Here is a 57,671-nt window from a genome sequence, read left to right as displayed (position 1 = left end):
GCAAATGGTGTTAATGGTAATGTCGTGCTCGGCGGTCTCTAACGCCATCACTTTTGAAAAGCCTACTAAACCATGCTTGGCCGCCACATAGGCTGACTTAAAACGCGACGCCACTAAGCTATGAATTGAGCCAATATTAATTACGCGGCCAAAATTGCGCTCGCGCATACTAGGTAATACGGCTTTGGTCATTAGAGCCGTGCCCGTAAGCATCACATCCACCAGCAAACGCCACTGGTTTTGCGGAAACTCTTCAAGCGCCGCAACATGTTGAATACCCGCATTATTAATTAACACATCAACCGGTGCAGGCAGTTCGCTAAGTAGCTGAATAATCGCTGCTTCGTCGGTCACATTAAGTGCCACACCAAGTGCGTGGTAGCCTTTGCTACTGAGTTTTTTTGCCGCCTCAAGTGCAGCATCTTGGTTTAAATCCGTTACGGTAATTAAGGTGTCGCTATCGGCAAGTGCTTCTGCAATGCCCAAACCAATGCCACTGGCACCGCCGGTGATCAAAATATGTTTATTCATTATTTGGCCTCCAAAAACGCTTGAATACGTTCTTTTTGTGAAGAGATTGCAAATAGCCCTTCTAAATGACCCCAATCGCCGGTGAGCTCTACCATATCGGTTTGTTTTCCTTGCGCTTTTAATGCGCTATTAAGATTACGACCCATCTCTGGGCGCAGCAGTAAATCTTTGCTGGCAGGAATAATTAAACTCGGTGCGCTAATTTTGCTAAGGCTTGTTAAGTAGTCATCTTGATGGCCTGCTACAAACAGCTGCGATGCGCGCACTAAATAAAGTACATGGTTGGCATCTTGCGTTTTAGCGCGAAGTTTGGCGCGGCTTAACAGGGTTTGTACTACCTCAGGTTGAGTACGAATATCGTTAAGTGCGCCTTTATCCATCACTTTAAAATTAGGGAAGCTCAGCGCAAACATATTCGGGTGCATCGCATCTTGGGTGATGTTGAGCATAGTGGCAGTTAACCCGTCGATAGGCGCACGTTTACCGTAGTAATCACCGTTATTCCAGTTTTTATCTAAACGAATTGGCAATGCCCAATGCTCTAGCGCCGATACACTCCACGCATCCATTTGGCCAGCGCCAATCACATGAACTAATTTGCCAACCCAATTTGGGTAAGTTACCGCCCATTCAAGCGCTTGAAACGACCCCATTGATGCGCCCATCACCGCATGCAGTTTTTGTATGCCTAAACTCTCAAGCACTAACTTTTGCACGTTAACAAAATCGCGAATGGTCACCACCGGAAAATCAAGGCCATACGGTTTGTTTGTGGCAGGATTAATTGAAGCAGGACCTGTAGTAATGGTGCGACCATCATTTACATTGGCATTCGCGAGTGAATCCACACTAATGACAAAATATTTATTGGTATCAATGGTTTTGCCGGGGCCAATAATCGCATCCCAATAACCTGGTAGCACATCGCTTTCAGCGTATTTGCCTGCAGCGTGGGAATTACCCGAAAAGAAATGGGTAATTAAAATAGCATTGTCTTTTTCGGCATTAAGTGTGCCGTAGCTTTCAAAACCTACCTTTACTTCGGCAATATTTTTACCGCCAAAGGTTTTAAAGTTTTGTGTAGTAAATGTTTGTTTTTCAACAAGTAGCGTTTCGGCATTTACGTGCAAACACAGTAGCAAAAACACCAAAGTAATCATTTTTATTATTTTCATAATCAGCCCTTAAAACCAAATAAACAAACACAACGCCAACACAACGCCAAGTAACGGTACCACCGCACTTAATGCCGCCATAGACCAATATGCCGCTTGATGGGTTTCTTTACAAATTGCGCGAATGGTGGTTACCACATACCCATTGTGTGGCAAGGTATCGAGTGCACCCGATGAAATTGACACCACACGGTGTAATTGCTCAGGGTTAACCCCTGCATCTAAATAATGCGGCGCTACTAATGGCAGTGCAATGGCTTGCCCGCCCGAGGCTGAGCCAGTTAACCCCGCAATCACACTCACCGCTACCGCAGCACCAATCAGCTCATTGCCTGGAATTTGCGTCATTAGATCGACCGCCACGGTAAACGCTTCTGACGATTTAGCAATCGCACCAAAACCCACAACAGCAGCGGTATTACCAATCGCAATAAGTGCGCCATTAGTGCCTTCAGTGGTGGCTTTGGCAAGATTGTGAAAGTGCTTAAAGTTAATCACCACAATCGACAATACCCCACCTAACAACGCCACAATCAAGGCAGCCTGCTGTAAGCTGTCGTGCAAAATAAAGGACAGTGCCAATACCACTAATAACGGAATAAGCCCAGTTACTGGGTGTGGATAATCACGCTCGGGGATTTCTGGGTCGTCATCGCGCGCTTCAAACTGCTCACCATTAGCCACTGCTTTACCAATCATTTTTTTCAGCCACCAGTAGCCAAAACACGCCATAAAAATTGCTACAACCAAACTCACTTCCCACGCAGCATAAGGTGATGTGCCTAAATACTTGATGGGGATCCAGTTTTGAATTTCAGGCGAACCTGCGGATGTCATGGTGAAGGTAACCGAACCAAATGCCAACGTAGCCGGAATAAAACGGCGCGGTAAATTGGCATCTTTAAATAGCGACAGCGCCATTGGGTATACCGAAAACGCCACAATAAACACGCTAACACCGCCATAGGTTAATACGGCACACGCAATGACGATTGCCAGTACCGCGTGTTTCATACCGAGTTTATCAACAATATAGCGAGCGACACTGTCGGCAGCGCCAGTGTCTTCCATAAATTTGCCAAACAAACTGCCAAGCAAAAACATAAAAAACCATGCACTAACAAAATTCGCAAAGCCATTCATATAGCCTTGAATAAAATTATCAGCGCCAGCGCTTGGAAAAATCGCCAAATTACTGGTGAGCGCCACAATCAGTGCACATGCTGGCGCGGCAATAAATAAATTCATGCCGCGCAGCGTTAACACAATCAAAAGCGCCAGACCGCCAATCAGGCCAAGCATACTTAACATAAAATCTTCCTATTTGAATCACTAACAAGGGTGACTTGGCTGCTAGTGCGTCAAATTACTGCTGACTATCAATGTGGCTAAGGGTGGCGATTTAAACAATAGCACTATAGTTATACGTGAACGATTTATCATTTAAAAACAACAAATTAACAGTGGGTAGTACTATAGTGCTAAAGCTATTTTTAAGATTACCCACTAGATTGGTAACTGACTTGGCTGTGCGATGTAACGTATAACAATAAAGATAGGAACAACATTATGACCAAGGCAAATATCAACAGCAGCAAACACGCTTGCCTGCGCTCACTGTCTGCAGTAAGTGGCGCTGTATTATTGGCATTAGCAACCCCTACATTTGCAAATCAACAGGAAAACGGCGAGAAAAAAGCAGAGCTTGAACGCATTCAAGTAACCGCGCGTAAAACCGTCGAAAACCTTCAACAAGTGCCAGTGGCAGTTACCTCAATAGGTGCAACCGAGCTTGCCGAAAAAGGCATTGCCGAACTGATTGAAGTACAGCAGTTTTCACCCAATACCACGTTGCAACGTAGCCGTGGCACAAATTCGACCATCACCGCGTTTATTCGTGGTGTTGGCCAGCAAGACCCGCTTTGGGGCTACGAGCCAGGTGTAGGTATTTACATTGATGATGTGTATTTAGCGCGCCCGCAAGGTGCCGTGCTTGATTTACTTGATGTTGAACGCGTTGAAGTATTACGCGGTCCGCAAGGCACACTGTATGGCAAAAACACCATAGGTGGCGCCATTAAGTACGTAACTAAAGAAATGACTGGCGATGCGTCATTTAATGTATCGGCAAGCGTAGGAAGTTATAACCAGCGCGATGTAAAACTCACAGGGCAATACCCACTTATTCAAGACACCCTTTATGTTGGTGTTGGTTATGCCAACTTAAACCGTGACGGGTTTGGTGAATATTTACAATCAGACTTACCAAATCAAGATACCGAAAACTACAACAAAGAAGTGGAAGCTGCCCGCGTTACACTCGAATGGCATGCCAATGAAGATTTATTCTTCCGCTTAAATTGGGATAAAACCGACGATACATCAAACGCCAAAGGCGGTTACCGTTTACTACCAAGTTTATTAACAAATGCGCCAGTGCCAAATAGCGTATACGATTCGTACACCAGTTTACCAACCTGGAACAAAGTAGAACTTGAAGGCTACAGCCTACTTGCCAATTGGGATTTAACAGATGCCACTAGCGTAAAATACGTTGCATCGAAGCGTGAAAGCTATTCGCCAACTAATATCGACTTTGATAATACACCGCTTCGCATTTTTGATGTTCCAGCTGTGTATGACGACAATCAAACCAGCCATGAATTACAACTAAACCACGCTGGTGAAAACTACAAATTGGTGTCGGGCCTTTATTACTATGATGGCGAATCATGCGGCCAGTTTGAAGCCATTTTAGAAGTACTAGGTAATGCCATTTCATTGCCGGGGTTAACCCGTGAAGTATCAGGTTGTAATAATTCATCAAGTAAAGCCGCGTATATTCAAGGCAGCTACTACTTTAACCAGCAGTGGTCGGCAACCCTTGGTGCCCGTTATACCCAAGATGAAAAAGAAGCAAACGTAAACAATGGCTTAGTATTTGCCACTGTCTACCCATACTCAGGTTGGATCCCAGGTTATGAGCGCCCAGCAGGCGAATTAGTACCAGAAGTACTTAACGATAACGAAGATTGGTCGCGCTTTACGCCACGCCTTGGTGTGGAATATCAACATTCAGATGACATGATGTTTTTTGCAAGTTACGCACAAGGATTTAAGTCGGGTACTTATAACCCGCGTGCAACAACTGCAGAGCCCGCTGCCAACCCAGAGATTGTAGACTCATTTGAACTCGGTATGAAAAGCGAGTGGAACAATAATCTGCGTGCTAATATCACCTTGTTCTCATTACTGCATAAAGACCGCCAGTATATTTCGATTTTACCGGGCGAAACCTCAGCCGATCTTAACCAACGCCTTGGCAATATTGGCCGCTCAGAGTCACAAGGTATTGAAGCCGAATTTACCTATGTTGCCACTGACAACCTTAATTTTAATGCCTCGCTTGGTTACATCGATGCAGAGTTTACTGAGGTGATAGACACCAACCCAGAAACGGGCGAAGAGTTTGATAAATCAGACCAATTTGATATCGCCAATACCCCAGATTTAACCTTTAACCTCGGATTTGATTATTCAATTGAATCAACTTTTGGTGACTTTGTAGTAAATGGTAACTACTACCACCGCGGCGATTACGTGCTGTTTGAAGAAGCCAGCCTACTTTCGCAAGATGCCTACGGTTTAGTGAATTTAGGGGTTACTTGGTACTCGAATGATGGCCACTGGAGCGCATCACTCACTGGTAAAAACCTCACCGACGAAGAATACCTTGTTGGTGGGTATCAATTTGTCACCCCTGATCCTACAGACCCAACGGATACAAGCAAATATACGCCGGGGTTAGGTGGTGACAATACCTTAATTGGTTATTACGGCGACCCGCGTACCGTTACGCTCACCGTTAATTACCGCTTTTAATTAACACTCCCCCTTGGGTCACCAACACTTAGTGCGGTGGCCCAGCTTTGGGGAAATGCTTGTAACCGTATTTCGAATACCTTATAACAGGAAGAATTGGAGTTAATTGGATGACAACGCAAGTGAAAGCCATTATCGCAGATGATCACCCGCTATTTCGCAGCGCTTTAAGCCAAGCGGCGGCAAACTATCTCGAAAAAGATAATATTCAAGAGTGTTATGATTTAGCGAGCTTGTTTTCATTGCTGGAAACTCACCCAGAAACCGAACTCATTTTCCTCGATTTAAATATTCCTGGCGCCAAAGGCCTACAGGGGCTCACGCAAATTCGCAACCAATACCCTGATATTTTAGTGATTATGGTATCGGCAACAGAAGACGCAAAAATCATCAACCACGCCATGGAAGCAGGTGCCTGCGCCTACATTCCAAAATCGACCTCGCTGAGCAATATTGGCAAAGCCATTGAAGTTGTGATTGATGGCGACACGTGGCTGCCTGAAAATCTAGACCTAGAAGCCCACCCAATCGATAACGAACAAACTGAATTTGCACAAAACTTAGAAAAGCTTACGCCACAGCAATACAAGGTACTGGCAATGATCGCCGATGGCCTGTTAAACAAACAAATTGCATATGAAATGTCAGTGCAAGAAACCACTGTAAAACAACATGTATCCGCCATTTTACGTAAACTTGGCCTAAACAACCGCACCCAAGCCGGCATTTTATTTAATCAACTCAGCCAAGTAGATACCAAATCCGCCGAAGGCTTTGCTTGATTATCTGATTTGATAAAGTCGAAGGGAATCTCAGCAACGGCTTTCAAAGTCACAATTGAACGCTACAACGCGTTGAAATCCTTATTAGTATAAATTTGAAAAATTTCACTCAGTTACAATTATAATCTGCTTACCTCATAATACTTAGATGGCTGCATCGCATTTCACATAGTAAAAGGCACAAAAATGAAAATATTGGTAACAGGTTCTGCAGGAAGAGTCGGGCGTGCTATGTATATCAAATTAATGAAAGATCATGATGTGGTAGGCTTGGATAAAACCCCTTGCTCAACGTTAGACGTTATCGGTGATATTTGCGATGGCGAATTAATTTCTAAAGCACTTGAAGGTGTGGATGTTGTTGTTCATACCGCAGCACTTCATGCACCCCATGTTGGACTAATGGCTGATGATGAGTTTTTAGCTGTCAATGTCGATGCAACCGAAAAGCTAGCCTTAGCTGGCATCAAAGCAGGCATTAAGCACTTTGTTTTTACCAGTACAACCGCACTTTATGGTTATGCTTCATCTTCTGAAGGCGAAACCAGTTGGATTACAGAGCAAGTTAAGCCACAACCTAAGTCTATCTACCATAAAAGTAAAATACTTGCAGAAAACAAGCTGAATGAAATTTCAAGGCTCTTCAATCTTCCAGTTACCGTATTACAAATGTCTCGATGTTTTCCAGAGCCCGCAGACTTAATGGCAATCTATCGTCTTACTCGCGGTATAGATGTGCGTGATGTCGCAAGTGCGCATGCATGTGCCATAAATAAACGATTAAACGGATTTAATCGTTTCATTATTTCTGGGTTTACCCCATTTAATCAAAATGACTGCGAACACCTTTACAATCATGCAAGTGAAGTCATAAAAGAAAAGTGCCCAGAATTAGCGGCAGCATTTGAGCAAAGAGGATGGCGTTTACCAACAAGCTTAGACCGCGTATATGACTCATCAGCGGCACAAAACAAGTTAGGTTGGCAGCCAAAGCATAGCTTCGCGAGTGTACTAGATATGTTAGATAGTGAAATAGCTGAAGTGTTACCCGTTTTAAAACAGCGCTGAGAAGTAATGAACAATACTGGTGATTGTTCAAACTAACTTCAAACAGCATATTACCCAATCAAACATCCACTTTTGCTTATGAACATGGCACGTTATATAAATTTTTTTGGCGCGAGTATCTAAATGAAAAATTTAATCTACTGATTTAAATGGGTAAATACTTAAGAGTAACATTTCATAACGGTCCTCTAATGGCGCGATTAAGTGATGACTCGATTATCTAAACCAAATTATAAATTGCTAGGGCAAAAAACTACTGATAATCTACTGATAATATTAAATAAAATTACTTATTGGTCTGGAAATTTTAGGTTGTGAATAACTTCCTTAAATCGAAATGTGCACTAATAAGCTGTTATGAGTCGGCAATTGTTGGCTAGCCAAAGATAAATAAAGGAATAAAGAGTATGAGTAATCAGCCCGGTTTTTTTGTGCAGCGCGAACCTGACAGAAGGTTATTGAATGTATTTGAAGAGCTGTGCAAAGAAAACGAACAGATTATATTTCAAATTAGCTTTCAGCTAGCTACAAATGATTCAGTTGCTGTGAATCGTAATCAGGTATTTGAAGACTTTTATACTAGTCCTGTTTTGCAGGCATTGACCGAAGACGAAACATATTTAATAAATAAGATTATCGTTCAACTGAAAAACAGCACCATCACGTTCACGCGTGGCGAACTTCTACCAACACCATCACCAGTGTTTGACTATATACAGAGTCAAAATACTAACAACAACGTGGCTGCTCCCCAAAATGCAACGCCCGAGCAGAAGCTGGAAATATCTAAGTATTTACAGGGCAAGCTTTGCTCTACATCTACTCCAAATCTAATTTCTTCTAATTTACCGTCTGAGTATGAGGCACTATTAAGTCAACACAACTCGATGCTTTCAAGGCTGGAAAAGCTAAATGCAGATTTGCTGGTTAAAACACAGGAAAAAAGTCAGGAGTTAGAAAGTTCCTATCTAGAGAAGCTTAGGGAATTAGAAGAAAAGTATACTGAAAGGAATAGTGAGCTAAATCAGCAAGTTGATAGTAAAAAGGCATCTTTGGATGAGGGTCATGAGAAAAGGCTTTCAGATTTAGAAAACCTGAAATCCGAGCTTGATCAAAGGGCTTCCCTACTGGATGACCGGGATAATACGCATGTTCGTCGAGAAATCCGCGACAATATGCTTAATGATGTTAAGTCTAGAATTGAAAACTTTGGTGTATCTGAAGCTACAGGGAAGAAAAGAACACCTGTTTTTATAGGTATGTTAGCTCTTATTATAACATTTGGACTGTTGCTGGGTTTTACCTTCTGGGAAGCGGGGAGCGTGCACAAAGAGACAATGTTCCAGCTTGAGGCAATTCGTAATGTATCTGCGATCGGGGTGGATGGGAAAGAGAAACTGGGTATACAGCCTGAAACATGGGCCAAAGTATCTGCGACAGATGTCGATCGCTCAGCCCTTCATTGGATATGGATAAGGATGGCACTTTTCTCATTCGGTCTAATTGGATCGATCCTTTACTATATCAAATGGCAAAATCGATGGGCAGAAGAACACTCTCATTCTGAGTTTCAGATGCAGCAATTTTATATAGACGTAAATAGAGCGAATTGGGTTTTAGAGAGCTGTCTAGAGTGGAGAAAGGAAACTGATTCAGCTATACCAACCGCGTTACTAGAAAGTATCACTAAAAACCTATTTGTGAATGAATCTAAAGAATTAGAACAAGTTATACACCCTTCGGATGAGCTGGCATCAGCATTACTTGGAAGTGCCTCCAAGTTAAAAATGAATGTCGCCGGAAATGAGATAGAGTTCGATAAGCCAGGAAAAATAAAGTCCAAAGCTAAAGTATAGCCCTGCATGGTATTCGCTCATAACAAGCGCATGTTGACGGACTGGTTTTTCGCGGCGCTCGTTATGCCCTTGGAGAGTATATTTAGTGAAATCAAACTTTGAGTTATTAGCCAACTATAATTTGTGGATAAATCAAAAAATCTATGATTCTGCCAATAAGCTAGCTCCCGAAGACCTATCGAAAGATAAGGGAGCCTATTTTAATTCAATTATTGGTACCCTTAATCATATTTTGGTCGGTGACATTATTTGGCTTAAACGCATATCTAATCACCCAGATAGTTTTGAATCGCTTAAACTGATCAAGGAATTTGCTGATCCGGTTTCTTTGAGTGAGATTGTTCATCCAGATTTAGAGTCTTTAGCTCAATCTCGAAAAATTATTGATGAAGCCATAATCAATTTCATTAATGAGATTTCGGAAGAATCAATCTTGAGCGAGTTAGACTACATCAATACCAAAGGCAAAAAATTTACAAAAAATCTTGGTTTTATTATCCAGCACTTATTTAATCATCAAACGCATCATAGAGGGCAAGTAACGACAATGCTATTTCAATCTGGCATTGATGTTGGTGAAACTGATCTATTGGCGCTTATACCCAGTGAATAACGGCATAATAAGACGCTGCAATCGACCTCCAGTATTTGTCATTTAGCTGCCTCAAGGTAACTAGCACAAAGTAGCCTTGAATAATGATTTATCCATAAGGCTTGGTTCCATCGGTCACTGCTAAACTCAAATTAAGTTACAACGAAACCGCCTTATGGTTGCTTCTAATCTTTGTAAGATGTTAGAAGCAAAGACAAATATGGCTAAATTCTATATCAAAAATTAAATGGGGTGGAAAAGCGGCCTTTATTCCACTTGAGCAGTTTAAAACCGATTCTTTAACGTTTTAAAGCGCGAACTCTACCCCTTCTTACCCTGATACAACCGCATACACATCATCTGCATAAGTACGGCTTTGCTCTGCCAATTCAAAAATACTTGAAATGGGTGTTGCAGGTCTTACTTCAGCTAAAATGGACTCTGCTGCTTGCCAATTATTCTCTTCAATCGCTATCGCGATTTTTAATGCACCACCTAATAGCCCTTCATAATTTAATAGCGCGCCGCTTGAATTGCTATCTAACGAAAATTCGCTAATAACGGTATTTAGATCCATATCTAATACGGCGCCTAAAATAGACATTAAACCAATCAGGTAGCCTTCTTCGGCCATCTCAATACCACCCGGCGCTAGAAATAGCGACATAAACCTTGCTCGCATTAAGCCAAACTTGGTTAATTCTGATGGCTTATCAATACCCAAATCACTGAGCGCTAACACACGAATAAACTGCCTTAGTGTGTCTTCTCCCAAATACACCACAGCCTGCGAAATCGACTTCATTTCTTGTTTATCAAGGCCAGAGCGGGCATTAACGAGTTTTAAAACGCGCGCAGTAAGGCTTAAGTCTTTAGCAATCTTACTTTCGATTTCTTTAAAGTTAAGGTTTGGCTCCGTTGTCGATTTTAATAAATCAAACACCACCAACTTTGATGGCTCAACATTGCCATGGGTTAACATTTCGGGTTTGGCAAAAAAGAAGCCTTGAAACAAATCAACACCCGCGCCTTGTAAATATTTAAACTCGTCGTAGGTTTCGATTCTTTCAACAACAATTTTAAGTTTTGGGTATAAACGCTTGAGCTTTTTAACTAAGGTGGTGGTTTTTATAATTGGTTGTTCTAGCTCTAATTTAACGTATGACATATGCGGCAACAAAGGCTCCCATCTTGGGTCTTTGTCATAGTCATCTAGGGCAAATTTATAGTGCTGTTTTCTAAGCGATTTCACAATTTCTAGCAATTCTTCGATATTCTGCGAGCGTTCAACAATTTCAAGCACAAGATTATCGGGTGTGATTAGTCGCGGTATTTCTTGCAGTAATGTTGTGTCAGATAAGTTTATAAATGCACAATGATTGGCAACCAATTTATCTTTGCCAACTAAAATAAGTGAGTTAAAAAACACCCGCCCTGTAGCTTGTTCATCGGTAACGCCAACAGGAAAGGCATTATTGTCTGAATCTCGATACAGCAACTCATAAGCAAATATTTGCTTCGATGCATCAAGAATGGCTTGTCGTGCAATAAACTGGGTTACAGGTTTCGTCATAAGTACAGCCAATTGAGTAGAGCAGAATCTAACAAAATGTTTTAAATTATATCTACTACAGTTCTGATTAAAATATCAACACCTTTATTTAGGTTACGACAGCTGTAGTTTTTGAGCAAATAGAATCTCTAAGGTTTGGAGTTAATTGACCATAAGTAATATCAGCCTTTTAACCAAACCACTGCCCTTTTAAGCACATAACTTTTTAATTAAACGCTTTAACGCTGGCGCTTTAACTGGTTTATATAAAAGTGGGTAACCCGCATCACTTATCAGCTCGCGTACTGATTCATCATGCTCGGCGGTATTTATAATACAAGGCACATGGCTTAAGCCGCACTTGTCGAGTAATTCCACACCGGTTACACCATCATCTAGGTGATAATCTGCAATTATCAACATAGGCAATGATTTACTCTCTTTAAGTGCCGTTAACTGCGCTTCATTAGTTGCCGTTTGCACATCACAGCCCCACGTTTGCAAACGCTTTGCTAAGGCTTGTAAAACTGTTTCATCGTTATCTATGAGCCATACAGTTAAGCCAACGAAGCTTGCTGCCTGCTCAGTATTTATTGGATTAAGCGACAGTTCTTGGCTTTGACTACCTGCCGCTGCAATTGGCAAGCGAATTGAAAACTGTGCACCTTGCCCGATATTAGACTGCAATCTCAAATCCAAATTAAGCGCATCTGAAATACGTTTTGTAATGGCTAAACCAAGGCCTAGCCCCTGTGCTTTATCTTGACCATCGAGTTGTTTAAATTCTTGGAAAATAAGCATTTGATCTTCACTAGCAATGCCAGGCCCGGTGTCTTTTACCGATAACTCTAGGTGCTCTCCTGCTTTCTTGGCACAAAGTGTCACCTTACCCGATTGAGTATAACGCACCGCATTGCTTAATAAGTTTTGCACAACACGGCGCAGTAAAGTGCGGTCAGAACTGACTATCACATCATCAAATTGCGCAATAAAACTAAGCCCCTTTTCACTGGCAAGTGCTGAAAACTCCGCACTAAGTGGGGTGAGTAGTTTGGCAATCGAGAATTCACTTTTTTCGATTTTTAAGCTGCCAGATTCGAGTTTTGTTAACTCTAAAATACTGCTTAGTAACTCTTCCGCTGAGGTGAGGGAGTTTTTAATATTACTCGCAAGTTCTGAAAGCTCTGTCCCTTGCGACTTTTCCTCCATTACTGAGCAAAATAAGCTGGCGGCATTAAAGGGCTGCAATAAATCATGACTTGCCGCAGCAAAAAATCGGGTTTTACTTTCAGTTGCTTGGGCTAATTCTAAGTTTGCTTGCGTTAATGCATGGGTGCGCTCGTTAACCTTTTGCTCAAGATTAGTATTGGCTTCTTTCAGCGCATCTTGGGTATTAACAAATTCAGTTACATCACTAAAGGTAGTTACAAAGCCACCGCTTGGCAGTGGGTTGCCTTGCATTTCAAATACTCGGCCATTTTGATGATCACGCTGATATTTATAAGCACTTCCGGTTTTTAAAAAAGCTAAACGTTTAGCGATTTCGCTTTCAATGTCGTCTGCTTTAAATAAACCGCGCTCGGCATTAAAGCGAATAATATCGGCAATGGGGCGGCCTATATAAAGTGCGTTTTCAGGGTAGTTAAACATGGTTTGATACACACTATTCCACGCCACTAGATTTAAATCACCATCTACCACGCTAATGCCTTGGTTAACGTTCTCTATTGTTGATTGTAATAAATCGCGATTAAATTTAAGCACTTGGCTTGCTTCATCAACAATGGTTGCCACTTCGCTTAATTGGCCATGTTGTTTATTTTTGGCAGCAGTTAGTATCAAGTTAGCTGATGCACCGCCAATAACCGCGGCCATTTCCCTAGCTACAACGGCTTCTAATTTCGCATCTGAGGGCTTTAACCATGCAGCGCCGCGTTCTGGAAAATAATGCTGAATAATTTGTTGCCCGGTTGTTTCATCCACAAAACGCAGCAATAACCGGCTTAATTCATCAACACTTAGCTGGTGCTTGGTGTTATTTGCGTGGTGTTGCTCTACCGAAAATACAAACTTTTCAGCTTGCAGTTGCTCAGCTACTTCTGCGCCGCGTTTAAGTGAAATATACACAAACACTAAAGTGTTAAAGGTAAGAGATAACAATAAGGTTTGTGAAATACTATCAAGACCAAGCCCCAATAAATCCGCAGGTGCCAAAAAGCCTAAACCAAATGGGCCAAATTGCAGCCATGGTGACTGCCAATTTAAACTGGTAGCAATCGATGGTAATAATAAGCTGTAAGCCCATACTGAAAAGCCCGTTAAAATGGCGTATTTTGCCGCTTTGCGTGAGGCACTTCGCCATACCAAACCAAGTAACAAAGCGGGAGCAAACTGCGCTACTAAGGTGAACGACATCAACCCCACATTTGCCAAACTATTGGTGCCACTTAGCAACTTATGGCAAAAATAACTGGCAATTAGCACGCCCAATATCACCGCTTTACGCGCCAGTAAAATGCCCTCTGGCGATAGGCCCGACTGCGTGTTTTTAGCTTTGCTTTTGGTTAAGAGTAATGGGTTAATTATATCGTTAGTGATCATCACAGAAAGCACAATGGCAGATAAAATCACCATGCTAATGGCCGCTGAGAAGCCTCCCAAGTAGGCCGTCAACGCTAAGCCTTGGTTATCAAATGCTAGCGGCAGCGCCAACACAAAGGTATCAAATGCAACGCTTTGTTGATCAAGTAATAACAGCCCTGCATAACCAATCGGTAGCGTACAAATATTAAGGAGCAATAAATAAAGCGGGAAGATCCAACGCGCCTTTTTAATGTCAGTTTTATCATCTCGTTCAACAAAGCTGACATGAAACTGGCGCGGTAAACACAACATCGCCAATAAGCCCAAAATCATATGGCTGATATAGACATAATTTGCGCTACCGTGCTCGGCAACTTGGCTTTGTAACTCAGCACTTTTTGCTGCTTGCATTAATGCGCTGGGGCTTTCAAATAAACCAAAACAGACATACAAACCAATCGCTAAAAAAGCAAATAGTTTGAGCAGAGATTCAAATGCTATGGAATTCATTAGCCCTAAATTATGGGCATTGGGACGCAGCTTATTTGCACCAAACAAAATCGCAAATACCGCCAAAACTAAGGTGATATAAAACGTACCGTCTTGAAAAATAGACTGAGTGGCCTCAGTGTTATTTCCAGCAATTAACTGTGTACTTTGGCTAATGGCGCTTAATTGCAGCGAAATATAAGGAATAATAGCAAATACAGAAATAGTGGTGATAATACTGGCCAGTGAGCTAGATTGGCCGTAGCGGGTAGCAATAAAATCGGAAATAGACGTAATTTTATGAGTTTGGCAAATTTCACTGATCTTTAAATACACTTGCCAGCCAAAAATAAATAAAAGCAAACTACCAACATAGGTCGGAGCAAGCCACCAGCCATTATTCGCCGCCTGCGCTGTGGTGCCATAAAATGACCAAGAGGTACAATAAACCGCTAACGTTAAACCATACACCAGCGATTTAAATGACTGAACTTTGTATTTTTCACTAAAATAGGCAATCGCAAATAACACTGCCAAATAGACAAATGCAATTGCACTAACAGACCAAATTGTAAGCATTATTATCGTTATTATAAGAGCTCATAATCTTAGGTTAAGCGAAAAACACCTAATAATCTCGTATAACTTTAGTACTATTTGCGATTTTTTTGCTGTGATACTCCATCTTTATTAAAGGAGCATTTAAGCTCCTTTTTAAATTATAGGCTGTAGTTAAAACCGACAAAAACATTACGGCCTACTTCAGGCACAGCTTCACCCACTTGAATGCTACTTCCCATGGCACGATTAACACCATTTAAATGCGGGCTATACGCTTTATCCAATAAATTAGAGATACCAAAGTTTAAGCGTAACTGCGTATTCACATCGTAATCTAATTGCCAATCAAGAGTACCGTAACCAGCTGATTCTTTTTCATTATTCAGCTCGCTGACATGTGTTTGTTTGGCATACGCACTGATGGTTAACTGAGACTGCCAATTACCTTCTCGATAATATGCTGTAATTCGCGCATTTAACGGTGCAATACGGTATAAATCGTCATTTATATCGTCGCGTTTCCCTTTTACATAGCTCACCACACTGGTGAATTGCCATACATTGTTTAAACGCCAAGCCATATTAACGTCACCACCATATAGATAGGCATCAATATTATTAAACTGTAGCGGTGCCTCCCCTGCCATCATGGTGCCAACCATATTGGCCGCCATATTTTGTGAAGGTGTGCCTTGAATATAGTCGTCAATTTGATGATAAAAAATTTGCGGCGAAATGCTAAGGCCATTTTCTTGATATTGCCATGCCAGATTCACTTGATAGGCGGTTTCAGGGTTTAAATTAATATTACCTATATAGGTTTTTCCATCGGCCAAACCACCTGTTGCCTGCATTGGCAACCATAAGTAACGTTGCTGATAAGAAGCCGCGCGCTGCTTAAAACCAAAACTAAGTTCACTAGCGAAATAGTCGGTATGTTGCAACTTACCTGAGTAGCTAATATCAACTGTGGTGTCGGAAACGCTGCGATCCGCCTTATTAAATTGCTCTTGCAACGCCTTAATATGAGGGTTCATCATTGCCATCGAGCTTGAAACAATCCCAGCATCGGCTTGATTATATTTAATACGTGCACCGACTAAATGCCTCAGCTTATTAGCTTTTGCTTGCCACTCGGCAAATAAAGAATGTCGGTTATCTTCAACGTGATTGAAGTTCTCTACAAAAAACATTGCGTTGTTTGGGTTAGTGATACGCGATCCGTGTTCGCTAACATACCCCTCCAAACCAAATTGCCAGTGGTCAAATTTTGCAGCCGCAAAGTAACTTAGGTTCTCAACATCCGTTGTGTTGTATCGGTGTTTTTGACCATTGTTATTAAGCCTTTGCGAAAAATTATCCATACCATGTTCTGCTTGATGGTAAGCAACGTAAGCATCAACGGATATGTCATTAATATTAGTTTGATAATCAAGCTTAACGCGATCACTTTCCACATAATCAATGTCCATTGGCAGCGCAACAGTACCTGTTGGTTTGGTATCTGTTCTTTGCCAAATTAGCCCAATACTTGAAGCATGATTGCGATACGCTGCATCTACACCATACTGCAATCGTTCTACTTGTGATGAATGTACTTCTCTGCCATCACCGTCCTGATAATCATCAGCATTTTGTAAGGCAACATAACTGTTCACTGCAAATGAATCAAAACCGGCACCTGCAACAGCAGATAAATTGTAACCATCAAAGTTATTAAGATAGGTACCCGTTACAGCCAAATTACGCTCGTGACTTGCAATATCTGCTGCGCGTTTTTGATGCACTTTTACCACACCACCAATTGAGTCTAGCGCACTGCTTACTGGGGCAATACCTCGGTAGACATCAACTGACTCAATTAGTAAAGGTGATGCATAACTTAGCGGCGCATCCATCGCATTTGGGCCTGCGCCTATTTGCTTAACACCATCAATTGCAACCGCAACTTGGTCGCCATAATAACCACGATATTGAGCTATACCGGAAATTTGACCATTTTTATTGGCATTTGCCCCCGGTACCGAAAGCAACCAATCGGACACATCAGGTAAAGAGACACTGGCAGTTGCCTGCTCAGTCGAGATTTCGAATTGTTGTATTTGGGTCGAAACCGTAATTACTTCCATTTCGCCATTTGCCAATACAAACGTAGATGGAAGCGAGAGAATACATAAGGTAATTGCGTTTAAGGTGCTTTTCATAAAAAATTTCCGTATACAAACTAACGCAAATTTTCTGTAATCTGATTACTAAAGACAAAGCAAAAAGCGCAAACTGCGACAATATGTCACAGTTTGCTTGGCGCGTGTAAATCCCCTTTACGTTTTTTAAAAAAACGCATAGGTGAAAAGCCGGTTACTAACATAGTACCGAGTAAGACAGTGATGATGCCGACAACCACATTAAAGGTTAATGCCTCACCTAACACAATGTAACCCCAAATTGCAGCAAACCCAGGAATTAAAAAAGTTACTGACAGTGCCGATGCTGAACCAATTTCTGCCACTAAATCAAAGTAAAATATAAGTGCCACACCAGTACAAACAATACCTAATATAACCACTGCTAGCCATTCATCGGTTGAAGGCATTTGATTCATTGGGAAAAACGGCAGCAGTGGAATAATTAAAATCACTGTTGCCCACAAACTGCCATGAGAGGTATCAAAACCTGAGACTTGGTGTTTTACGTGTTTGGTATAGTTAGTCGCAATGCCATAACACATAGCAGCAAATGTTGCGGCAAATATCGCATTTAGGCTTTGGGTATTTATCATTTCAGGGGCTAATCCCACCATAAGAATGACACCTAAAATGCCAAGACCGAAGCCACACCACCCCTGTTTAGAAATTTTTTCACCATGCCATATTCGCCCTATTAAGCTACCCCAAATTGGCGCTGTGGCATTTAAAATTGCGAGCATTGCAACCGTGAGTGTTTGCGCTGCATAGGCAAATAGCATCCAAGGTATTGCTGAATTAAAAAGCCCGACAAAAAAGTAGTGCCGCCATAATCCTTTCATTACTACTTTTCGGCGCATAAAAATTGCAATCAACGAGAGGCTTAATGCTGCAAATAATACGCGCGCTTCAATTAAAAATACTGGCGCAAAACTGTCAACCGCAATACGAATAAGTAAAAATGACGCACCCCAAATAGCAGCAAGCACAAGTAACAAAAAAAACTGTCTATTAGTCATGTTTAAGGCCTTTTAAATCATGGTGTAAAAAGCCTAAGCAGATAAATAGACGGCTAATACTGGATCGAAGAAATGAGTTTAACGACTTAACACAATTAGATATTAAAATGTGTAAAAGCCAGTTTAAACCGCCAAATTCCTTTGTTTTAAAAGCAAAAGGAAAGGGCGTTAAAATAATGTACTTCATAAAATACATAAGCAAGAACAGAGGGCTTAAGCATACTCGAAAAGCTAGGGTTTCGTCCCATATTTTGCGTAAATTTTCTCTATTTCACCGTTTTCTGACATTTCATGTAAAACACGGCTAAGCTCTTGCTGAAGCGAAGATAAGTTGGGTTGTAAACGCATGGCGACGGGTAATTCACTGACCGTCATCACCGGTGCTAAGTGGATTTTATGGTTTACTTTTTGGTAATAAAGCGCGGTTGCTTCACCCATGATGGCATAATCAATTCGACCATGATTTAGTTGCGTTAATAACTCGAGTTCAGAGCGCGCATCGACTTTTAAAATTTTATTTTCTGCAAAGTGTTGTTCAAATGCTCCATAGCGATAACCTCGAACCACGCCTAACACTTTACCGTAGAGATCCCCCGGAGCTTTCTCTTGGTTGCGTGTTTTACTGATAACAACTTCGCGAGAAGAAGCATAAAAGTCACTATAAATACCAGGCGTTTTTGTATGACGACGCCAAAGAGGATTGACCCCAGGTTCAATATCTATCTTGCCTTGATCAAATAAATTAAGGCCTCGAGCAACAGAAAAATTTACAAAATTAAACTGATGGCCTGTTAATTCAGAGATACGGTTAAAGATATCAGGGAAAATCCCCTTCACTTTTTTGTTTTCAACAAAACTATAAGGAGGGTTGGCGCTGTGATAACTAAGCACGGTATAGCTTTCTGCTTTTAACAAAAAACTAAATAAGCAGCTTATAAGAAGCAATGAGCGAAACATCTTATCTCCCTTTATTAACAACATTAAGTATAGAAGTTGATGAACAATTCGCTCGTTTAAAATTTTAGCTAAGACTAGTGCGCCTACTTATTAAAAAAAGGCTGCATTGTGATGCTTTTTATTCCTAATTAATGAGTTAGCTAACAGCTTTAAACAACTAACAGTTATTAGCACCATTAATATTTTTGCGTTAAGTTATTGAGTGTTCACTTTGGCTATGTTTTTTTTGAGCCAAATAAAATAACAATTCCAATAAGTTTTGGTTCAACAGAAGAAGACACTGAGATGGCAAATAAAGTATTTATTGCAACAAGCTTAGATGGCTATATCGCTGATAAAGATAATAAAATTGATTGGTTACATCAATTACCAAACCCAACTGGAGATGACCTTGGTTTTGATGCTTTTTTCGAAGGCATTGATGCCTTACTAATGGGCAGAAACACCTTTGAAATGGTACTTTCTTTTGATGTTGATTGGCCTTATAGCAAACCAGTATTTGTTCTTACCAACACATTAACGCAAGTACCCAAAGGCTTTGAAGGCAAAGTTTTTTTAGTTAATGGTGAGCTGCAAAACATCGTTAAAAATTTAACTGAACTTGGCTATCACAACTTATACATCGACGGTGGCAAAACCATTCAAAGCTTTTTAAAAGAAGACCTGGTTGATGAAATGATCCTGACACGAATTCCTGTTCTTTTAGGTAGTGGTTATCCATTATTTGGTGATTTACCCGAACCTTTAGGCTTTAAACTATTGGAAAGTCAGATGTATATCGATACAGTGGTGCAAAACCATTATGTAAGAGATAGGTAATGCAGTATCCCAATGCACTGATTGCAGGCAGTAAAATTGCTGTTTGTGCATTTTCGTCCGGCGTGGCTGAAGCATTTCAGCCAAGATTAACCTTGGCACTCGACCATTTTGAAGCATTAGGCTTTAAGCTTGTGCTAGACCCCAATTTAAACCATAACCACCAGCATGTCAGCGCACCTAAAGAAATACGTACCTCACAACTAATGCAGTACCTCCTTGATGACAGTATTGATGCCATTATGCCACCATGGGGCGGCGAATTTGCAATGGAATTACTCGATTTACTTGATTATGACAAGTTAGCAGCGGCTAAACCAAAATGGATTATTGGTTTTTCAGATGTTAGTACCTTGCAAATTGCCCTTTCCATTCGCCTAGGTTGGGCGAGCATGCACACAGCTAACTTAATGCAGCTTGTTCCCAATCAGCAAGATAATGTAACACAGGCGTTTTACCACGCAATTACTTTGGGTAAAGGGGAATGTTTTTCTCAGACCCCATCTAACTATTTTGAGAAAGAACATAGCAATATCATTGAAAACCCAGAAACTCCCTATAATTTAACTGAACGGACAAACTGGCAAACCTTAAACTGGCCCAATAAAAGCGTTTCTGGACGGTTAATTGGCGGTTGTTTAGATACCATTATTTTTACCTTAGATAGCCCTTATTTTGACCTTGCAAGCTTTTGCGAAAGCTACCAGCAAGATGGCGTTATTTTATACATTGAAAACGCCGAATTATCACCTACGGCATGGCTTCGCGCATTGTTGATGCTAAAGTTTAGAGGGCACTTATCACGTATCAATGCACTTTTAATTGGCCGCCATGCTGGAGCAATTGCCGATAAACAGTTAGATTTTTACCAAGCGTTAAAACAAGCTGAAATTCACATACCTATTATATTTGATATGGATATTGGCCACCAAGCACCTAACCTCACGCTTATCAATGGCGCACTCTGCGAGATAACTCCTGAGCTTGAGCTTAAGCAAACGCTCATTTAACGCAAAAACATTGTACTTAAGCGCAAAGCTTTTTAGCATGCGTTAGTGCGCTCAAAAATAGAATATTAGGAACATACAATGAAAAAACGTAACCTTTCGCTTGTTGCGATAGCGACGGTATTCGCTTTATCGGGCTGCGGCGAAAAGTCAGCACCTATTGCAACAAATACCGCTCCTGTAGTCGAGCAGACAATTGCTGCAGAAAATAAAAACGATAATGCGATTCTTGCTGAATTCAGCGGCCCTTATAATGGGGTGCCAGCATTTGATAAAGTTAAATTGAGCGAACTAAAGCCTGCATTTGATGCAGCAATGGCGCAGAAATTGGCTGAAGTAGATGCAATTGCAAATAACCCTGAACCGGCAACTTTTGAAAATACTATTGCTGCATTAGAGCGCTCTGGTAGTTTATTAAGCCGCGTTTACACTTACTATGGCATTTGGCGCTCAAACGTATCAAGCGCAGAATTCCGCGCTATTCAAAAAGAAATGGCGCCAAAGCTTTCGGCTTTCAATTCAAAAATTACACAAAACGAAAAACTCTTTGCACGTATTAAAAACGTGTATGAAAGCGAAGCTCTTAAGTCACTTTCAGCAGAGCAACAACGCGTTACTTGGTTAACTTACAACAGCTTCGCACGTAATGGCGCTACCCTAGACAAGCCATCAAAAGCGCGCTTTGCAGAAATCAACCAAGAACTTGCAGGCCTTCACACTAAGTTTGCTAACAACGTATTAGCAGATGAAGAAAACTATGTAGTATTTTTAACGCAAGAGCAGCTTTCTGGATTACCTGAATCACTGGTTTCTGCCGCAAAAGCTGCTGCGAAAGAGCGTGGCAAACCAGAGCTGTTTGCTATCACCAACTCTCGCTCATCAATGGATCCGTTTTTAACCTACTCAGATGAACGCGCACTGCGTGAACAAGTATGGAAAAACTACTATAACCGTGGCGGTAATGGTGATGAGTACGATAACAATCAAACCATTAAAGACATCTTAACGCTTCGTCATGAGCGTATGCAGTTATTAGGTTATGAAAACTATGCACAGTGGCGTTTAGAAGACCGTATGGCAAAAACCCCTGCAAATGCCAAAGCATTGATGGATAAAGTATGGCCAGCGGCAATTGCGCGTGTTGAAGAAGAAGTTGCTGATATGCAAGCGATTGCTGACAGCGAAGGCGCAAATATTAAGATTGAACCATGGGATTACCGCTATTACGCAGAAAAAGTACGTAAAGCCAAATATGACCTAGATTCAAACGAAGTTAAGCAGTATTTACAGCTAGATAAACTACGTGAAGCAATGTTTTATGTTGCAGGTCGTTTATTTAATTTTGACTTTAAAGAAGTGGCTGCAGGCTCTGTTCCGGTATTCCATGAAGATGTGCGCGTATGGGATGTTACAGACAAAACCACCGGCGAGCACATTGGTCTTTGGTATCTTGACCCGTTTGGCCGTAAAGGTAAACGCTCTGGTGCCTGGGCAACAACCTATCGTAGCCACACAACATTTGATGGTAAGAAAACCGTATTGTCATCAAATAACTCTAACTTTGTTAAAGGCCCTGAAGGTGAACCAACTCTGATCTCTTGGTCAGATGCTGAAACCTACTTCCATGAGTTTGGTCATGCGCTGCACTTCTTATCAGCGACAGTTACTTACCCTAAATCGCATTCAGGTGTGCGTGATTACACTGAATTCCAATCGCAATTACTTGAGCGCTGGTTAACAACGGATGAAGTGATTAACAACTACTTGGTTCACTACAAAACGGGTGAAGCAATGCCTAAAGAGCTAGTGGCTAAAATCAAGAAGTCAGCAACCTTTAATCAAGGCTTTAAAACGACAGAATATTTAGCATCGGCAATTATGGATATGCTATATCACACAACCGATCCGGCAAAGATTGACCCAGCTAAATTTGAAAAAGAGCAGCTGGATGCGATTGGTATGCCAAGTGAACTTGTGATGCGCCACCGCAGCACGCACTTTGGTCACATTTTCTCAGGCGAAGGCTATTCAGCGGGTTATTATGGCTACTTATGGGCGGAAGTACTGACATCAGATGCATCGGAAGCATTTGCTGAGGCACCAGGTGGTTTTTACGATAAAGCGTTAGCTGACAAACTTGTTAAGCACTTATTCTCTATCCGTAATGCAATGGACCCAGCAGAGGCATATCGTTTATTTAGAGGACGTGATGCTGAAGTTGAAGCGCTGATGCGTGACCGTGGTTTCCCGGTAAAATAACCGAGTAACTCAATAAAAATGCCGCGATTATCGCGGCATTTTTTTAATTTCAAATTTAATGTATCAACTAAAAATACGTTAATACGTTTTTTGAACAAACATTAACGATGCTGCCCAAACTGCTTTGCCATTGTCGTTAAACGCTCAGCTTCATTTAACAGTTTTTCAGTTGACTCATAAGCATGTTCAGACGCTTCAAGTGTTTCTTTACTGGCGTTATCAATATTAATTACATTTTTTGTAATTTCATCAGATACTGCTGACTGCTCTTCTGCAGCTGTGGCGATTTGTGCACTCATATCGGTAATAGTATTTACCGCGTCCAAAATACGGCTTAGCGACGCTTTAGCAAGCTGTGCTTGCTCGGCACTTTGCTCTGCACGACTTTGCCCTTGTTGCATTGCCGAAACAGCCTCGCCAGCAGATTGCTGCAATGTAGCGACCATTTGCTGAATTTCTTCGGTTGAAGATTGGGTGCGCGCAGCAAGTGTGCGAACTTCATCAGCCACAACCGCAAAACCACGGCCTTGCTCGCCCGCCCTTGCAGCTTCAATCGCCGCATTAAGTGCAAGTAAGTTGGTTTGCTCTGCAATGCCACGGATAACATCAACCACAGTACCAATTTGCTGACTGTCTGAAGCAAGTTTGTTAATAACTGCTACGGCTGATTCCACTTCGCGTACTAACTCGTTAATATCTGCAGTGGTTCTGTCAACAACTTGCTGACCTTCAACCACTTCGTTATCAGCAACTTGAGTCGCTTCAGCAGTTAGTGAAGCGTTTTGTGCCACTTCTTTAACTGTGGCAGACATTTGATTTATCGCCGCTGCAACTTGCTCAACTTCACGATTTTGTTGCTGCATTAATTGATTAGTTTTTTCAGCAGTATCCATCGTGCTATGTGCAACGGTATCTAACCCAGTGGTTGCATCATTAATACGCCATACTATGGTTTCTTGTTGCGTTTGCAGCATTTTGATTGTGAGCTGTAACTGACCTAACTCGTCGGTTCTACCAGTGTACACTTGCTTAGCAATATCGTTATCAAACACCTCGCGCGCTTTCTTTGCTGCAGTTTGATAAGGCTTTGCGATTAACCCTGAACAAACTGTAAATAGAATAAAAGCAAAGATTAAAGGCCAAAGGTGACTAAGCGATAAGCCAAACATTAAAGCAACTAACGCTGGAATAGCCACTGAAAGTACACTTGAAACAGTCAATTTACCCATCAAGTTAAACGACAGTGCACTTGATAGCTTTTGACCAATACTTGGACCATTGTTAACCGCACCATAAAGCGCTTTAGCGCGTTTCAGGTATTCTTCTTCAGGTTTTAAACGAACTGATTGATAACCGACAATTTTTTGCCCTTCCATCACTGCAGTAATGTAAGCATCTACCCAATAGTTATCACCGTTCTTACAACGGTTATCTACAATACCCATCCAAGGTTTACCTTGTTTGATGGTATCCCATAGATCTTTAAAAGCCAGTGCTGGCATACCAGGGTGACGGACAATATTATGACCGTGACCGATAAGTTCTTCGCTTTGATAGCCACTGATGTCAATAAAGTCTTGGTTTGCGTAGGTAATACGACCTTTCAGATCGGTGGTTGAAACAATTCGTTGCGACGACTTTAACTTTACTTCACTTCCTGTGAGGGATTGATTTTTTTTCATAACACGCGCCAATAAAAATCAGAAAAATTATCTAGTTAAATAAATTGTAGTACACAGTAAGCGTACTGCAGCTTTTTCAGAGTACAATTCGGGGGAAGCTAGTATACACAGATCTAATCAATTGATACGTCAGACAAAAGCACTAAAAAAGCCCGCATTTGCGGGCTTTTTAATTAAAATGAAATAATTACTTCATTTTTCTACGACGGATAAACGCCAGTGGTGCAGCTAATAGAGCTAGCCAACCAAATGAACCTGACGATTTCTTTGTTTTAGGTGGTGTTACTGGCTCTGGTAATGGATTTTCATTCACATCTGTTACCATAATCTTCACCATAGCTGGCTCAGAAATATTACCAGCAGTATCTGCAACAACCACTTCCATTTCGATTTCAGTTAGGCCTGCTTCATAATCAAGTACTGATTTATCAGCTACTGTAATTTCACCTGATTGTTTATCAAGTTTGATTGCAGTTGATGTTTGGTTAACTACGATAAACTCAGCAACAGGGTTCGCAAATTGTGCTTCAAAGCTAACATCTAACATGCCAATCACAGTGCCATTTTCAGAATTTTCAGCGATTGAGAATTCTGCATCAGCAAGCATCGGTGCAACACGCGCATCCGCCATTGGTGTTGCAATCGTCGTGCTTATTGTATCTGATAAGATCATAAAGTCTTGGCCTGCATGTGCCATATAAGCCGATTCACCTGAGGCTAAACTTTCTACTATGTTACCTTCAGCTGTTTGCAGCTGAGCAATGACTTGCGCTGGCGCAAAAGTGTACTCTCCCTTTGCATCATCCAATGAATCAACAAAGGTGTAGTAATAGATAGAATTTTCGATACGGAAACGAACATTCGCAGTAACTTGGCCAATATTTTCAGCCGTAACACCAAATGCATCAGCACATGCATAAAGAGTAAGATTGTCACTGCCAGTACTATGCCCTAATAGTTGAACGTCTAAGTGACCCCAATCATTATAAGTATGTGTCCAAGTCACTTGTAGTGGAGGTAGCACTTCACCAGGGCGAGCAAAAAACTCATAGTTATCATTTTGCATTGTGACATCGTAAACACCATCTTGGTCAACATCAAAGTCCACCATAAAGCCACCAGCAAAACTGTGGTTTAAGCCATCCGCTAACACCATAGTCGCAGCTGTAATATAACCACTTGGACATGCCGAAGTCGCGAAGGTTTCGATAGAGCCTGCAACAATATCAAGGGCTTCATCTGAATCACCTTTCGTATCTTCAACAGTCACCGGTACTAAGCTCGGAGATACAGTAGCTGCACCTACGTTTTTAACCATTTGTGCTACACCTGAGTCCATTTTCACAGGTTCAAACGCCATTTTAGCCGCGGCTTTAGGCAGCACATGATACACAAGATGGAATGCTTTTTCGCCACCTTCTGAAAATTCTAATGCACCATCAAGTTCAAGTGTTGTTAAGTCAGTAGTTGACGCCGCATCGGCAACACTTAGGGCATCAAGATTCCATTCAGGTAGTTTAGCTGGGTCAATTGTGAGTGTTACATCAAACTCGACTGTTTGTCCCGCCGGTACAGTTATCGTTTCAGGATGAGCAAATGATAACGCACCGCGCTCCATATCGTCTGCAAAACGCTGTGAGAAACTAAGTGAGTAAGTTTTAGCAGTTGATGAGAAATTTTTAATTTCAACCGTTTTAGTAAGATTCGTTGATTCTGATAAATTAACTAGACCAAAAGATAATGCCGCTTGACGGGTATCTTTTGCCCACGCAGCCACAGGCAGTGCAACTGCTTTTTCAACATCAACTAAACCAGCACCAATATAACTAATTGGGGCAAGCTCTGTATCTGGATTAGTTGCTCGAGGAGCCATTGTAACGTCTAAATTGGCAGTATTCATAAGCGTTGCTTTTCGCTCGAATGCGTTACGCGCAGGTAATGCTTCTTTAAGAATACTAATAGCACCCGCTGTAATTGGGCCAGAAAACGACGTCCCCGTTGCACCCGATAAACCATCGCCTGTGCCTGGGTGAGCTGTCATAATGTTCACACCTGGCGCAGTAATTTCAGGCTTAAGCAGACCATTCATAGATGGGCCGCGCGAAGTAAACGACGCGATGGCGCCAGAAGTAACAACAACTTCAATATCAATTGAGAAAACACCAGACTCTTTTAATGCCATTCCTGCTTGATAAGTTAAACCTACAGAAGGAATAGTTACCTCTGTGCTGCTGCCCCCCATTGGTGCTGGTGTGCCATCATCATTATTATTAGCAATAAATACAAAAGCAGCACCTTTCTCTTGAGCCATCAATACTTTTGTTACGAACGCACAGTCACCGCGATCAAGTACAACTGCTTTGCCAGTAAAGTCTGTACCATCTACAAATGCTTCACATGCAGTTTGGTTTGTGTCAGGATAAACCACTTCAAGATCTGTATTTGATAAGCTATATGCTTCTTGAGGGCCAAAAGAAGCTGTTTGAATAATCGCTTCTTCACCATTAATTGTACCACTAGAAATTAATCTTTCATCAGTAGGGTGTGTCATTGCGCCAACTGATAACGCATTCTCAGTCGTACTTGGGCCACCGACAATAAATGGATAAGCACCGTCATTACCTGCTGAGATAACAACAGATGTGCCTAGCTTTGACGCTTCATTAATCAACAAACTAACGGCATCTCTTTGCGTAGCAATATCACCGTAAGAGCCACCTAGTGACATATTAATCACATCAACACGGTCCGAGATATCACCGTCACCGTTTGGATCCATCGCGGCTTCGATTGCGGCGGCTTGTGAAATACCAGGACAGCCCCCGCGACAAACCGCATAGGCATATAGTTCTACATTCGGTGCAATGCCTGAAACTGAGTGTGCAACATGCGTACCGTGACTGGTACCGGCATCAATTGGGTCTGGATCAGGAAAAGTCTTATCATCTCCATCACCTAATGCATAAAAATCGTAACCACCTTTTACTTGGCCTTGTGGCCATGAAACTTCATCCATAGGATCTTGTGCTGCAGCTGCATAAGCTTCTGCTGTACCTTCACCACCAAATGCTGCGTGGGTATAATCAATACCGGTATCGAGTACCGCAACTTTGACATTTTCACCTGAAGCAATGCCTGCAGCAACCACAGGCGTTGCTTTAATGTAATCAGCACTATCAGCCACATGTAATTCAGAATCATAAATAGGGAAGATTTCTTTTACTTCATGATTTGTTTTTAATTGTTCTACGTCTTTTCTGTCACCTGTTACGAGTAAGCCATTTACCAATTTCGAGGTTTTAGCAACAATAGTCAGATTAAGGTCCATAGATTGGATTGCAGATTCAACGATCGATTGTGACGCCATAATTGATGCTGCTTGACGTGAAACACTAGTTCTGGCGTTAGTTACCTGTGCGATTGAAGGTGTTTTTAATTGAATTAACCAACCTGTTACGACTCTTATTTCTTTATGAGATGCATTTTTAACAAGACTTGAATCAAAATTAGAAGGCTTAACATAGTCAAGCTGTTTTAGTGTACTCGCATTTACCGCTGTTGAAGCAATCGCTGACGCGACGGATAAAGCAATTAGTGTTCTCTTCGTTCCGAATGTTGTCATTGTGACTTCCCTCTAGGAAATTAATTTTAGATAAACCTTTTATTGGACAACTAAAGTTAACAACTTGAATGATGAACAGCAACACTCTATTTACAAATGTTTTCACTTTAAACATTTTTTGCATATTTTTGATCTACCGATTCAATTAAGAGTTATTAATTATTACAATCTCATATCGACTGAAAAAAGCTGCAACTATGAATCACACTCCATCACTTTATATTGGCATTATGTCAGGGACTAGCCTTGACGGAATAGATATTGCAATTGTGGAAATTATTGAAAACCAAACGCGCTTAGTTGCGAGCTTGGAAACCCCCTTTACGGCAAAATTAAAACAACAATTACACTCACTTATCACATTAAAGAAATGTAACCTTGCTGACATAGGGGTTATCTCTCACCAACTTGCAATTGAATATGCTGATGCGGTCAATGCTTTGCTTGAGAAAGAACATCTCAAATCATCAGAAATTAAAGCGATAGGCGTTCATGGTCAAACGGTTTTTCATAATCCGATAGGCGATCATGCTCATTCATTACAACTAGTTAATGCAAGTGTATTAGCCACTAAAACAAGTATTGATTGTGTTCATAATTTCCGTGAAATGGATATTGCACTTGGCGGCCAAGGTGCACCTTTAGTGCCATTGTTTCATCAAAGTTTACGTTCTCAGTTACCTCTAAACTTGCCAGAGCAAGCCCTAGTTTTTGCTAATATTGGAGGGATCGCAAATTTATCTCTTTGTGATGAAAATGAATTGCTTGGATTTGATTCAGGCCCAGGGAATACCTTAATAGATAGCTTCACAAAAAAAATCTTTGATAAAGAATTTGACCTCAATGGCGCGTTCGCGCGAAAAGGGAAAATTAATCAAGCCTTGCTAAAAACTATGCTAAACGACCCTTATTTTTCAGCTGAAATACCTAAAAGCACTGGGCGAGAATACTTCAATTTAGCTTGGCTTAACTCTTTTAATGAGTTAACCAATCTGTCGCCTTATGATACTTTGGCGACACTCACCGAGCTCACAGCTATTACTTTAACGCAACCTCTAACAGCCAAAAGAGGGTTGCTGATTTTATGTGGTGGTGGAGCTAAAAATTCGCTTTTAGTTGAGCGTATTCAATACCATTTATCAAATTGGCGTATTGCAACAAGTGATGAATTTGGTATCAGCGCAGACTTTATGGAAGCGATGGCATTTGCTTGGATGGCTTATCGGACTATTAATAAACTGCCGTCAAATGCCCCTTCTGTGACAGGTGCCAAACAGGCCGCAGTGCTCGGGCAAATCACTTTCGCTCCTTAGCTATTTGTTGGTGCAAAGTTGCACCAAGATAATCAACCCCACCTTGGCTAAAATTCTAATTGACTGATTATATTAAACTTTTATTTTTGGCACATATTTTCCATTATCAATACAAATGAAAGGAGATGCCACAATGAAATCAATTAAAGAAACTTACTTACTGTTGTATCAAATTTGTCATTTAAATCTGCGTCAATGGGACGTTGAGCAGAGTCATAGTGCTAATGACGATAGTTATCGATAAGCGAATTGAATAGCATTACAGTATTTCACTCTGCTCATTAGTTGCTGCATATATCCAACAGGGTTTGCCCTCTTTGGTGGTTGCATTTATTCGGGTATATTCAGCAACTTCATAACTATCCGCCTTTGCAAGCTCATCAGCCGTTAGCAAAAAACAACTTCCTTCAACCTCGTCTTGACTATTTCCGGTAAACACCAAGATAGGGTGATACGCTTTACCACTTTGTTTGACCACTTGCTCGTCATTTATTTTAATTTCAGACAAACAATACTCTGTAAGAATTGCTTTTTCGCCTTCTAATTTGCGACCAAAGTTAGCTTGTTGCACATTTTCTTGTTGCAAAGTGCCATAACTAAATAAGCGCTCCATACCTAATCCTTTCGATTTTTGTTAAAGTAAATAAAACAATTAAAAACCTGTAGAAACATGTCAGAAGTTGGTTTCGGATGCAATCACTATCGCATTGCTTTTTATGTGGAAAATGCTCCTTTATATTCTCATTTTGCATCTCCACAGAACTTGATAGCGCTTCCTAAAGGTGCAATTAAAGAAATAGGCACAACATGCGGAAACGGCTGGCGAAAACAATTCAATGTATTTGCCAAGTTTATTTATACACTGCACCCAAGCGTATTTAACGGACGAGAAAAAGAAACAACTTGGCAGAAATACCGCGACAATCACTTACTTCAACAAAACTCATCTACAGCATTACTTTTTAGTCCTCCCGATCTAAGTAAAGAAAATGTCCTTCATATTATAGCGGGGCGCAGTTATGCAAAAAAATTAATTAATGAAAGATTGCTTAATAGCGAACTCTGTTGGTTAAACCAAGAGTTTGCATTTAATTGTGAAGATAAAGTCTTGGTATGCCCTTTTCTCGACTACCGCCAGCTATCCAATATTAAAATCGATTTTCTAGCGCAAATGTGCCACCAACTTGTTCATTCCAATGCCATTGAACTTGATCAGTTTCACTTACCCGAAATGTAATACAAAAAACACATAAAAATACTTGGAAAATAAGCACGCAAAGGAATTTTGACTACAATTATTAAAAGCTTATTGTCAACTTAGTCAATGGAATTGTTATCTTGGTAAGGAACTTGGTCAAAAACATTGCGGTCTCAGCAGATACTGTGCTTGAAAATGTACCCATAGGTTTGTTTGTGGCTAAACCGAATGGCGAGTGCATTTTTGCAAATCATGCTTTGTATAAAGTACTGAACTTAAAAAATACCAATATTGTTGGCAGTAGCTATATTTCTGCCATGCACACAGATGACAGGCAACGCGCAATAAAACATTGGTATGCGTGCACCGCTAAAGGTAAAAACTTTCACTATACATTTCGCTCCGCATCAAAAAACAAAAATAAATTACTCGCAATTCATGCTGAACCGCTTTATGAAAATAAACAGCTAGTAGCATATTTAGGCATTATCGAAGATGTAACCGTCCTAAATGAAACCGAACGAAAACTTTATTTAAGCCAACAGCGTTATGAACTAGCTGCAAAAGGTGCTAGTGCTGGTGTATGGGATTGGGATATCGTTTCAAACGAAGTTTTTTACTCAACCAAATTCACCGAATTACTGGGCTTTGATAACCTCGCTTTTGGCAATGAATTTGCTTCATTCACTGAGCAAATTCACCCAGATGATATTGCACAATTTAATGCCAACCTAGATGTTCATTTTTCCGACCCATTTGAAGTATTCGATATCGAAGTGCGTATGTACAGCGCAAAACAACATGAACTTTGGTTTCATATTGTAGGTGAAGCACTGCGTGATGAGAAAGGTGAACCCTATCGCATGGTTGGCTCCATGTCAGATATCACCGAGAAAAAACAATCACAGCAAGTTATCTGGCACCAAGCTAATTTTGATGCGTTAACACAATTGCCAAATCGCAATATGTTTACTGATAGGTTAAATCAAGAAATCATCAAGAGTAAACGCTCTGGAGACAAATTTGCACTTCTTTTCATTGATTTAGACCATTTCAAAGAAGTAAACGATACCCTTGGTCATAATGCAGGCGACTTATTACTGGTTGAAGTATCAGAGCGTTTAAAAGTTATTTTAAGGGAAACGGATACAGTAGCACGCATAGGTGGAGACGAATTTACAGCTCTTCTTTGCAGCATTCATAGCATGGCTGATGTTGAAAACATTGCAGGTAAGCTAATTCAAGCAATTGAGATGCCTTTTTACATTAACAATGAATCCATCTTCATTTCAGCAAGCATCGGTATCACTATTTTTCCAGATCACAGTGAGAAAATGGAAGAGCTACTGCGCTTTGCCGACCAAGCGATGTACTTGTCTAAAGAAGAAGGGCGTAAGCAGTACCGTCATTTCAATAAAAAACTACAAGAGAAAACTGAAAAAGCTCACTTACTTACACAAGAATTACGTCTTGCGGTTATTAATCAACAATTTGAAGTGCTTTTTCAACCTATTCTTTCCATCTCAGATATGACAATACATAAAGCAGAAGCCCTTATTCGCTGGCATCACCCTGAGCTTGGCATGGTGAGCCCAGCTGAGTTTATACCGTTAGCTGAAACTTCAGGGATGATCATAGATATCGGCAATTGGGTTTTTCAGCAAGCAGCAGAACAAGTTAAAAAGTGGCAAGAAGCTTATGACGAAAACTTCCAGATTAGTGTTAACCGTTCACCTGCGCAGTTTCAAGTAAACACTACACAACATGATGTAATATGGCTCAACACCTTATTACAACTCGGATTAAAACACGGTATTTGTATTGAAATTACAGAAGGTCTATTACTTGACGATGATGAAGTGATTAAAGAGACATTAAAGAAATTTCAATCTGCAGGTGTGGCTATTTCGCTTGATGATTTTGGTACAGGCTATGCCTCGTTATCATACTTAACCAAATTTGATCTCGATTATTTAAAAATAGATCGCGCCTTTGTGATGAATTTAGAGCACTCAAAGCAAAACCAAGCACTATGCGAAGCTATCATTGTTATGGCGCATAAACTTGGCTTAAAAGTAATTGCTGAAGGGGTAGAAACAGCCGAACAACTGACTATTTTGAAAGCCGCGGATTGCGATTATGCACAGGGTTATTTTATATCAAAACCAATAAACCATATTGCATTCGATAAGGAACTAGCAAGCAAGGACCCATTCTCTGTAGTAACCAGACTTACCACGATGGACTGTAAAAAAATTTCATTGAGGTGTTATTTTTGAATAACGCCTTTATCTGCAAGTTCAAGTGTCACTGAACTCACACCATCAAGTTGTTTAAGCGCATCAACTAATGGTAATAAGTCACGGTTACTTTGAGACTTTAAGATGTAATACTCTTTATATGCTTGCTTGATAATTAAGTCGTTATCTTTGTTGAACTGTTCAAAATCAACATCACCCGACAACTTAACAATTATTTCGCCAGTCACGGTATACGCATTAAAACCGCTCTCATCAAACACATCTAAACCTGGCACTACTTTGTTAGCACCATTAGTTCTAAACGTTTTATCGTTCACAACAACTTCTGACTGATTTGATTCAAGCTGGTCAACTGGGGTAATCGTTAACCCTTTAAATTGATCAGCGTTATTTGCCACTGCAAATTGTGACGTAACTGCAAAAGCTACAATCAAAAATACTTTTTTCATTTTTTACTCCTAGTGACCAATTACACGTAATGACCAATCTTTTAATACGCCATTTTCCGCATTGTTTTCACGGTTAAAGCCTACTAAACCAAGCGCAGCATGATAGCCCAGTGTATAGCTACTACCTTTATCTGTATCAATTACTTTTAACTGCCACTCACCTTTAGCTGATTCACCGTAAAAATGATTGCTTAGCATCAGGGTATTTGTGTAACCACCTTCTGTAGTACCTAACCAGCCAGTACGAGCACTCATTAAAATTGAACGAGTGCCTGAAGGCGAAATTAGCTCAATCGCTAAGTCACGTAAACGTGTATGATCAATGTTTAATTTAACTTGAACAGCTTCAACGGTAACATCTTGCTCAAAGGCAAGTTTACTTGTCGCACCTGTTAGGCTCGCATCTGGAATTTCAGTATTCGCTGTTTGTAATTGCCAAGGCGTAATTACTTGCTCAGGGAGTGCTGTTGTTGGTGAGAAAAGTGCCTGATATACAGCATCATCCACATCTACAGCACCAAAGCCATAATACTGATGAAAGTTATAACCCGCCGCATTTTGCTGCCACGCAGGGATCGCATTATAAGTAACTAATTCACCCTCAGAGTTTTCGAAAGTCAAATCAATACCTGGATGTTCTGCATCAGTTTTACGTGCCGTTTGCGCTAAAATATGACGAATTTGACGCGCATTTAATGCATGATTTGCAGACATAAGATTTGCAATAGCCCCAGAAGTATTTGGCGCAGCTGACGATGTACCATTCATCGTACCCGTATAATCACAGTTTGGATCTAATTCAGTACCACCGTGCAATGCATTGCCATGCTCACCGGCAACATTGCTACCTGCATCGCACCCTTGTAAGTCGATTGTCACCATTGCTGGAGCCGCTTCACCAAATTCGCCACCAGGCGCTGCTACAAATACGTTCGAACCAACAGAAGAGTACGAGCTTAGTTTGCCTTCAGCATTAAGTGCTGAAACCACTAAGTTCCAATGGTTATTGTTATCTGATGCAATATTTGCATTGTGGAATGGTAAACCTTGGTTATTGAAGAACTGGTTGTTTTCATAAGGTAAAACTAAAATGCGATAACCTCGGTAGTAAGCATTATATACTTCAAATGAGTTACCAGCAGATTTTACATATACAGAACCGCGTCCCCAGTGACTATCTTCAGTAATATCTTGATATACTGTGTCTTGCAGTTCTTGCCACGGATCAAGCGAGTAATCATGGATACGTGGGCTTGCTGGCGTACTACCATAACTTTGGTTAAATACTCGAGGATCTGTAAAACGGTCTAACTGTCTAAAATCTTCTGACAAACCATGCGCCACCAACCAATTACCTACTGTCTGATTTGGTAAATAGTTAAAACCAACAATATTTGCATGCGGTGCAACGCCACGGCCACCTAAACCATTTGCTTCTGTTGCTGCAATTAAACCAGCTACCGATGTACCATGGCCATTATTATCTTGTGGATAGTTCGAACCATCACCAAGGTTAATAGAACCATCAACCACATTAGCTCTTAAATCTGGGTGATCAATTTCCACACCAGAATCAATTACCGAAACGGTAATGCCGCGGCCTTTAATACCCATTAAATGGGTAAAATCTAAATCGAGATCATTGCCAGCAACACCTGCTGATTGCGAAAAGCCTGTCTGGCCAGTATTTTGCAGGTGCCACTGCTGTGACACAAGCGGATCTCCCGCTACAAGCGGAAAAGTAGAATCTGTTATTTTTGCTATTGCTGGCGTGCAGGCAAGCATAATACTTGCAGCCAACAAGGATGTTTTTATTTTCATTTTGTCCCCTGAAATAAGTTTCCCCTTTAATCGGGACAATCATTAAAAACCCAGAAGACAAAAAAAGAAACTCTTACCAGTTTCCTGTAAAAGAAAAGAGCAAAACAAACATAAACCATTGATTTAAAACAAAATAACAATGACAGCGCTGTCTTTTTTAAGTTCTTGGGAAAATCTTAAGTTATTGAAAAATAGCAATTTACAATCATTTACAACTATTTAACAAAAATCACATAAGATATATCTGTGCGCTATAACAAACCATTATTTTGCTGTTTTATCTGTGTCTGATGGCTGTTTAGGCAACCACTGGTAAAGATGCGTAATATGACAACGATCGGTTCCTTGATGTCGCGCTTTTACTGTTATACGGTCGCCTTTTTTTAAACAGTGTGCAAAACCATAAGCACCGAGTGTCAAATGTGCATTTTGCACATCACAAGTTGACGTCAAATCAACTTTATATTTTTGACGATAGTTATCAATGATAAATGAATGACTGGCACCGTCTAACGACTGCCAACGGCCTGTTGAAGAAGGAAAACATACTTTTTCAACCTCTTCACCCTGTCTTAGCCAGTTTTCCTTATCAGCCAACGTTTGCTCATTGAAAGAAGTGCTACAAGCAAGCTGTAAAAGGCAGGCGCTCGATAAGGTCAATTTCCGTAACATAGATCCACTCCCTATGGGTGTTACCTTTCAGTTCAAATTAGCAACAAAGCATAAAGTTAACAACATTATTTGCAAAGCATATTTGGTTTAGAGCTTCCACTTGAAGTACATCCCCCATACTTTAGTTCTTCAGTACTCTAATAGCCTATACACATTAGCAACTACATGTTTGTTTGCATCATTTTAACTTACCTTGGTTTTGATAACTAAATGACTAATCACCGACTAGTCAGTTATGAATCCGTTTTAAATAACTTCTTTCGTACCAATAAGCGATAATCTGATGGGGTTTGTTTCAGTTCACGTTTGAAAACTTTAGTTAAATAACCTTGATCAACATAACCAACCGCGACAGCAACATCTTGCACTGTTAGGTTAGTTGATGCGAGTAACTCCTGAGCCATTTCTAGTCGCATTTTTTGTAAATAATGATTTGCGGTGGTGCCTGTCGCAGCTTTAAAACGTCTTGATAATGTTCTTTGGCTAATGCCAAATTGTTCCGCCACATCTAATAACGATACATCATTGGCTAAGTTGTTCTTTAGCCAAAATTGAATTTGCGCAATTAGCTCATCTGGGTGCCTATCAACTGCTCCCTCTAAATAGCGCTGCTCTTCGTATGGTCTGCGAATTTCATGTGAGAAATTACGCTCTACATTTTGCGCGGCATCTCGACCAAATAATTGTGCAATTAAGTAAACCATAATATCAGCTAGCGAATTCAAACTTGCAGCACAGAAGATACGTTCAGATTGAGTAATAAAGAACTCAGGTTTAAGGTCAACTAGTGGGTAGTCTTTACGAAATTGTTTGGCGTAATGCCAATGAGTTGTAGCCGCGTGATTATCTAATAACCCTGCTTCTGCCAATAAGCAATTACCTGTTCCCACACCGACAATAGTGGCACCTTGCTGCCATTGTTTAGCCAAATATGAAATGGCAGCACGATTTTGTTTTATCACCGGGCGTGGATTTCGCCAAATACCGGGCACAATAATAAAGTCAGCAGCATCATCACAATGCACGGTTAGGTCGGGCAAAAATGCACAACCTGCACGACACTTAATAACTTCTTGATGATTTGCAACAAACTTAATATCTAGGCTTTTGAAGCGCCTATCGTGACAAGATGCCTCACCCGCTTTTAGCATTTCAACGGGTAAAGTGACACTGGTTGCCAGTACTTGAGGGTAAAGTAACAGCCTTACTTTTGTTTTTTTTGTCATATTCACTGCTCAAACCAGTTTGGAATGGCCATATAAACCAAAATTATGACCAATTAAACACAAACAAAAAGCTAAAATCAAAATAAACTGTACCTAAATAACACAAATTTTATAAATTTAGGGTTTTTATGACTGCATTACCTATTGTTGTTGGAATGGGTGGTATTAATGCCGCAGGACGAACTTCTGCTCATCAAGGATTTCGTCGTATCGTTTTAGACAAGCTAACTCAAGAAGCACGACAAGAGACATTTCTTGGTCTTGCTACTTTAATGAATTTAGTTCGCCAAGAAAACGGAGCATTAGTTGATCATGAAAATCAGCCGATCCTCGCTTCAGCTATTGAAAGCAAGTATGGTGAGCAAATTCTAGCTGGTACACTCATTCGTAAGATAGAAGAAAATCACTTTGACGTTGATGCAACACATGGTCATCAAAAAATGACGGTTGTACCAAGTGATGGTGAACACATCGTTTTCGAAACAAGTGCCCGTCATTTGCCTTCGCCTGTTCCTAGAGACTGGCAAGTAGAGCCCCTTGAAAGTGGAAAAGTAAAAGTATCAATTTCAGGTGAGTTATCGTTAAAACACGATACTTTCCGCGATAATCCAATTAAAGCGGCTGGTCAATTTCCAACAGGATTTGATCCAAGCACTCTTTACAATAGCCGCTATCAGCCTCGTGGCTTACAAGCGACCATTTTTGCAGCAACCGATGCGATTAAATCAACAGGTCTTGATTGGGATGCTGTTTTAGCTGTAGTTGACCCAGACCAAATTGGCACCTATTCAGCATCCGTTGCAGGGCAAATGCAAGATGAAGCATTCGGCGGCATGATGAAAAATCGCCTTAAAGGTGACCGTGTTAGCACAAAAAACCTAGCACTTGGTTTAAATACTATGTCGACTGATTTTATCAACGCTTATGTAACCGGTAATGTAGGTACAACTTTTACAACATCAGGTGCCTGCGCCACATTCTTATACAACTTACGCGCAGCAGTGCACGATATTAAAGCTGGACGCACACGAGTTGCGATTATAGGCAGTGTAGACTGCGCCATTACTCCTGAAATCGTTGAAGGATTTGGCAATATGAGTGCGCTTGCCAATGTAGATGGTTTGAAAAAACTCGATAACAGCGATACTCCAGACTTACGCCGCACTAGTCGCCCATTTGGTGAAAATTGTGGTTTTACAATTGGCGAAGGTGCGCAATTTGCTGTGCTAATGGACGACGCGCTTGCACTTGAGTTAGGTGCAGATGTAATGGGCTCGGTACCAGATGTATTCGTTAATGCAGACGGTATTAAAAAATCAATTACAGCGCCAGGTCCTGGTAACTATATTACCATGGCAAAATCTGTAGCACTTGCTAGCAGCATTTTAGGTGAAGAAGCAGTACAAAAGCGCAGTTATATTCTTGCTCATGGTTCAAGTACACCGCAAAACCGTGTCACTGAATCCCTAATTTATGACCGTGTTGCAAAAGCATTCAATATTGATAATTGGAAATTAGCAGCACCGAAAGCATTCGTTGGCCATACAATAGGCCCTGCAAGTGGTGACCAAATGGCAATGGCGCTGGGTATTTTCAGCCACAACATCATGCCAGGTATTACCACAATTGATAAAGTTGCAGATGATGTTTACGCCGAGCGACTAGATATTCGCACGGAGCATTATGCTTGTGAAAGCCAAGATATTGCATTTATTAACTCAAAAGGTTTTGGCGGTAACAATGCCACTGCACCGATGTTTTCAGCAAATGTCACGCTTGAGATGCTTACGAAACGCCATGGTGAAAGTGCTATAACACTTTATCGCGACAAACTTGCATCAACAAAACAAAATCAAGCGGCCTATCACAATGCTGCTAACAATGGTGAATATGAGCTAATTTATCGTTTTGGTGATGGTTTGATCGATGAAAATGAGATTGAACTAACACAAGACACAATTTCGCTGCCAGGATTCGCACATACTGTGAAATTAACTGCAGCAAACCCTTTCGATGATATGGTGTAAGCAAATTCATTCTCCTTTGTAAAAAGGACACTCTGTCATCTCCTAAAGGCGCTTTATGCGCCTTTTTACTTTTTTATCATCTAAAAGCCTTATTTTTTCTCACTAGCCTATAAAGCGAAGGCAAAAACAGGTAAAGTAACTACCTTAGAAAGAGTTGAAAATATCGCCTTTCTAGCCATAATTAGAATAATAAATTACGCCACATCAAACATGAATTTTAAACTGCTTTATATCTTGCTGTTTCTTACGTTTTCAGTGACTGCTAAGCCTATTTATCAGTATGTAAAAAGCGATGGTTCCATTGCTTTTACCGACCGAAAACCGGTAAAACACAGCTACAGTGTCTATCGAACAGGTTGCTATGCTTGTCGATTACGCTCATCTCTAAATTGGTATAAAATCCCTATCTATCCAGATAAATATCATTTCGAAATATCAAAAGCTAGTAAGCAGCATAATGTTGACCCCGCATTAGTAAGAGCGATGATCCATGCAGAATCGGCCTTTAAAGCCAATGCGCGTTCGAAAAAAGGCGCTGTGGGGCTAATGCAATTAATGCCAGCAACAGCAAAATATATGGGTGTGAAACGTCCAGCTCAACCAGAGCAGAATATTTTTGGTGGTGTAAAATACTTGTCTTATTTGCTTGAAAAGTTTGATGGTAATATTCGCTTAGCAACCGCAGCTTATAATGCAGGGCCAAATGCGGTAAAAAAGTATAAAGGCATACCACCTTTTGCAGAAACAAAAGCGTATGTTGAAAGGGTGGGAATTTTACATAACCGCTATCGTGTAGCGCTTAATAAAAAGAAACGGAAAGTCTCACCAAGCTAGATGAGAAAACTGTGGTAGTTAACTAACCCACCACAGTAGTACTAATGCAAAAATCACCACACTTAATCGGATAAGAGGTCCTTTAAGTGTTTCAAGGGTATTGCCCTTTAGCTTGTTTATTGCAGCTTGCTCTGTACATGCAGCCACTTTATCAATATAGCTATAACCTGATTTTTCATAGCTTTTGCAAATTGCTTTGTCTGCAGGGATCGCTTTTAGCTCATCACCTTTTTTTAGGATATAAAAATCCATAACGCACCGTTATTTTTATTTCTCTAACCAATACCAACTTAGGTATTTTTGCACTAGGCAAAAAAGTGGCGGCTATTAAATACTAAGTAACGGCAAAGTGCAATACACAATTAGCAATAGTGAATAAAAATCATAAGTTAAATCGCTATTTCGATAGATAATTTAAAATTGCGCAATAAGATAAACGTTAAAAAGATAGACTAAATAACGAGATAGGTAGGCACAAACAAGTAGACTACCTATAACGAAAGAGATATGTGATTTGCATCTTTATTAAGTTAATAAGGTATAAAAATAAAGCCAATAGGCCACAAAAACGAATAGCAATGCAGCCACAATTTTATATTTGCGATTTTGACCATATTTACGCTTTGCCTCTGCTAATGCTAATTTTTCATTGCAACAACTGGTTTTTTCTAAGAAGCGGTAGCCTAAATTTAGGTAAGTTTCGAACAGTTTTCTATCCGCTGGAATAGCTGCTAACTCTCTGTTTTTAGCAAGAATAAAATACTCCATAAAACACCTCATTCTTTCACTGTTTTCCTTACCTTAACTAATTTCAACTTAATGCCAGCTTAATTGAATTACAAAGTTTCACATTTTATTAGCATTTTCTGCTAAGTCACTGCGTAATTTGTTGTTATTATCAGCATCGCAGTATCAAAGAGAGTTCGCTATGCGCCATTTAAACTTCTTAGCACATTGTTGTTTTTTACCAAGCATGTTGTTTGCTATGTGTGCCAATGCGCATGCATTAGAAGTAAAAATTGGCCAAAGCCATTCCGATTTACCGCTAGACCAGTCAGGCACACTGACTAGTGTTGCACCTAGTGGCTCTTATATTTCATTAGTTCACGACATTAATGAAAGTTTTCGCATCAGTCTTGATTACATTGATTGGGATAAAACGAAAATTTCAGGCAAATTAAACGAACTGACTATCGATTCAGTTTCATATGCTTCAACACTCACTTATTTTGTCGATAGTTTTGCCGTGTCTGCCAACTACACCTATTGGCAAAGTGATTACAATGAGTCTTTTTTAAATCTGCCTATCAATGAACAAACGACCTATGCCCCAAGTTATGGTCTTGCCATTGGCTACGGAATATTTTTAGATGAGTGGGTTGTAGAGCCTTCGATATCTCTTCAATACAATGAATGGCGATATCGCAATAAATTGGTTAAAGAAAATGATTTGGGCTTTGCTTTTACCGATTCGCTAGAAGATGAAACCATAGTGTTAAGTGCATTGCTTTCAGCGTCAAGGGTAATTCAAATAACGCCTGATCAGTACTTGCTCGCTGGTGGCATAATTCGCTGGAATGAACTCTTTCAGGATGATGGTCCCAAAAGGCCAGAGGGTGTTCTAAGCTTCGCCGGTAGACAATCCCACACCTACAACAGCGATGATGATTACGCCGAACTAAGTTTATTTATCACTTACGATATTACACCTGAATGGATGATCGAGCTTGATACTAGCCTCGCCTTTTTACCTAAAGATGATTATTCAAGTTTTAGCTGGCGTATTGGATATCGTTTCTGAACACCTCTTCCACATTAAAATTCACCCCATTACAAAACTGTCACTTTTAAAAGTTTCATCGATTTAAATCACAACTCATCTTAATCATCATTCATGTTGTGAATGTTTAAAATATAATTCATATATCACTTTTATTTTAAAGTGTTATGTTAAATAGCCTGCAATTTTAGTTTAGTAAATAATAGTTAACCTGAGCACGGGTTAAGAAGTTAAAGTACTTTGAAATATATTAGCTATGTTGTTTCATACTTTCTAGCTTGATAGTTTTTCTTAGTACAAGGCAAATTTGTGCGTCAATAGCGAGTCTATTGCAAACAAATTTAACGCAGTAATAAGTAAAAGTAGCTGCTAGAAAGTAATTTATTACCCCGAGTTCAGGTTAGTTATTAAAAACCCAGTATGTTAACACTAGCCGTTTTTGCTATGACTTGTTAGAATCAGGCAACTAAATTTCCTGCGAAAATAGAGAGTGAATTAAGATGGGAAGAGCGTTTGAAGTTCGCAAGAACGCGATGGCAAAAACAGCAGCCGCAAAAACAAAAGTAAACTCTAAATACGGTAAAGAAATCTATGTAGCGGCAAAAAATGGCGGTGCAGAACTAGATACTAATTTAACGTTAAAACGCCTTATCGAAAAAGCAAAGAAAGACCAAGTACCTGCGCACGTAATCGACAAAGCGATTGAAAAAGCAAAAGGCGGTGCTGGCGAAGATTATCAACCAGCACGCTACGAAGGTTTCGGCCCGGGTAACTGCATGGTTATTATCGACTGCTTAACCGATAACCCTAACCGTACCATCAAAGATGTTCGCTTAGCATTTACCAAAACCAATTCAAAAATCGGTGGTCCTGGCACTGCGGCCCACAGTTTTGATCACCAAGCCGTATTTGCTTTTGAAGGTGATAACGACGAAGAAGTACTAGAAGCGCTGATGATGGCAGATGTAGACGTAACTGACGTGGAAGTTGAGGATGGTGTTGTCTCTGTTTTTGCTCCCCACACAGAATTCTTTAACGTTAAAACAGCGTTAGGTGAAGCATTTCCTGATGTGAAGTTAGATGTGGAAGAAATTACCTTCGTTCCACAAACAAACGTAGACATTGAAGGCGATGATATCCCGCTTTTCCAAAAGTTTATGGATATGCTTAACGACAGTGATGATGTACAAAACATCTACCATAACGCTATCGTAAAAGGCTAATTATTAGTTAACTAAAAAGGCCTGAATTTTCAGGCCTTTTTTGTAAATGGGGTTTACACCTCAGTTAATTAGTTCGCTGCTTTAAACTCTAAACGGCGACGATGTAATACTGGCTCAGTATAACCATTTGGCTGTTTTGTACCGCTAAGTACTAGCTCAAGAGCAGCTTGGAAAGCAACACTTTGGGCATAGTTATCTGCCATATTTCGGTAGTTAACATCCCCTTCATTTTGCTTATCAACTACTTTAGCCATTGCTTCTAATGTATCAATCACTTGCTTTTCAGTACAGATACCATGGCATAACCAGTTAGTCATATGCTGTGAAGAAATACGCAGTGTTGCACGATCTTCCATTAGCCCAACATTATTAATATCAGGAACTTTCGAACAGCCAACTCCCTGCTCTACCCAGCGCACCATATAACCAAGAATACCTTGTGCATTATTATTGAGCTCATTTTGTATTTCTTCTTGGGTCATCGATTTTGGCTCAGGGTGCAGTGGCGGACATAAAATATCATCCACATTTGCCGCTACTCGTTGTTTAATGTCTTGTTGCAAGCTAAATACATCTTGCTGATGATAATGAAGCGCGTGCAATGTAGCTGCCGTAGGTGATGGTACCCAAGCCGTGTTCGCCCCACTTTGCACATGCGCTGTTTTTTGCGTTAACATTTTGGCCATCTCATCTGGCATTGGCCACATGCCTTTACCAATTTGCGCTTTGCCACTTAAGCCACACGCAAGGCCTACATCAACGTTATTGTTTTCATATGCCCCAATCCACTTTTGCGCTTTGATTTGCTCTTTTGGCAACATTGGGCCTGCTAACATGCTGGTATGAATTTCATCACCTGTTCTATCTAAGAACCCAGTATTGATGAAAATAACGCGCTCTTTCGCTTCAGAAATACACGCAGCAAGATTTACCGATGTGCGTCGCTCTTCATCCATAATACCCATTTTTAAGGTGTTTTCAGGAAGATTTAAGAGGTTTTCTACTTTGCAAAATAAGGTGTTCGCGTAAGCAACTTCTTCAGGGCCGTGCATTTTAGGTTTCACGATATTAATGCTGTTAGCTCGGCTATTTTTAAGTTTACCGTTCCCTTTTAGGTCATGAAGCGCAATCAGTGAGGTGATCACTGCATCCATAATCCCTTCAAAGATTTCATCGCCGTTTTTATCTAAAATCGCAGGGTTTGTCATTAAATGACCAACATTACGCACCAACATTAAACTACGACCTTTGAGCTGCTGTTGCTCCCCCGCTAAATCTGTAAAGGTAAGGTCGGGGTTAAGCGCACGTGTAAGTGTTTTACCACCTTTTTCAAACTCTACCGACAAATCACCTTTATTCAGCCCAAGCCAATTGCTGTAAACCCCTACTTTGTCCTCAGCATCCACAGCCGCCACAGAATCTTCACAGTCCATGATGGTTGTAAGTGCCGATTCAAGCACGATATCTTTAATATGGGCATTATCCTGCTTCCCAATTTGATGGTTTTCATCAAACTGAATAATGATATGTAACCCATTATTTTGCAGGATTAATTCTTTCAGTTGTTGTTTTGTTCCGTTATAGCCCACGAGCTGTTCAGGGGTTTGTAAGCCACTTTGGCTAACATTTTTCAGGGTTACAATCAGTTTGCCATCAACAATTGCATAATCAGTGGCATCTTTATGCGAGCCATAGCTTAATGGCAATGCTTGATCTAAAAATTCGCGGCCAAAATCAATCACGGCATTACCACGAACAGGGTTGTACTCTTTACCTGCTTCTCGACCGTTTTCATACGAAATTGCGTCTGTGCCATAAAGCGCATCATAAAGCGAACCCCAGCGTGCATTTGCTGCGTTCAGCGCAAAACGTGCATTGCTTACAGGCACTACAAGTTGAGGACCGGCCATGGTTGCGATTTCTGGCTCAACACTTTCAGTGCTAATAGTAACATCGATTGGCGCTGCTTTAAGGTAACCAATTTGCTGTAAAAAATGTTTGTAATGGTCAAAGTCAAAATTGGAATGTGCTTGATGATACTGGTCGATTTGTACTTGAAGGTCATCACGTTTCACCAACAACGCACAATTGATAGGCGTCATTTCTGACACTATTTTTGAAAAGCCTTGCCAAAAGTGCTCTACATCGACACCTGTGCCTGGAATAACCTGATGATTAATAAAGGCATATAAACTCGGGTCTACTGCTAACCCTGCGTGGTGAATTCGTGTTGTCATAAGTTTTCTCACCTTGAAGTGGCACACAATTGTATGCGTTTAAAATATTTTGGTTACTTGATTCTATCTAACTTACACAAGAAAGCTTGTTTTTGGCATTCATTAGATAAATATTGGTGATAAAAACTATAAATTTCATAAATCATTACGATTCAGCCTAACTTAGATGTAAAGGCGCTACCCGTTCAATGTTGTTGCTCAGTGAGTTAATAACACCAGCGCCATCCAATTAAACAAGATGAAGGAATGATAACGATGGCTACACAACTTACTTACCAACAAGAGATTGACCGCATTGCAACTTTAAAAGAAGTTGGTGACAAAAAATGGCAGAACATTAACCCTGAGTCAGCAGCGCGTATGCGTCTACAAAATCGCTTTCAAAATGGTTTAGAGATTGCACGCTACACTGCCGATATCATGCGTAAAGATATGGAAGCGTACGACCAAGACCCATCAAAGTACACTCAGTCTCTAGGTTGTTGGCACGGTTTTATCGGTCAGCAAAAAATGATTTCAATTAAAAAGCACTTCCAAAATAACACTGACCGTCGTTACTTATATCTTTCTGGCTGGATGGTAGCAGCACTTCGCTCTGAATTTGGCCCACTACCAGACCAATCAATGCATGAAAAAACGTCTGTAGCAGCACTGATTGCAGAGCTATACACTTTCCTTCGTCAAGCAGATGCGCGTGAATTAGGTGGTTATTTCCGTGAATTAGACGCAGCCCGTAAAACTGGTGATAGCGCAACTGAACAAGCTGTGCTTGATAAAATTGAAAACCATAAAACCCACGTTGTACCAATTATTGCCGATATTGATGCAGGTTTTGGTAACGAAGAAGCAACTTACCTACTTGCGAAGAAAATGATTGAAGCGGGTGCATGTTGTATTCAAATTGAAAACCAAGTATCGGATGAAAAACAATGTGGTCACCAAGACGGTAAAGTAACGGTTCCACATGAAGATTTCCTAGCAAAAATTAATGCTGTTCGTTATGCATTTCTTGAATTAGGTGTTGATAACGGCATTATTGTAGCGCGTACCGATTCATTAGGTGCAGGCCTTACCAAACAAATCGCAGTAAGCAATGAACCGGGTGATTTAGGCGACCAATATAACGCTTTCCTAGATGTAGAAGAAATTGAATCTACAGATATTAAAAATGGTGACGTTATTCTTAACCGTAACGGCAAACTTGTTCGTCCTAAGCGTTTGCCAAGTAACCTATTCCAGTTCCGCCCAGGTACTGGTGAAGAGCGCTGTGTACTTGATTGTATTACCTCATTACAAAATGGTGCAGATTTGCTGTGGATTGAAACTGAGAAACCACACGTAGGCCAAATTGGTGCTATGGTAAATGAAATTCGTAAAGTTATTCCTAATGCAAAACTAGTTTATAACAACTCACCATCGTTCAACTGGACACTAAACTTCCGTCAGCAAGTATTTGACGCAATGGTTGAAGAAGGTAAGGATGTTTCACAATACAACCGCGACCAGCTAATGAGTGTTGAGTACGATAACACTGAACTTGCAGCATTAGCTGATGAGAAGATCCGTACTTTCCAAGCTGATGCAGCACGTGAAGCGGGTATCTTCCACCACTTAATTACACTGCCTACTTACCACACTGCAGCGTTATCAACCGATAACCTTGCAAAAGAGTACTTCGGTGAGCAAGGTATGCTTGGTTATGTTAAGAACGTTCAGCGTCAAGAAATTCGTCAAGGTATTGCCTGTGTTAAACACCAAAATATGGCGGGTTCTGACATGGGTGATGACCACAAAGAGTACTTCTCTGGTGACGCTGCGCTTAAAGCAGCTGGTGAAGACAACACTATGAACCAGTTCTCTTAATACCCACAGGGCAAAGATTATTCGCCATAAAGGTTAAGCTAGGCAAAGCGCCTAGCTTTTTTAAAAAAATTTATGTATCCCTAACTGTGATCCAAAGGCCATATGGCCTTTTTTTCATTTCTGACACAGACCTAAGACTTAGATCATATTTTTACTAAGTATTGATTTACCTACTTAAAAAACAGATCGCTATTTTACTAGCTAAGTCTAAAACCCATAATTTGTAAAACTAACGTTAACAGTTGTTCAATTTTGATGCATTGCTGTGCTTTTTATAGAAGTTATAGCAGCTAAAAGTGACAAAACTAGTTTATTTAAGATCAGAGTTTTACTAACAAGCTTAATTTGAGATCACATTTTTACTAACATTTCCGATTCTGAGATCATGATTTTACTAGGTGAATTCAAAAATCAGCATCGAAAACATAGCTGGATCACATTTTTACTAAGTTAAGTCCCGTTTAAACCAAGTTTCTGGCATCACAGATCATAATTTTACTAACGAGTTGGTATTTTTCTGCCTAAACGGGGTTTACAGATCAATTTTTTACTAACTTATTCTACCTTTTTAATCCGTTTTTTAAGCGTACTTAGTAAAATGATGATCTCTGCTGTAAATTTTCGTCATTTTTTATGAGGTTTTTTACTGTGCAGTGTTTAAAAATGAGGGGCGAGGCCTGTAAGTTAGTAAAAATTTGCTTTGTAAGCATCTGGTACAGGCCACAGAAGGAGGTTAAAAGTGATTTTAGTAAGCGTTGCTCATTGAGTTAATAAAATGGTGCTCTGTTAATAAGGATTAACCTAGCTGAACAAGCTTATTTTTTATATCTATCAACTCTGCAGGCTGTGTCTCAATCACCGCTTTGTTCAAATTTGCCTTTACACGCGCTATTTTTAGCTCGTCAGGACATTGCTTTTGGCTTTCAGAAAGTTTTGCAAGACGCGCTTTCACAGCATCGAGTTTATTATCCTCTTTAGCAGCATTTATTGCGGCTATTTTATTTTTAACCGCTTGTGCTTTATCTTCTTCGCCCATTAATGCATCCAGCACACCTTCATGCTGCATCTTTTCGATTAAGGATGCTGGAGGAAGATGTAGCATTGGCATCAGGTTATTTAAAAACGCTCTTAATGCTACTTGTTCGCTGAGTGAAAACTCTGAAAAGGTTTTTAGCAATTTGTGCTTATCTAAGAAGAGCTCTGTTAAATGAGTGGTAAGCACTGTGCTATTAATTGTTGCTAAATCAACTTTTTTAGATGCACTTGGCGTACTTGGTAAATCAATACCCAAAGTTTGCATTTCAGCAAGCAGTTCAGGTGAAGGAAGTGACAACGCATTAATTGCAAATTCAATATTATTCTTTACTTTCAAAGCTTCCATTGGTGCAAAAGCTAGAAACACTTGCGATAAACTCGCTTTATCCATCAATAAGTTGTGCACTTTATAACCCTCCTAAATGTTGAAGCACAGAGTTTAAGTGAGAAAAATGACAGACTTATGACTAAACAAGCGGAGTTTAAGAATAAAGGATGTAAAACAATTTTAGCAAAGACAAGCTGATTCTGCTAAAACGTGATACTTCACCCTGTAAAGGTAAAGTATCACGCTAATAAATTAGTAAACGATAACAAACAGGTTATCTAAAGTACCCATACCTCAACACGACGATTACGTTCGCGTCCTACTTCATTATCATTATTGGCCAGAGGCATATCTTCACCAAAACCTTCAACTGCATAGACGTTAATGCCACGTGCATTAAGCTCTTGTTCAACACTTTTAGCACGGCTTAACGATAACATGGTGTTTTTGTCGCGTGCACCAATACTGTCAGAAAAGCCCATAAGTACCAGTTTCTTACTTGGATTTTCTTCAACAAAAGAGACTAAACGCTGCAAGTCTCGCTTACCTTTGTTGTCCAAGTCGCGTGTAGCATAGTTAAAACGGAAGTTTAACGACAAGCGCTTCGCTAATTTGGCATATTGGTTGTATTTATCTGGTGCTAATTCACTTGATGCCACATCTTCAACACGAATAGACTGCGAGATTAGCCCCAACTCTTGCACGATTTCTTGACCACGGTCTGAAATTGAAAAATTGGCAAAATCTTTAATTTGGGTTGCGCTGTTAGTTGGTGTGTAAAGGTAAAGTCTGCGAGCAAGTGGGTAGTCTTCAGTAGCAATCGTAAAGCGCGTTGGGTAAATCGCTTTTGTATCACTGCTGTCGGCAATTGCAAGTGCTTTGCTGTAACGAATATAATTTAAGCCAATAAAGCCAATAGCAAAGTCATCACGTGAAACATGCTCAGACAGTTCAGAGCTCGACTCGAAACGCTCTGCTTTTTTCGTTAACTTACGGCCATATTTCTTTAACACCAGTGATTTAAAGGTATCAAAGGTACCTGAATTATCATCACGAGCAAGCACATTAATAGGAGCTTGCTCTCCACCAAGTTCAGCCCAGTTACTAATCTCGCCGGAAAAAATACGTGATAGCGTTTCTGTCGTAATCGTTTTTAACGGGTTATTTTGATTAACGATAATCGCCAAACCATCTAACGCAATAATATGTTCATTGCCTAGTTTGGAAAGGTCACCTGATTGACCTTTAAGTGCCTCTATTTCACTTTCTTTGATTTTACGAGATGACATCCCTATTTGCGCCATATTGGCATTAAGCGCTTTAAAGGCAGTTGAAGAACCATGAGCTGCCAAGCCAATCGCGAGTTTTTCACTACCCATTTCAAATTTCATGGTGCGTTCTGTAGCTATTCGTCCTTGCTGCCAATCTATCTCTTTAGCACCCAGCTCTTCAAAATAAGCTTTTAGTAACGCGGGCGCTAATTTTTCACCAATGGTGTTAGAACCATGAATTGCAAACAATGATTGATAAGCGACTTCTGGTGTTTGCTCTAATGGTTTAGGTTTTGTCATTTCAGGTGATTTTTGTGAAACAACTTTGGCAGGTACAGCAACAATTTCATTTTGCTGTGTCTTTGTTCCAGAAAAGCCAAACCATACACCAACGGCACAAAGTGCGATAACTGCAATTGATGAAGCAATAAGCACACCTTTATTTCGATTCGGTGTTGATTGCTCATGGCTCACTGATGATTGTTTTTGATTGTTGCTCGCTTGGTCAAATAAGCTAATTAAGCGATTAAGCTCAGCATTTTCTAAACTTGCTAGTTCATTAAACACTAAGGTGCGATATTCTTCTTCAGAAAGTAGTTTTTCTTTTGCTAAATCAATATCAAACTCTCGTTTGGCAGTTGAGACGATTTGATCGATTAGTTGTAATTTTTCGTGTTCCATTGCCATACCTCATTTTTTTTCGGGTATGTTATGAACTTTAGATGGCATTTATATTACAGCAGCTTGGAAATGTGATGACAATATTTTCTGTAAAGGGGGTTGACAAAACAGCCTGCGAATATATGCAGACTGTTTAATAACTATCTAAATTTAAAGGTTATTCGTCTAGCCAAACCCAAATTTTATCTGAGTTATTATAGGCAACATCACGAATTGACACAGAACCAGTTCTTAATACCTTAGCAGTTTTATCTGCATTATGTGTCATCGCGAAATCGTAAACACTTTCGCCATTACACATTAGCTTTTCGCTAATAACTCGTGTGCTTAGGTGATTGGCTCTTAAATTGGAACGTAGCTTGTAAACATGGTTACTTTTTACATCCTTACACGCCTGAACTAGCACTGATTCAATGGTAGATTTATCAAATGCGATACTCGCTGTTGGTAACGCTAATAGTGATGCACTCACTACGGTTAATGCTAATGCTTTCATAGTCCATTCCTCATTCTCTTTGAACGCCTATTAAAAGTAGCAAACATCAGTAATTTCGCCTGTTGCAGAGGTAAGCACAGTGTTAACTTCACGATCTATCTGTAATAAAATGTGTAAATGTTCACTTATCAGTTATTTAAAATTCCCTTCAGAATAAAAAAAGCCAGTAATAAATACTGGCTTTGACTTCACAACTGTTTAGGAGGAATTTAATAAAACCGTTAAATTGACTCTAGTGCAATTTTAACCATTTCATTAAAACTAGTTTGTCTTTCTTCACTTGGCGTTGCTTCGCCTGTAATTACATGGTCACTAACAGTAAATAATGCCATTGCATTTGCGCCATACTCAGCCGCAACACCGTAAAGGCCTGCAGTTTCCATATCTACAGCCAACACACCTAACTTATCAAGCTTTTGATATAGCTCTGTTGATGCTTGATAGAAGGTGTCTGTAGTGAAAACATTGCCTACTTTTGCAGAAATACCTAAGCGTTTTGCCGCTTCAACACCATTTACAAGCAAGTCGAAATTTGCAATTGCAGCAAAGTCATAACCTTGAACACGGGCACGGTTTACATTTGAGTCAGTAGATGCACCTTGTGCAAAAATAACATCACGAATTTTAATGTCGCTACCAATACCGCCACAAGTACCAATACGTATTAAGTTTTTAACGCCATAACTAACGATTAACTCACGAGCATAAATGCTCATTGAAGGAATACCCATGCCTGATGCCATGATGCTCACAGGTTTTCCATTGTATGTACCTGTGTAACCTAAAATATTTCTAACTGATGTTACTTCACGTGCATTATCTAAAAACGTTTCAGCAATATGTTTCGCACGAAGCGGATCGCCTGGCATTAATACCGTTTCGGCAAAATCATTTAATTGTGCATTAATATGTGGAGTACTCATAATCTTTCCTATTAAGTTAGCTGCCAAGCTGAGATTTAAAACTGTTTCCATATTCCAATGGTGCAAGTGAGAACCATTGGGCTAAGGTTTGGCCAATATCGGCAAAAGTGTCGCGTTCACCTAAATTAACTGCATTCATACCTGGTGTATACGCAATAACAGGTACGTATTCACGCGTGTGATCTGTGCCCTGCCAAGTTGGGTCACAGCCATGGTCAGCTGTGATCATCAATACATCATCTTTACCAAGTAACGCTAAAAACTCAGGTAAATAGTCGTCCAATTGTTTTAACGCTTTTGCGTAGCCAATAGCATCGCGGCGATGACCAAACTTTTCATCAAAGTCCACTAAGTTAACAAACGTTAGACTGTGATCTTTTGCACTGCCAAACACTTCTACGGTCTTTGCCATTAAGTTTTCAAGACCAGGCGCTTTATGTTTTTCAGTGATGCCTTGGTGTGCATAAATGTCTGAGATTTTGCCAATGCTAATCACCGCACCATTATTTTCGGCAAGTTTATCTAAAAGCGTCGGTGCAGGTGGTAATACAGAATAATCACGACGGTTGCCCGTTCTAGCAAAGTTATCTGCTGCATCACCTAAAAATGGGCGCGCAATAACACGGCCAATATTATATTCGTCTAATAACTCGCGAGCGATCTGGCAAATCTCATATAACCGCTCAAGACCAAATGTCTCTTCGTGACACGCAATTTGAAACACGCTGTCTGTTGAGGTGTAACAAATTGGTTTGCCTGTTTTCATATGCTCTTCACCAAGCGCTTCTAAAATGACCGTGCCTGATGAGTGACAATTGCCTAAAATACCTGGCAAATTTGCGCGTTTGATAAATTCTTCAATAAACGCTTCTGGAAAACTGTTTTGCTTATCGTGAAAATAACCCCAATCAAAAAGCACAGGCACACCAGACATTTCCCAATGCCCTGATGGCGTGTCTTTACCGGATGAAATTTCTTTTGCATAACCATAAGCTGCAATTGGTGCATTGCGTTCAGCAACTTGGCAATTGGTATTGCTCGCCTCTTCGCATGCATCAATAAGACCCAGTTTCGATAAATTTGGTAACGCTAGCTTGTGACCTGTTTCACCATGATAGGCAGCTAATAAATGGGCTAAAGTGTTTGCACCTTTATCACCAAAGCGTTCAGCATCGGGTGCAGCACCGATACCTAAACTGTCTGCCATTAAAATTAGCGCTCTTGCCATCGTTACCTCAGTTTAATATGACCAAAAAGGTGTTTGCTTTTAGTTTAGCTACTGGCAGATATTTCGCCTAGCCAATTTACGTTAGCGTTATAAATACTCTAGGCTTTGCGCCATAGGTAACACAGGACTTTTGTCCTGTTTTTAACCAGTTAAAGGGGCTAAATTTGTCGCGGTATTCAGGAAAGGACCACTGGGCGCCACTAACTAAAGATAATTGTGCGCTTTTTTGCTAAGGTAAGTCACTGTTGTATTGATTTTTAAGGTAACGTTTTTGTGACACGCACAATTATCGCGATTGCAGGTGCATCTGCTTCTGGAAAGTCGTTGTTTAGCCAAACGATTTACAATGAGCTTGTAAATGAATTAGCACCCGGTGCTATTGCCATTATTGAAGAAGACGCCTATTACCGTGATCAGTCCCATTTGCCGTTCGAACACAGAACGCAAACGAACTACGATCACCCAGATGCATTTGAGCATGAGCTATTATTAGCGCATTTAAATCAGCTTAAAGCAGGCGAACCGGTAGATATTCCAGTATACGACTACGCGAAACATACACGTAGCGATCAAACACGTCGAATTCAGCCAGCTAAAATTCTGATTGTAGAAGGTATTTTACTTCTATCAGATCCAAAATTGTGCGATGAATTTAATATTAAGGTGTTTATTGATACACCGCTTGATATTTGTTTGATGCGTCGTATGCAGCGTGATTTAGAAGAGCGTGGTAGAAGCTTGCAATCTGTGATTGAGCAATACCAAGCAACGGTAAGACCTATGTTTTACCAATTTATTGACCCATCGAAGCACAACGCAGACGTTGTTGTAACTCGAGGGGGGCGCAATCGAGTTGCCATTGATATACTAAAAAGCAAAATAAAACAATTACTTCAATAAAAGGTAACTTGGGAAAGATTTATGACCTCTTTAATGAGTTTAGTTGGTATCGCGAGCTTACTCGCCATTGCATTTATATGCTCAACTAATCGAAAAAAAATTAACCTACGCACAGTAGGTGGTGCGTTTGCACTACAAGTGCTGATCGGTGCGTTTGTTTTATACGTACCTGCAGGACGTGAAGTGCTTAACAGCATTTCTGTTGGTGTTGCCAACGTAATTAGCTATGCGAATGATGGCATTCGCTTTTTGTTTGGCGGCTTAGCAGGTAACGAAATCGAAGGCATCGGTTTTGTTTTTGCAATTAAAGTTCTGCCTGTAATTGTCTTCTTCTCCGCGTTGGTTGCGGTTTTATACCACCTACGCATTATGGATTGGATAATTAAACTTTTAGGTGGTGGCCTGCAAAAATTATTAGGCACATCTAAACCAGAGTCGCTCTCCGCTACTGCCAACATTTTTGTTGGTCAAACAGAAGCGCCATTGGTTGTAAAACCGTTTATTGCAACCATGACTCGCTCTGAACTATTTGCAGTAATGGTCGGTGGTTTGGCAACGGTAGCGGGTTCTATATTAGCGGGTTATGTAAGTTTAGGTGTTGAATTAAAATACCTTATAGCTGCAAGCTTTATGGCTGCACCAGGCGGTTTCCTAATGGCAAAAATGATGGTGCCAGAAACAGAAACGCCTAAACAAGATTTAAATGAGTTAGATAGCTCAGATGAAAAGCCGGTAAACGTGATTGATGCTGCCGCTGGTGGTGCCTTAAACGGCATGCAACTAGCAATGAACGTAGGTGCAATGCTGCTCGCATTTGTTGCATTAATTGCTCTTTCAAATGGTCTAGTTGGCTGGATTGGTGGCTGGTTTGATAACCCAGATTTAACCATTCAACAAATATTAGGTTATGCCTTTGCGCCGATCGCATGGCTACTAGGTATTCCTTGGAGTGAAGCGCAACTTGCTGGTAGTTTCATCGGACAAAAGCTGGTTGTTAACGAGTTTGTTGCTTACTTAGATTTTATGAATTACCAAGCGCAACTGAGCGAGCACACGAAAGCTGTGGTTACCTTTGCGTTATGTGGATTTGCTAATTTAAGCTCTATCGCTATTTTGCTTGGTGGCATTGGCGGTATGGCACCAAGTCGCCGTAAAGACATAGCGCAACTTGGTTTACGCGCAGTATTAGCCGGCTCTATGGCTAATTTAATGAGCGCAGCAATTGCAGGTTTTTTCCTGTCGATTGCATAAAGGTTACTCGGCTAGAAGTAACGCTAACTGAACAAAGTAGTTATTCGTTTTTATTGCAGGCACGATACAAACGAATTCGTTGATAAATGTGCTAAATCAACAGCTACTTGCATGTGGGATGTAGGTTGAGTTAATACCCAAGGGTATAGTTACTTGTATAGCCGCTTTATTTAGTGAAATTGCTACGGCAGTTTCACTTACCAAATCCAAGTACTTGATTAACACTCCGGTACTGGAGCCCTGCAAAGGGTTGCCTATTTGTCTTAAGGGGTTAAGACTGGCAAAAAATTTGAACGATACTAGAGAAAACCAAAGGGCCCTTTATGGGCCCTTTTTATTTGTCTAAGCTTTTGTAAAACCGTATCAATCTGGCTTGATGTATTTTGCAAGAATACGCTCAAATTCACCTTTCTCTTTTAACTGCTCAGCAGCCTTTAATAAGCGATTTCGTTTTTCTTCACTTAGCTTTGGCGAAAACGTGCAATGGATTTGATTTTCGTTTATTGCAAGCACATTAAAGCGCTTAAGTTGCACCAAGTAATTCGCCTCACTTAAAGACGAAACAAAGCCATCTAACTCACCCTTAATAAAACGCGCAAAGCTACCTTTAGAAGAGGTACTATTAAAACGTTTAATATTGCCTGCAGTAAAATAAGGGGCTATTTCAGGGTATTTGTAGCCAAGCACAGTACCTAGTTTAAAATCTTTGCTCTCGTAGAAGGCATCAAGTGAGGCTAATTTACGATTGCTCACCACCACATCAGAATCGCGGTAAAGTGGCACACTCCAAATTAAATTCGGGTTGGGATACCAAGCAGGATTAGTATGGCACTGCGCATCTATTTTGCCTTCAACTAAAAACCCTTCAATACGTTTGCGTGGCAAGGATACCAATTTGGCAATAAAGCCAGCTTCCTCAGCGACGATTTTGCTTACATCCAGCACAATACCCGATTGTGCTGTAAAGTTATCATCACGAATAACATGAGGTGAATAATGCTGTTGATTAAAACCAAATTTAATCGCTCCAGCATAGGAAGAAAAGCATGCTGCCAGCAAACTGGCAGCAAAAATAGGTTTAAGCACAAACACATCCTTGAGAAAATAATATGTAAGTGTAGTTGAGAATTTTACTTCTTAATACGACTATTTAGCTTTGCGCGAACAATATTTTTATAGTGCTTCGCATGTTTTCTTCATCGAGCCTGCCATAACTCATCACTAAATCATCTTTACCATCATCATTTAAGTCAGTGCTGACAACTCGTCTACCTTGCATCGGTAAAGTGGTTTTGTATTTTGTCGCCCTACGCTCAAAGTCATGTTTACTTTTAGCTAAATAAACGTTGAACGCTTTTTGCTCATCTGACAACACCCAGTCTTTTTTGCCATCACCGTTTACATCGGCAAACAGTACCACAGGGGAGCCACTGCGCCCTTTTGAAATACTAAAACTCAGCTCGACTTCGCGGGTGATTTTGTTTTTAGGACTGAAATTGCCCTGCCCGTTTTGATAAAACAAATGTACGTCCTGAGAGATTGAACCGGATAACAGCGCACCAATAATTTGTGACACACCAATATCAAAACCAGAAACTAACGCCTCTAATTGCTTATCGCCATTAATATCAACAAAAGTAAGGTCGGTTAAAGTGCCTTCATCTTGAATAAGCGAACTGGTTTTTTGCTGAAAAACAATTTTGCCCGCATCAATCGTACCGGTATAAATTTCATAATCATTTTGCCTATCAAGCGCCCCTGAACTTTTGGTATAGCGCACTACTAAATCAAAAATACCATCATGATTTACATCTTCAATACGCTCTAACTTCCTGTAAACAAGATTACTTTGATCAAGTGATTCGCCATCAGCATCTTTGGTGTGCCACCAATCATCCACCATAATGTCGTCTTTTATCTTAATCACTTGGGCATTTTTGGCGTTAATGCTGGGTAAGAGCGTTAACTCAGCATTTTTAAAACCAATTAACTCAGCAATTTTGTCTTCATTGGTATCAAAAAAAGCGAATCGTGGCGG

Annotated in this window: 43 protein-coding genes (1 of these 43 running past the window's edge); 18 read left to right on the top strand and 25 right to left on the bottom strand. The window is 40.4% G+C overall.

All coding sequences use genetic code 11. The features are described from left to right. The 3 genes in view from ON073_RS08055 to ON073_RS08045 are tightly spaced (at most 9 nt apart) and all read right to left on the bottom strand, a layout consistent with a single transcriptional unit that may run on beyond the window. Window positions 1-531, bottom strand: the 5' portion of a protein-coding gene (locus ON073_RS08055) for a 3-hydroxybutyrate dehydrogenase (RefSeq protein WP_105172245.1). The gene continues 231 nt to the left of window position 1, outside the view; the window shows 531 of its 762 coding nt (coding positions 1-531); its start codon is at window positions 529-531; its stop codon lies off the left edge, out of view. Next, a complete protein-coding gene (locus ON073_RS08050) occupies window positions 531-1,706 on the bottom strand; it encodes an E22 family MetX-like putative esterase (RefSeq protein WP_274761372.1) in 1,176 nt (391 codons plus the stop codon). The genes ON073_RS08055 and ON073_RS08050 overlap by 1 nt, the downstream gene beginning before the upstream one ends. A gap of 9 nt (window positions 1,707-1,715) precedes the next feature. Next, window positions 1,716-3,017, bottom strand: coding sequence for a GntP family permease (locus tag ON073_RS08045; RefSeq protein ID WP_010558366.1), 1,302 nt, complete (start codon window positions 3,015-3,017; stop codon window positions 1,716-1,718). A 258-nt stretch (window positions 3,018-3,275) separates the two neighbouring features. Between ON073_RS08045 and ON073_RS08040 the strand changes: the two genes are divergently transcribed. The 5 genes from ON073_RS08040 (at window position 3,276) to ON073_RS08020 (ending at window position 9,907) form a co-directional block, all read left to right on the top strand. Beyond that, window positions 3,276-5,588, top strand: a complete 2,313-nt coding sequence (locus tag ON073_RS08040) for a TonB-dependent receptor (protein WP_274761371.1) — start codon at window positions 3,276-3,278, stop codon at window positions 5,586-5,588. Between the two features lie 110 nt (window positions 5,589-5,698). Next, window positions 5,699-6,370 (top strand): response regulator, encoded by a 672-nt coding sequence (locus ON073_RS08035; protein WP_100914639.1) that lies wholly within the window; start codon window positions 5,699-5,701, stop codon window positions 6,368-6,370. Between the two features lie 186 nt (window positions 6,371-6,556). Continuing rightward, complete coding sequence (locus tag ON073_RS08030; protein WP_274761370.1) at window positions 6,557-7,438, top strand: NAD-dependent epimerase/dehydratase family protein; 882 nt, start codon at window positions 6,557-6,559, stop codon at window positions 7,436-7,438. 407 nt (window positions 7,439-7,845) lie between these two features. Then, window positions 7,846-9,294, top strand: coding sequence for a hypothetical protein (locus ON073_RS08025; protein ID WP_274761369.1), 1,449 nt, complete (start codon window positions 7,846-7,848; stop codon window positions 9,292-9,294). Between the two features lie 85 nt (window positions 9,295-9,379). After that, entirely contained in the window at window positions 9,380-9,907 is a 528-nt protein-coding gene (locus ON073_RS08020; protein WP_274761368.1) for a DinB family protein, read from the top strand. A 310-nt stretch (window positions 9,908-10,217) separates the two neighbouring features. Here the strand turns inward: ON073_RS08020 and ON073_RS08015 are convergent, their stop codons facing one another. The 5 genes from ON073_RS08015 to ON073_RS07995 all read right to left on the bottom strand — a co-directional run bounded on the left by ON073_RS08015 (window position 10,218) and on the right by ON073_RS07995 (window position 19,230). Then, complete coding sequence (locus ON073_RS08015; protein ID WP_274761367.1) at window positions 10,218-11,459, bottom strand: EAL and HDOD domain-containing protein; 1,242 nt, start codon at window positions 11,457-11,459, stop codon at window positions 10,218-10,220. A gap of 189 nt (window positions 11,460-11,648) precedes the next feature. Continuing rightward, window positions 11,649-15,089 carry a PAS domain-containing hybrid sensor histidine kinase/response regulator gene (locus ON073_RS08010; RefSeq protein ID WP_274761366.1) on the bottom strand — a complete coding sequence of 1,147 codons (3,441 nt, stop codon included), beginning with the start codon at window positions 15,087-15,089 and terminating at the stop codon, window positions 11,649-11,651. 140 nt (window positions 15,090-15,229) lie between these two features. Then, window positions 15,230-17,275 (bottom strand): TonB-dependent receptor domain-containing protein, encoded by a 2,046-nt coding sequence (locus ON073_RS08005; RefSeq protein WP_274761365.1) that lies wholly within the window; start codon window positions 17,273-17,275, stop codon window positions 15,230-15,232. Window positions 17,276-17,361: 86 nt separating this feature from the next. Then, the gene (locus ON073_RS08000; protein ID WP_274761364.1) at window positions 17,362-18,273 is read right to left on the bottom strand and encodes a DMT family transporter; all 912 of its coding nucleotides are present in this window, start codon (window positions 18,271-18,273) and stop codon (window positions 17,362-17,364) included. A gap of 231 nt (window positions 18,274-18,504) precedes the next feature. Beyond that, complete coding sequence (locus tag ON073_RS07995) at window positions 18,505-19,230, bottom strand: substrate-binding periplasmic protein (RefSeq protein ID WP_274761363.1); 726 nt, start codon at window positions 19,228-19,230, stop codon at window positions 18,505-18,507. 285 nt (window positions 19,231-19,515) lie between these two features. On the opposite strand from ON073_RS07995, the gene ON073_RS07990 reads away from it, so the two are divergent. The 3 genes from ON073_RS07990 (at window position 19,516) to ON073_RS07980 (ending at window position 23,312) form a co-directional block, all read left to right on the top strand. Further along, a complete protein-coding gene (locus tag ON073_RS07990) occupies window positions 19,516-20,049 on the top strand; it encodes a dihydrofolate reductase family protein (protein ID WP_274761362.1) in 534 nt (177 codons plus the stop codon). Next, the gene (locus ON073_RS07985) at window positions 20,049-21,056 is read left to right on the top strand and encodes a S66 family peptidase (RefSeq protein ID WP_274761361.1); all 1,008 of its coding nucleotides are present in this window, start codon (window positions 20,049-20,051) and stop codon (window positions 21,054-21,056) included. Before ON073_RS07990 ends, ON073_RS07985 begins: the two co-directional genes overlap by 1 nt. A gap of 78 nt (window positions 21,057-21,134) precedes the next feature. After that, the gene (locus ON073_RS07980) at window positions 21,135-23,312 is read left to right on the top strand and encodes a M3 family metallopeptidase (protein WP_274761360.1); all 2,178 of its coding nucleotides are present in this window, start codon (window positions 21,135-21,137) and stop codon (window positions 23,310-23,312) included. A gap of 101 nt (window positions 23,313-23,413) precedes the next feature. On the opposite strand, the gene ON073_RS07975 is transcribed toward ON073_RS07980, so the two are convergent. Continuing rightward, on the bottom strand, window positions 23,414-24,994 hold the full coding sequence (locus ON073_RS07975) for a methyl-accepting chemotaxis protein (RefSeq protein WP_274761359.1): 1,581 nt from the start codon (window positions 24,992-24,994) through the stop codon (window positions 23,414-23,416). Between the two features lie 187 nt (window positions 24,995-25,181). After that, window positions 25,182-28,616 carry a S8 family serine peptidase gene (locus ON073_RS07970; RefSeq protein ID WP_274761358.1) on the bottom strand — a complete coding sequence of 1,145 codons (3,435 nt, stop codon included), beginning with the start codon at window positions 28,614-28,616 and terminating at the stop codon, window positions 25,182-25,184. A gap of 197 nt (window positions 28,617-28,813) precedes the next feature. On the opposite strand from ON073_RS07970, the gene ON073_RS07965 reads away from it, so the two are divergent. Further along, entirely contained in the window at window positions 28,814-29,929 is a 1,116-nt protein-coding gene (locus ON073_RS07965; protein ID WP_274761357.1) for an anhydro-N-acetylmuramic acid kinase, read from the top strand. Between the two features lie 259 nt (window positions 29,930-30,188). Here ON073_RS07965 and ON073_RS07960 read toward each other — a convergent pair whose 3' ends face one another. Further along, a complete protein-coding gene (locus tag ON073_RS07960; RefSeq protein ID WP_274761356.1) occupies window positions 30,189-30,542 on the bottom strand; it encodes a gamma-glutamylcyclotransferase family protein in 354 nt (117 codons plus the stop codon). Window positions 30,543-30,599: 57 nt separating this feature from the next. Between ON073_RS07960 and ON073_RS07955 the strand changes: the two genes are divergently transcribed. Both ON073_RS07955 and ON073_RS07950 read left to right on the top strand, forming a co-directional pair. Then, entirely contained in the window at window positions 30,600-31,166 is a 567-nt protein-coding gene (locus tag ON073_RS07955; RefSeq protein ID WP_274761355.1) for a DUF6942 family protein, read from the top strand. A 113-nt stretch (window positions 31,167-31,279) separates the two neighbouring features. After that, window positions 31,280-33,406, top strand: coding sequence for a bifunctional diguanylate cyclase/phosphodiesterase (locus tag ON073_RS07950; RefSeq protein ID WP_274761354.1), 2,127 nt, complete (start codon window positions 31,280-31,282; stop codon window positions 33,404-33,406). Here the strand turns inward: ON073_RS07950 and ON073_RS07945 are convergent. The 4 genes from ON073_RS07945 to ON073_RS07930 form a co-directional block, all read right to left on the bottom strand. Then, window positions 33,397-33,837, bottom strand: coding sequence for a hypothetical protein (locus ON073_RS07945; protein ID WP_274761353.1), 441 nt, complete (start codon window positions 33,835-33,837; stop codon window positions 33,397-33,399). The two genes, ON073_RS07950 and ON073_RS07945, sit on opposite strands and share 10 nt — an antisense overlap. A 9-nt stretch (window positions 33,838-33,846) precedes the next feature. Then, window positions 33,847-35,658, bottom strand: a complete 1,812-nt coding sequence (locus ON073_RS07940) for a S8 family serine peptidase (RefSeq protein WP_274761352.1) — start codon at window positions 35,656-35,658, stop codon at window positions 33,847-33,849. A gap of 264 nt (window positions 35,659-35,922) precedes the next feature. Beyond that, window positions 35,923-36,330 (bottom strand): DUF6491 family protein, encoded by a 408-nt coding sequence (locus tag ON073_RS07935; RefSeq protein ID WP_274761351.1) that lies wholly within the window; start codon window positions 36,328-36,330, stop codon window positions 35,923-35,925. A gap of 233 nt (window positions 36,331-36,563) precedes the next feature. After that, window positions 36,564-37,556, bottom strand: coding sequence for a GlxA family transcriptional regulator (locus tag ON073_RS07930; protein ID WP_274761350.1), 993 nt, complete (start codon window positions 37,554-37,556; stop codon window positions 36,564-36,566). Window positions 37,557-37,684: 128 nt separating this feature from the next. Between ON073_RS07930 and ON073_RS07925 the strand changes: the two genes are divergently transcribed. Both ON073_RS07925 and ON073_RS07920 read left to right on the top strand, forming a co-directional pair. Continuing rightward, the gene (locus ON073_RS07925; RefSeq protein ID WP_274761349.1) at window positions 37,685-39,583 is read left to right on the top strand and encodes a beta-ketoacyl synthase; all 1,899 of its coding nucleotides are present in this window, start codon (window positions 37,685-37,687) and stop codon (window positions 39,581-39,583) included. 210 nt (window positions 39,584-39,793) lie between these two features. Further along, a complete protein-coding gene (locus ON073_RS07920) occupies window positions 39,794-40,417 on the top strand; it encodes a lytic transglycosylase domain-containing protein (protein WP_274761348.1) in 624 nt (207 codons plus the stop codon). 18 nt (window positions 40,418-40,435) lie between these two features. Here ON073_RS07920 and ON073_RS07915 read toward each other — a convergent pair whose 3' ends face one another. After that, window positions 40,436-40,669, bottom strand: a complete 234-nt coding sequence (locus ON073_RS07915) for a hypothetical protein (RefSeq protein ID WP_274761346.1) — start codon at window positions 40,667-40,669, stop codon at window positions 40,436-40,438. Window positions 40,670-40,942: 273 nt separating this feature from the next. After that, window positions 40,943-41,185: a hypothetical protein gene (locus ON073_RS07910; protein WP_274761345.1), complete on the bottom strand. Its 243-nt coding sequence runs from the start codon at window positions 41,183-41,185 to the stop codon at window positions 40,943-40,945. Between the two features lie 160 nt (window positions 41,186-41,345). Between ON073_RS07910 and ON073_RS07905 the strand changes: the two genes are divergently transcribed. Both ON073_RS07905 and ON073_RS07900 read left to right on the top strand, forming a co-directional pair. After that, window positions 41,346-42,218 carry an autotransporter outer membrane beta-barrel domain-containing protein gene (locus ON073_RS07905; RefSeq protein ID WP_274761344.1) on the top strand — a complete coding sequence of 291 codons (873 nt, stop codon included), beginning with the start codon at window positions 41,346-41,348 and terminating at the stop codon, window positions 42,216-42,218. A 479-nt stretch (window positions 42,219-42,697) separates the two neighbouring features. Beyond that, a complete protein-coding gene (locus ON073_RS07900; protein WP_274761343.1) occupies window positions 42,698-43,420 on the top strand; it encodes a YebC/PmpR family DNA-binding transcriptional regulator in 723 nt (240 codons plus the stop codon). A gap of 68 nt (window positions 43,421-43,488) precedes the next feature. Here ON073_RS07900 and ON073_RS07895 read toward each other — a convergent pair whose 3' ends face one another. Next, on the bottom strand, window positions 43,489-45,657 hold the full coding sequence (locus ON073_RS07895; RefSeq protein ID WP_274761342.1) for a malate synthase G: 2,169 nt from the start codon (window positions 45,655-45,657) through the stop codon (window positions 43,489-43,491). A 255-nt stretch (window positions 45,658-45,912) separates the two neighbouring features. Here ON073_RS07895 and ON073_RS07890 point away from each other — a divergent pair, with 255 nt between their 5' ends. Further along, on the top strand, window positions 45,913-47,520 hold the full coding sequence (locus tag ON073_RS07890; protein WP_274761341.1) for an isocitrate lyase: 1,608 nt from the start codon (window positions 45,913-45,915) through the stop codon (window positions 47,518-47,520). Between the two features lie 796 nt (window positions 47,521-48,316). Here ON073_RS07890 and ON073_RS07885 read toward each other — a convergent pair. The 5 genes from ON073_RS07885 to ON073_RS07865 form a co-directional block, all read right to left on the bottom strand. Continuing rightward, a complete protein-coding gene (locus tag ON073_RS07885; RefSeq protein WP_274761340.1) occupies window positions 48,317-48,961 on the bottom strand; it encodes a hypothetical protein in 645 nt (214 codons plus the stop codon). A gap of 200 nt (window positions 48,962-49,161) precedes the next feature. Next, window positions 49,162-50,835, bottom strand: a complete 1,674-nt coding sequence (locus ON073_RS07880; RefSeq protein ID WP_274761339.1) for a phosphate ABC transporter substrate-binding/OmpA family protein — start codon at window positions 50,833-50,835, stop codon at window positions 49,162-49,164. Between the two features lie 157 nt (window positions 50,836-50,992). Next, window positions 50,993-51,331: a DUF3718 domain-containing protein gene (locus ON073_RS07875; protein ID WP_274761338.1), complete on the bottom strand. Its 339-nt coding sequence runs from the start codon at window positions 51,329-51,331 to the stop codon at window positions 50,993-50,995. 221 nt (window positions 51,332-51,552) lie between these two features. Next, window positions 51,553-52,254, bottom strand: a complete 702-nt coding sequence (gene deoD / locus ON073_RS07870; protein ID WP_274761336.1) for a purine-nucleoside phosphorylase — start codon at window positions 52,252-52,254, stop codon at window positions 51,553-51,555. 16 nt (window positions 52,255-52,270) lie between these two features. Next, window positions 52,271-53,482 (bottom strand): phosphopentomutase, encoded by a 1,212-nt coding sequence (locus ON073_RS07865; protein ID WP_274761335.1) that lies wholly within the window; start codon window positions 53,480-53,482, stop codon window positions 52,271-52,273. A gap of 273 nt (window positions 53,483-53,755) precedes the next feature. On the opposite strand from ON073_RS07865, the gene udk reads away from it, so the two are divergent. Continuing rightward, window positions 53,756-54,382, top strand: coding sequence for a uridine kinase (gene udk / locus ON073_RS07860; protein ID WP_274761334.1), 627 nt, complete (start codon window positions 53,756-53,758; stop codon window positions 54,380-54,382). Between the two features lie 21 nt (window positions 54,383-54,403). Further along, window positions 54,404-55,633, top strand: coding sequence for a NupC/NupG family nucleoside CNT transporter (locus ON073_RS07855; RefSeq protein WP_274761333.1), 1,230 nt, complete (start codon window positions 54,404-54,406; stop codon window positions 55,631-55,633). Window positions 55,634-55,996: 363 nt separating this feature from the next. Here ON073_RS07855 and ON073_RS07850 read toward each other — a convergent pair whose 3' ends face one another. Both ON073_RS07850 and ON073_RS07845 read right to left on the bottom strand, forming a co-directional pair. Next, window positions 55,997-56,719: a substrate-binding periplasmic protein gene (locus ON073_RS07850; RefSeq protein WP_274761332.1), complete on the bottom strand. Its 723-nt coding sequence runs from the start codon at window positions 56,717-56,719 to the stop codon at window positions 55,997-55,999. Between the two features lie 64 nt (window positions 56,720-56,783). Beyond that, on the bottom strand, window positions 56,784-57,671 hold an 888-nt coding region (locus ON073_RS07845), incomplete at its 5' end, for an FG-GAP repeat domain-containing protein (RefSeq protein WP_274761331.1).

The organism is Pseudoalteromonas sp. G4 (assembly GCF_028875915.1).
Taxonomy (GTDB): Bacteria; Pseudomonadota; Gammaproteobacteria; order Enterobacterales; family Alteromonadaceae; genus Pseudoalteromonas.
This window is presented reverse-complemented; position numbering and strand designations above follow the sequence as displayed.

Excerpts from the sequence above, each read along its gene's own strand:
- ON073_RS07910 (WP_274761345.1), bottom strand. The coding sequence starts at position 41,185 with ATGGAGTATTTTATTCTTGCTAAAAACAGAGAGTTAGCAGCTATTCCA.
- ON073_RS08015 (WP_274761367.1), bottom strand. The coding sequence starts at position 11,459 with ATGACGAAACCTGTAACCCAGTTTATTGCACGACAAGCCATTCTTGAT.
- ON073_RS07955 (WP_274761355.1), top strand. The coding sequence starts at position 30,600 with ATGTCAGAAGTTGGTTTCGGATGCAATCACTATCGCATTGCTTTTTAT.
- ON073_RS07985 (WP_274761361.1), top strand. The coding sequence starts at position 20,049 with ATGCAGTATCCCAATGCACTGATTGCAGGCAGTAAAATTGCTGTTTGT.
- ON073_RS08030 (WP_274761370.1), top strand. The coding sequence starts at position 6,557 with ATGAAAATATTGGTAACAGGTTCTGCAGGAAGAGTCGGGCGTGCTATG.
- ON073_RS07905 (WP_274761344.1), top strand. The coding sequence starts at position 41,346 with ATGCGCCATTTAAACTTCTTAGCACATTGTTGTTTTTTACCAAGCATG.
- ON073_RS08045 (WP_010558366.1), bottom strand. The coding sequence starts at position 3,017 with ATGTTAAGTATGCTTGGCCTGATTGGCGGTCTGGCGCTTTTGATTGTG.
- ON073_RS07920 (WP_274761348.1), top strand. The coding sequence starts at position 39,794 with ATGAATTTTAAACTGCTTTATATCTTGCTGTTTCTTACGTTTTCAGTG.
- ON073_RS07925 (WP_274761349.1), top strand. The coding sequence starts at position 37,685 with ATGACTGCATTACCTATTGTTGTTGGAATGGGTGGTATTAATGCCGCA.
- ON073_RS08025 (WP_274761369.1), top strand. The coding sequence starts at position 7,846 with ATGAGTAATCAGCCCGGTTTTTTTGTGCAGCGCGAACCTGACAGAAGG.
- ON073_RS07965 (WP_274761357.1), top strand. The coding sequence starts at position 28,814 with ATGAATCACACTCCATCACTTTATATTGGCATTATGTCAGGGACTAGC.
- ON073_RS08035 (WP_100914639.1), top strand. The coding sequence starts at position 5,699 with ATGACAACGCAAGTGAAAGCCATTATCGCAGATGATCACCCGCTATTT.
- ON073_RS07945 (WP_274761353.1), bottom strand. The coding sequence starts at position 33,837 with ATGAAAAAAGTATTTTTGATTGTAGCTTTTGCAGTTACGTCACAATTT.
- ON073_RS07940 (WP_274761352.1), bottom strand. The coding sequence starts at position 35,658 with ATGAAAATAAAAACATCCTTGTTGGCTGCAAGTATTATGCTTGCCTGC.
- ON073_RS07960 (WP_274761356.1), bottom strand. The coding sequence starts at position 30,542 with ATGGAGCGCTTATTTAGTTATGGCACTTTGCAACAAGAAAATGTGCAA.
- ON073_RS07980 (WP_274761360.1), top strand. The coding sequence starts at position 21,135 with ATGAAAAAACGTAACCTTTCGCTTGTTGCGATAGCGACGGTATTCGCT.
- ON073_RS08010 (WP_274761366.1), bottom strand. The coding sequence starts at position 15,089 with ATGCTTACAATTTGGTCTGTTAGTGCAATTGCATTTGTCTATTTGGCA.
- ON073_RS07915 (WP_274761346.1), bottom strand. The coding sequence starts at position 40,669 with ATGGATTTTTATATCCTAAAAAAAGGTGATGAGCTAAAAGCGATCCCT.
- ON073_RS07855 (WP_274761333.1), top strand. The coding sequence starts at position 54,404 with ATGACCTCTTTAATGAGTTTAGTTGGTATCGCGAGCTTACTCGCCATT.
- ON073_RS07865 (WP_274761335.1), bottom strand. The coding sequence starts at position 53,482 with ATGGCAAGAGCGCTAATTTTAATGGCAGACAGTTTAGGTATCGGTGCT.
- ON073_RS07895 (WP_274761342.1), bottom strand. The coding sequence starts at position 45,657 with ATGACAACACGAATTCACCACGCAGGGTTAGCAGTAGACCCGAGTTTA.
- ON073_RS07970 (WP_274761358.1), bottom strand. The coding sequence starts at position 28,616 with ATGACAACATTCGGAACGAAGAGAACACTAATTGCTTTATCCGTCGCG.
- ON073_RS07975 (WP_274761359.1), bottom strand. The coding sequence starts at position 24,994 with ATGAAAAAAAATCAATCCCTCACAGGAAGTGAAGTAAAGTTAAAGTCG.
- ON073_RS07990 (WP_274761362.1), top strand. The coding sequence starts at position 19,516 with ATGGCAAATAAAGTATTTATTGCAACAAGCTTAGATGGCTATATCGCT.
- ON073_RS07935 (WP_274761351.1), bottom strand. The coding sequence starts at position 36,330 with ATGTTACGGAAATTGACCTTATCGAGCGCCTGCCTTTTACAGCTTGCT.
- deoD (WP_274761336.1), bottom strand. The coding sequence starts at position 52,254 with ATGAGTACTCCACATATTAATGCACAATTAAATGATTTTGCCGAAACG.
- ON073_RS07930 (WP_274761350.1), bottom strand. The coding sequence starts at position 37,556 with ATGACAAAAAAAACAAAAGTAAGGCTGTTACTTTACCCTCAAGTACTG.
- ON073_RS08005 (WP_274761365.1), bottom strand. The coding sequence starts at position 17,275 with ATGAAAAGCACCTTAAACGCAATTACCTTATGTATTCTCTCGCTTCCA.
- ON073_RS08000 (WP_274761364.1), bottom strand. The coding sequence starts at position 18,273 with ATGACTAATAGACAGTTTTTTTTGTTACTTGTGCTTGCTGCTATTTGG.
- ON073_RS07995 (WP_274761363.1), bottom strand. The coding sequence starts at position 19,230 with ATGTTTCGCTCATTGCTTCTTATAAGCTGCTTATTTAGTTTTTTGTTA.
- ON073_RS07880 (WP_274761339.1), bottom strand. The coding sequence starts at position 50,835 with ATGGAACACGAAAAATTACAACTAATCGATCAAATCGTCTCAACTGCC.
- ON073_RS08050 (WP_274761372.1), bottom strand. The coding sequence starts at position 1,706 with ATGAAAATAATAAAAATGATTACTTTGGTGTTTTTGCTACTGTGTTTG.
- ON073_RS08040 (WP_274761371.1), top strand. The coding sequence starts at position 3,276 with ATGACCAAGGCAAATATCAACAGCAGCAAACACGCTTGCCTGCGCTCA.
- ON073_RS07890 (WP_274761341.1), top strand. The coding sequence starts at position 45,913 with ATGGCTACACAACTTACTTACCAACAAGAGATTGACCGCATTGCAACT.
- ON073_RS07875 (WP_274761338.1), bottom strand. The coding sequence starts at position 51,331 with ATGAAAGCATTAGCATTAACCGTAGTGAGTGCATCACTATTAGCGTTA.
- ON073_RS07900 (WP_274761343.1), top strand. The coding sequence starts at position 42,698 with ATGGGAAGAGCGTTTGAAGTTCGCAAGAACGCGATGGCAAAAACAGCA.